Here is a 57,671-nt window from a genome sequence, read left to right as displayed (position 1 = left end):
TCCGCGCCCACGGCGGGACCCTGACGATCAGCGACTCGCCGGCGGGCGGGGCCCGGATCGAGATCCACTGGCCGGCCCAGGACCGTCGCCAGGACTGAGCCCGTCAGCCTGCTCCGGTGCCGGCACGGCGTACAGCCGCCCCTCCTGTGCCTTGACCGTCGCCACCAGCACGAAGCTCATCGTCACCAGCAGCGCCCAGGCGCCGAGCTTGGACACGTGCACGGCCTCCCAGACGTCGACCTGGCCGGGGTAGTTCCACGCGTCGAGGAAGGTGGCGCCGTTCTCGGCCAGCCACAGGAAGCCGCCGATCAGCAGGAACGCCAGCGCCAGCGGCATGCGGTGACGCGCGGCGCCGACCGTGTAGTGCACGTGGCAGCTGCGCAGCACCCACAGCCCGACCAGGGCCCACAGGACACGCAGGTCGACGATGTAGTGGTGGGTGAAGAAGTTGGCATAGATCCCGACCGCGACCACGGTGGTGGCGGCGGCCGGGTAGCCGGTCACCCGCAGGTCGAACCGGCGCCAGGCCTGGCAGATGTAGGAGCCCACCGCGGCGTACATGAAGCCCGAGAACAGCGGCACCCCGGCGACCATCGTGACCGCGTCGCCCGGGTAGACCCACGAGCCCTGGTGCACCTTGAAGAGCTCGAGGCCCAGGCCGAGCCCGTGGAAGGCGAAGATCACCAGCACCTCGCGCCACGACTCCAGCCCCAGCGCCCAGAAGCCGAACGTGAGCAGCAGGCACCACAGCAGCAGGGCGTCGTACCGCGCGACCGGCAGCGGCACGACGAACGCCAGCGCCAGCCCGACGAACACCCCGAACGCGAACACGCACGACTGCGCCTCCAGCCACCCGAACCGCAGCAGCTGTGCCGTCGCGCGGCGGATGCGGGCGACAGCGGGCGGCATGTGCCCACCCTAGGAGCCGAATCGCGCGCGCCGGGCCGGTCTTCCTAGACTTGCCCCGCAGACGCACCAGCACACCCCATCCCGCCGGAAAGGCAGTCATGTCGGGTCCGAACACCGATTACGACCCCGTCGAGGTCACGCCGCTGAAGGCCGAGCAGGTCGAGACGATGCGCGACGCCGCCCTGGCGGCGATCGCCGCCGCGGCCGACCTCGACGCGCTCAAGCAGGTCCGGCTCGACCACGCCGGCGATCGCTCACCGCTGGCCCTGGCCAACCGCGAGATCGGCGCGCTGCCCCCGCAGGCCCGCAAGGAGGCCGGCCAGCGCGTCGGCCAGGCCCGCGGCGCGGTGAACAAGGCGCTCGCCGAGCGCACCGCGGTGCTCGAGGTCGAGCACGAGGAGCGGATGCTGGTCGAGGAGACCGTCGACGTCACGCTGCCCACCGAGCGGCGCCGCCGCGGCTCGCGGCACCCGATCACGCTGCAGTCAGAGCACATCGCCGACCTGTTCGTCGCGATGGGCTGGGAGGTCGCCGAGGGACCGCTGGTCGAGGCCGAGTGGCTCAACTTCGACGCGCTCAACCTCGGCCCGGACCACCCGGCCCGCACCATGCAGGACACGTTCTGGACCGAGCCGCCCGAGCACCACGTCGTGCTGCGCACCCACACCTCGCCGGTCCAGGCCCGCACCATGCTCACCCGCACCCCGCCGATCTACGTCGTCTGCCCGGGCCGGGTCTTCCGCACCGACGAGTACGACGCCACGCACTCGCCGATGTTCCACCAGGTCGAGGGCCTGGTCGTCGACGAGGGCATCACCATGGCCCACCTCAAGGGCACCCTCGACCACTTCGCGACCCAGCTCTTCGGCGAGGGGATCACCACCCGCTTCCGGCCGTCGTACTTCCCGTTCACCGAGCCGTCCGCCGAGGTGGACCTGCGCTGCTTCGTCTGCCGCGGCGCGTCGCCCGCGGTGGCGTCCTGCCGCACCTGCAAGGGCGAGGGCTGGATCGAGTGGGGCGGCTGCGGCGTCGTGAACCCGCGGGTGCTCACCGCCTGCGGAATCGACACCGACCGCTACACCGGGTTCGCCTTCGGCATGGGCATCGACCGCACGCTGATGTTCCGCCACGGCGCGAGCGACCTGCGTGACTTCTTCGAGGGGGACGTCCGCTTCTCCTCCGCCTTCGGAACGGAGATCTAGCCCCATGCGCGTCCCGCTCTCCTGGCTGCGCGAGTACGTCGACCTGCCGGACGACCTGTCCACCGAGGACCTCGCCCACCGGCTCACCCTGCTCGGCCTCAAGCTCGAGGCGCTGGAGCGTCCCGGCCACGACATCAGCGGACCGCTGGTGATCGGCCGGGTGCTGACGATGGAGCCGGAGCCGCAGAAGAACGGCAAGACCATCAACTGGTGCACCGTCGACGTCGGCGACGCCAACGGCACCGGCGAGCCGCAGGGCATCGTCTGCGGAGCCCACAACTTCGCGCCCGGCGACCTGGTGGTCGTGGTGCTCCCCGGCGGCGTGCTCCCCGGTGGGTTCGAGATCTCGGCCCGCAAGACCTACGGGCACGTGTCCGCCGGCATGATCTGCTCGTCGCGCGAGCTCGGACTCGGCGACGACCACGACGGCATCATCGTGCTGCCGGCCGACGCCGGGAAGCCCGGCGACGACGTCTTCGAGCTGCTGCACCTGCGCGACGAGGTCATCGAGTTCGAGATCAACCCCGACCGTGCCTACGCGCTGTCGCTGCGCGGCGTGGCCCGCGAGGCGGCCCTGGCCGTCGGCGACGTCGACGCGTTCCACGACCCGGCGGCCCGGACGGTCCCGGCACCCAATGGCGACGGCTACCCGGTCCTGGTCGAGGACCCGGCCGGCTGCCCGGTGTTCGCCGCCCGCACGGTGACCGGCTTCGACCCCTCCGCGCCCACCCCGACCTGGCTGTCACGCCGGATCCTGCTGGCCGGGATGCGCCCGATCTCGCTGGCCGTCGACGTCACCAACTACGTGATGCTCGAGCTCGGCCAGCCGATCCACGGCTACGACGGCGACCGGCTGGCCGGCCCGATCCGGGTGCGCCGGGCGCAGCCGGGGGAGCGGGTGACCACGCTCGACGACGTCGACCGCGCCCTCGACCCCGAGGACCTCGTGATCGTCGACGACTCCGGCCCGATCGGCCTGGCCGGCGTCATGGGCGGTGCCACCACCGAGCTGTCCGGCACCACCACGCACGTGGTCATCGAGGCGGCCCACTGGGACCCGGTCTCGATGTTCCGCACCGGCAAGCGGCACAAGCTCTCCTCGGAGGCCGGCAAGCGCAACGAGCGCGGCGTCGACCCGACCCTGCCCGCGATCGCCGCGGACCGGGTCGCCGAGCTGCTCACGACGTACGGCGGCGGCACGGTGCACGACGGCGTCACCCTGGTCGGCGAGGCCCCGAGCCGGGAGCCGATCCGCACCTCGCTGGCCCTCCCGGGCGTCGTCGCCGGGTTCGAGATCAGCGACGGGACCGCCGAGGAGTCCCTGCTCGCGATCGGGGCCGGACTCGCGATCGACGGCAACGGCGTCGAGGTCACCCCGCCGCCGTGGCGACCCGACCTGACCGACCCCTTCGACCTGGTCGAGGAGGTGGTCCGGCAGGTCGGCTACGACGTCATCCCGTCGGTGCTGCCCCCGGCCCCGTCCGGCCGCGGCCTCACCCGCGCCCAGAAGCTGCGGCGCCGGGTGGGCCGCACGCTGGCCGGCGAGGGGTACGTCGAGGTGATCACGTTCCCGTTCGTCGGCGACCAGGACCTCGACGCGCTGGGCCTCCCGGCCGACGACGAGCGCCGTACCGTCCTCCGGCTGGCGAACCCGCTGTCGTCGGAGGAGCCGGCGATGACCACCACCCTGCTGCCCGGCCTGCTCAAGACGGTGGCCCGCAACGCCGGCCGCGGCGCCACCTCGACGGCGCTCTTCGAGGCGGCCAGCGTGACCCTGCCGCACGGCGGCGGCCCGGCCCCGATCTACGGCGTCGACCGGCGCCCGACCGAGGGCGAGATCGCCGACCTCGACAAGGCCCTGCCCGACCAGCCGCTGCACCTCGCGCTCACCGTCTCCGGCGAGCGGGAGCAGCCCGGATGGTGGGGCGAGGGTCGGGCGGCGAGCTGGGCGGACGCGGTCGACGCGGTCCGTGCGGTGGCCGAGGTGCTGTCGGTCGAGGTGACCGTCCGCGCCGCGAAGAGGGCGCCGTGGCACCCCGGCCGGTGCGCGGAGATCCTGGTCGGCGACGTGGTCCTCGGCCACGCCGGAGAGCTGCACCCGCGGGTGTGCACGGCGTACGGCGTGCCCGCGCGCACCGCCGCCGCCGAGATCGACCTCGACGCGCTGCTCGAGCACGCCGTGGCGCTGGTCCCGGCACCGACGTTCTCGGACTACCCGGTGGCCAAGGAGGACGTCGCGCTGGTCGTCGACGACTCCGTCCCGGCCGCGGACGTCGAGGCCGCGCTGCGCGACGGGGCCGGCGACCTGCTGGAGTCGGTGCGCCTGTTCGACGTCTTCACCGGCGACCAGATCGGTGCCGGCAAGAAGTCGCTCGCGTTCGCACTCCGCTTCCGGGCTCCCGACCGCACCCTCAAGGAGGGCGAGGCCGGAGCCGCCCGCGACGCCGCGGTGGCCGCCGCGGCCGAGCGCACGGGCGCCGTCCAGCGGGTGTGAGCGCACTCCAGGGTTGGCTCGCTGAGTACGTTGGAGCGCGTGACGGACGCACCCACCATCAGGACCGTCGGCGAGCTCCGCGCCACCGGGCACCGCGCCCAGAGCCTGCGCGAGGAGCTGCGCGCCAACCTGCTCGCGGCGCTGCGCGAGGGGCGTGACCCCTGGCCCGGGCTGCACGGGTTCGAGGACACCGTGATCCCTCAGCTCGAGCGGGCGCTGCTCGCCGGGCACGACGTCGTGCTGCTCGGGGAGCGGGGGCAGGGCAAGACCCGCCTGCTGCGCACCCTGGTCGGGCTGCTCGACGAGTGGACGCCGGTGATCGACGGATCCGAGCTCGGCGAGCACCCCTACCTCCCGGTCACCCACGCCTCGCAGCGCCGGGCCGCCGAGCTCGGCGACGACCTGCCGGTCGCCTGGCGGCACCGCGACGAGCGGTACGCCGAGAAGCTGGCCACTCCGGACACCTCCGTCGCCGACCTGATCGGCGACGTGGACCCGATGAAGGTCGCGGAGGGGCGGACCCTCGGTGACCCCGAGACCATCCACTTCGGTCTGATCCCGCGCTCGCACCGCGGCATCGTCGCGATCAACGAGCTGCCCGACCTCGCCGAGCGGATCCAGGTCGCGATGCTGAACGTGATGGAGGAGCGCGACATCCAGATCCGCGGCTACGTGCTGAGGCTGCCGCTGGACGTGCTCGTGGTCGCCAGCGCCAACCCCGAGGACTACACCAACCGCGGCCGGATCATCACCCCGCTGAAGGACCGGTTCGGGGCCGAGATCCGCACCCACTACCCGGTCGCCCTCGAGGACGAGGTGGCCGTGGTGCGGCAGGAGGCGTCCTTGGTCGCGGAGGTGCCCGACCACCTGGTCGAGATCCTGGCCCGGTTCACCCGCAACCTGCGCGAGTCCGGCTCGGTCGACCAGCGCTCCGGCGTCTCCGCCCGGTTCTCCATCGCCGGCGCCGAGACCATGGCCGCCTCGGCGCTGCACCGCGCGACCTCGCAGGGGGAGGACGAGGCGGTCGCCCGCGTGGTCGACCTCGAGGCCGCGGTCGACGTGCTCGGCGGCAAGGTCGAGTTCGAGACCGGCGAGGAGGGTCGGGAGCGCGAGATCCTCGACCACCTGCTCCGCAAGGCCACCGCCGACACCGTCCGCAGCCACTTCCGCGGCATCGACTTCGCGCTGCTGGTGGGGGCGATCGAGGACGGCGCGTCGGTCTCCACCGGTGAGCAGGTCGCTGCCCGCGACTTCCTGGCGGGGCTGCCGGTGCTGGGGGAGTCCGAGCTCTACGACCAGGTCTGCGACGCCCTGGCCGCGCACAACGACGGCGAGCGCGCCAGCGCGATCGAGCTGGCGCTCGAGGGGCTCTACCTCGCGCGCAAGGTCGACAAGGACTCGGCCGCCGGAGAGACGGTCTACGGATAGTGAGGGGCTCGCACCGGTCCCGCTACGGCCGCTACACCGGCGGCCCGGACCCGCTCGCGCCCCCGGTCGACCTGGCCGAGGCCCTGGACCACATCGGCCAGGAGGTGATGGCGGGGTACTCGCCGGAGCGGGCGATGCGCGAGTTCCTCCGCCGCGGGGGCCAGGACCAGCAGGGCCTGGACGACCTGGCCCGCCGGGTCGCCGAGCGTCGGCGGGACCTGCTCCAGCGGCACCACCTCGACGGCACCATGCAGGAGGTCCGCGAGCTGCTCGACAAGGCGCTGCTCGCCGAGCGCGGGCAGCTGGCCCGCGACGTGGAGATGGACGACGCCGACCGCTCGTTCCGCGAGATGCGCCTCGACAACCTGCCGCCCAGCACCGCGGCGGCCGTCAGCGAGCTCTCGACGTACGACTGGCAGAGCGGCGAGGCCCGCGAGGCCTACGAGCAGATCAAGGACCTGCTCGGACGCGAGATGCTCGACCAGCGCTTCGCCGGGATGAAGCAGGCGCTCGAGAACGCCACCGACGAGGACCGGGCCGCGGTCAACGAGATGCTCCAGGACCTCAACGACCTGCTGGAGGCGCACCGCCGCGGGGAGGACACCGACCAGCAGTTCCGCGAGTTCATGGACAAGCACGGGGACTTCTTCCCCGAGAACCCGCGGACCATGGACGAGCTCCTCGACTCCCTCGCCGCGCGCGCCGCCGCCGCGCAGCGGATGCGCAACTCGATGACGCAGGAGCAGCGCGACGAGCTCGACGCGCTCGCGGCCCAGGCGTTCGGCTCCCCGGAGCTGATGCAGTCCCTCGACCGCCTCGACGGCAACCTCCAGGCGCTCCGACCGGGGGAGGACTGGGGCGGCTCCGAGCGGTTCGACGGCGAGGAGGGGCTCGGGCTCGGCGACGGCACCGGAGTGCTGCAGGACCTGGCTGACCTCGACGACCTGGCCGACCAGCTGAGCCAGTCGTACGACGGCGCCCGCATGGACGACGTCGACCTGGACAAGCTGGCCCGGCAGCTCGGCGACAGGGCGGCCGTCGACGCCCGGACGCTCGCCGAATTGGAGCGGGCACTGCGCGAGTCCGGCTACCTCAAGCGCACCTCCGACGGGCAGCTCCGCCTGTCGCCGAAGGCGATGCGGCAGCTCGGTCGCGCGCTGCTCAAGGACGTGGCCAACCGGATGTCGGCCCGGCAGGGTCAGCGCGACCTGCGCACCGCCGGGGCGGCGGGGGAGCGCAGCGGCGCGACCCGGCCGTGGGAGTTCGGGGACACCGAGCCGTGGGACGTGACCCGCACGGTCACCAACGCCGTGCTCCGCAACGCCTCCGAGGGCCCTGCCGGCTCACCTCCGCTGGTGGAGGAGCGAGGAACGAGCGTCTCGAAACCCCCGCCAGTGGAGGAGCGTGAAGGTCCGCTGGTTGAGGAGCGCCCTTCGAGACAGGCTCGTCCCTCGCCTTCCTCAGGGAGCGTCTCGAAACCAAGGGCCCCCCGCGTCCGCCTCGACATCAGCGACGTCGAGGTCGTCGAGACCGAGGCCCGCACCCAGGCCGCGGTCGCGCTGCTCGTGGACACCTCGTTCTCGATGGCGATGGACGGCCGCTGGGTGCCCATGAAGCGCACCGCGCTGGCCCTGCACCAGCTGGTCACCAGCCGGTTCCGCGGCGACGCGCTCGAGGTGATCGCGTTCGGCCGGCACGCCCAGGTGATGCCGATCGAGCAGCTGACCGCGCTCGACGCCCGCTGGGACAAGGGCACGAACCTGCACCACGCGCTGCTGCTCGCCAACCGGCACTTCCGCAAGCACCCGCACGCCCAGCCGGTGCTGCTGATCGTCACCGACGGCGAGCCCACCTCGCACCTCGAGCCGGACGGGGAGGTCTGGTTCTCCTACCCGCCGCACCCGCTGACCATCGCCTACAGCGTGCGCGAGCTCGACGCGGCCGCGCGCTTCGGCGCCCAAACCACGTTCTTCCGGCTCGGCGAGGACCCCGGCCTGGCCCGGTTCGTCGACCAGATGGCCCGCCGGGTCGACGGCCGGGTGGTCGCGCCCGAGCTCGACGACCTCGGCGCCGCCGTGGTCGGCAGCTACCTCGGCTCCCGGGGATCCGGCGGTTCCTACCGCGACCACTTCGGCGACTGGTCGGGCCGCGGCTTCTGGGTGGACTGAGATGTGTGCAGGATCCCCCGGTCGACCGGGGAATCCTGCGCTTGACGGGCAGAACTTCGCCCGTCAAGCGCAGGAACTGCCCGTCCAGCTCCGGCGGGGTGGTCGGCGTCAGGTGATCGGCTGGGCCACGATCTGCCGGAACCGGCTCCAGACCGCGTCGTCGCCGGACACCGCGATGCCCTCGTCGCTTCCGCGGCGCCACAGCCAGGCGTCGAGGACTCCGCTGGCCCCGGCCACCACCACGTGGGGCTCGGTGCCGTCATTTGGCACCACCCCGATGTCGGGTTCGTCGTAGGTCTTCCCGTTGTCGGGGTCGGTGCCGGTGAACCAGCCGAGCCGCACGAACACCGGCGTTGCGAGACCGCCGACGTCGAACCTGACCAGCCCGTCGCGCGGGGTGAACGTGCCCCACGCGGGGCCGCCGCCGTACATCACCCCGAGCACCTCAGCGACGCCGTCCGCGGCCAGCGTGCCGTCGAGCGGCGTCACTTGCCCGGCGGTCAGCTCCGCGTCGAGCCGGTGGATGAGCGCCTCGTGCGCCTGCCGGCGGACGATGAAGCCGACCGTCTGCTCCGGTGCCCAGGTCCACGCCTGCTCGACCGGGTCGGCCTGCTCGAGCGCGTCGACCAGGGCGGCGGAGGACTCGTCGAAGAACCCCAGTAGCCCGTCGTACGTCGCGGGGCGCTCGGGCTCGGCCAGCGCCTCGGGGCCCTCGGGCCGCTGTCGCACGATCGTTGACCAGAAGCGCTGGACCCCGGCAAGGTGGAAGAGCAGGTCGGCCGCGTCCCAGCCGGGACAGCTGGGGACCCGAGCGGCCGGGTCGCAACCGGCCAGCACCTCGCGGAAGCGGCGGGACTCCGTGCGGATGTGGTCGAGGTACGCCGGGTGGGGGAGCAGGCTCATGGGCGCCAAACCTAGGGGCGGCGTCCGACAGGTGACATCCGAATATGCAGTCCATGCATTCCTCTGTATGGTTATGCACATGTCCTTCTCCGTCGCCGTCGCCGGGGCGAGCGGCTATGCCGGGGGCGAGGTCCTCCGGCTGCTGCTGTCCCACCCCGACGCCGAGATCGGTGCGCTCACCGGCGGGTCCAACGCCGGCACGCCCCTCGGCACCCTCCAGCCGCACCTCGTGCCGCTGGCCGACCGGGTCCTGGAGGAGACCACCCCCGACACGCTGGCCGGCCACGACGTCGTGTTCCTCGGCCTGCCGCACGGCCAGTCGGCCGAGATCGCGGCCGCGCTGCCCGACGACGTGGTGGTCATCGACTGCGGCGCCGACTACCGGCTCACCGACCCCGCGGCCTGGGAGAGGTTCTACGGCGGCCCGCACGCCGGCGCCTGGCCCTACGGCCTGCCCGAGCTGCCCGGCCAGCGCGACCACCTCCGCGGCGCCACCCGGATCGCGGTTCCCGGCTGCTACCCGACCGTCTCCACGCTCACCCTCGCCCCGGCGGTCGCCGCGGGGATCGTCGACCCCGACGTCGTCGTGGTCGCGGCGAGCGGCACCAGCGGCGCCGGCAAGGCGGCCAAGCCGCACCTGCTCGGCAGCGAGGTCATGGGCAACGCCAGCGCGTACGGCGTCGGCGGCGTCCACCGGCACACCCCCGAGATCACCCAGAACCTCTCCGGCCTGACCGACACGCCCGTCCGGGTCAGCTTCACCCCGGTCCTGGTGCCGATGCCCCGCGGCATCCTCGCCACCTGCTCGGCCCCGCTGTCCGGCGGGGGGCCGCACCTCCCTGCCGACGACGCGTACGCCGTCTACGAGAAGGCCTACGCCGCTGAGCCGTTCGTGCACCTGCTCCCGCAGGGCACCTGGCCGCAGACCAAGTCCGTGGTGGGCTCCAACGCCGTGCACGTGCAGGTCACCGTCGACGAGGCGGCCGGCCGGCTGGTCGCGGTCGGGGCCGTCGACAACCTCGCGAAGGGCACCGGTGGCGCCGCCGTCCAGTGCATGAACCTCGCGCTCGGCCTCGACGAGGGCACCGGGCTCTCGGCCGTGGGACTGGCCCCGTGAGCGGGAGCAGCGATGCCGTGAGCGGCACGACGTACGCGCTCGACCGCTTCCCCGAGACCCTGGCCGTGGTCCGGCTGGCGCCGGGCTCCGAGGTGCCCGACTGGGCCGAGTCCTCCTCGGTCTTCTCGGTCACCGCCACGGCCACCGAGACCTCGCTGGTCTGCGCGGCCCGCAGCGTCCCGACCAAGGCCCGTGCCCAGCGGCCGTTCACCGCGTTCGCGGTGCAGGGCACCCTCGACTTCGCACTGACCGGCGTGCTTGCCGAGCTGCTCGCCCCGCTGGCCCGGGAGACCATCAGCGTCTTCACGCTCTCCACCTTCGACACCGACTGGATCCTGGTCCCGGCCGATCGGGCGGACGACGCCGCGGAGGCGTGGCGACGACGAGGGCACACCGTCGCCGACGCCGTCCCCGTCACCGCCGGGTCGCAGTCCAGGAAGAAGAGGAAATGACCGTCACCACCCCTGCCGGCTTCACCGCCGCCGGCGTCCCCGCCGGCCTGAAGGCCTCCGGCGGCAAGGACGTCGCCCTCGTCGTCAACCAGGGCCCCGCCTTCGACTCCGCGACCGTGTTCACCAGCAACCGCTGCAAGGCGAACCCGGTGCTGTGGAGCCAGGAGGTGGTCAAGGACGGCGTGGTCCGCGCCGTGTTCCTGAACTCGGGTGGGGCCAACTGCTACACCGGCCCCGACGGCTTCCAGACCACGCACGCGGTCGCCGAGCGCGTCGCCTCCCACCTCGGGATCGGCGCGATCGACGTGGTCGTGTGCTCGACCGGGCTGATCGGCCTGACCAACCCCCGCGAGCAGGTGCTCGCCGGGGTCGACACGGCGTACGCCGCGCTGTCGGCCGACGGCGGTGGCGACGCGGCTGAGGCGATCATGACCACCGACTCGGTGAGCAAGCAGGTCGTGGTCGAGGGCGCCGGCTGGAGCGTCGGCGGCATCGCCAAGGGTGCCGGGATGCTGGCCCCGCAGCTGGCCACCATGCTGGTGGTGCTGACCACCGACGCCGTGGTTCCGGCGACCCAGCTCGACACCGCGCTGCGCGCCGCGACCCGGGTCAGCTTCGACCGGCTCGACTCCGACGGCTGCATGTCCACCAACGACACCGTCACGGTGATGGCCAGCGGCGCCAGCGGGATCACCCCGACGCCCGAGGACTTCACGGCGGCGCTCACCCAGGCCTGCACCGACCTGGCCATGCAGCTGCTCCAGGACGCCGAGGGCGCGGACCACGAGATCGCGATCACCGTGCTCAACGCCGCGTCGGAGGACGACGCGGTCGAGGTCGGCCGCTCGGTCGCCCGCAGCAACCTCTTCAAGGCCGCGGTGTTCGGCAACGACCCGAACTGGGGGCGGGTGCTGGCCAGCATCGGCACCACGCAGGCGGCGTTCGACCCGGCCGACCTCGACGTCGCGATGAACGGCGTCTGGGTGTGCCGGACCTCGACCCCGGCTGCCGATCCGGCGACCGTCGACCTCACCGGACGGGAGGTCGCGGTGACCATCGACCTCAAGGCCGGCTCCGAGCGGGCCACCGTCTGGACCAACGACCTGACCCACGCCTACGTCCACGAGAACAGCGCGTACTCCTCATGAGCGACCTGACCCCCGACCTGACCACCGACCTGACCACCGGGCAGCTCACCCCCGACCAGCCGGTCGAGCGCCGCAACCGCCCCGACCCCGCCAAGGCGGAGACCCTGGCCGAGGCACTGCCCTGGCTGATGACCTACCACGGCAAGGTGATCGTGGTGAAGTACGGCGGCAACGCCATGACCGACGACAGCCTCAAGCGGGCGTTCGCCGAGGACATCGCGTTCCTCCGCTACGCCGGCTTCAAGCCGGTCGTCGTCCACGGCGGCGGACCGCAGATCTCCTCGATGCTGGACCGGCTCGGGATCGCCTCCGAGTTCCGCGGCGGCCTCCGGGTGACCACGCCCGAGGCGATGGACGTGGTTCGCATGGTGCTGGTCGGCCAGGTCCAGCGCGAGCTGGTCGGGCTGATCAACCAGCACGGCCACATCGCGGTCGGGCTGTCCGGCGAGGACGCCGGGCTGTTCACCGCCGAGCAGGCCAGCACCGTGGTCGACGGCGAGGAGGTCGACCTCGGCCGGGTCGGCGAGGTCACCAAGGTCCGCCCCGAGGCCGTGCAGGACCTGCTCGACGCCGGCCGGATCCCGGTCATCTCCAGCGTCGCGCCCGACGCCGACGGGCTGATCCACAACGTGAACGCCGACACCGCCGCGGCCGCGCTGGCCGTCGCGCTGCGCGCCGAGAAGCTGCTCGTGCTCACCGACGTCGAGGGCCTCTACCGCGACTGGCCGGACAGCGACGACGTGATCCAGGAGATCTCGCCGGAGACCCTGGCCGCGGTGATGCCGACGCTGGCCTCGGGGATGGTGCCCAAGATGGGTGCCTGTCTGAAGGCGGTCACGGAGGGCGTCCCGCGGGCCACGGTGGTCGACGGGCGCGAGCCGCACTCGGTGCTGCTCGAGATCTTCACCGACGAGGGCGTCGGCACCCAGGTGCTGCCCGGCGTCGAGACCCGGCTGCGCAAGGCCTACGGCTCCGCCCGGAACAAGGAAGCCGGCTCATGACCCACCTCGACCAGCACCGCTCCCTCCAGGACCGGTACGCCGCGTCCTTGATGAACACGTTCGGCCCGCCCAAGCTGGTGCTCACCCACGGCGACGGTGCCCGGGTCTGGGACGAGAACGGCAAGGCCTACCTCGACCTGCTCGGCGGGATCGCGGTGAACGCGCTCGGCCACGGGCACCCGGCCCTGGTGCACGCGGTCACGGCGCAGCTGGGCACGCTCGGCCACGTCTCCAACTTCTTCGCCACCCAGCCGCAGGTGGAGCTCGCCGAGTGGCTGCTCGCGCTGCTCGGCGCCGGCCCCGGCAAGGTGTTCTTCGCCAACTCCGGCGCCGAGGCCAACGAGGCCGCGTTCAAGCTCACCCGGCGCACCGGCCGCACCCACCTGGTCGCGACCGAGGGCGCGTTCCACGGCCGCACCATGGGCGCGCTGGCGCTCACCCACAAGGAGGCCTACCGGACGCCGTTCGAGCCGCTGCCGGGCGAGGTGACCTTCGTGCCGTACGGGGACTCCGAGGCGCTCGCGGCCGCGGTCACCGACCGCACCGCCGCGGTGGTCCTCGAGCCGGTCCAGGGCGAGGCCGGGGTGGTCGTCCCACCGGCCGGCTACCTCGCCGCGGCCCGCCGGACCACCCGCGAGCACGGCGCGCTGCTGTGGCTCGACGAGATCCAGACCGGCATCGGCCGCACCGGTGCCTGGTTCGCGCACCGAAACCCGGCCGTCGACCCGACCGCCGCCCACGACCCCGTCGTCCCCGACGTGGTCACCGTCGCCAAGGGGCTCGGCGGCGGCATCCCGATCGGCGCCTGCGTCGCGCTCGGCGCGGCCGGCGACCTGCTCGGCCCCGGCAACCACGGCACCACGTTCGGCGGCAACCCGGTGGCCACCGCCGCAGGCCTCGCGGTGCTCCGCACCATCCACGCCGACGGCCTGCTCGACCATGCCAGCCGGGTCGGCGCCCGGCTCCGGGCCGGCCTCGCCGCCGACCCGCGGGTCTCCGAGGTCCGCGGCGCCGGCCTCCTGATCGGCCTCGACCTGGTCGAGCCGCGGTCCGCCGAGGTCACCGAGGCCGCGCTCGCCGCCGGCTTCATCATCAACAACCCCACGCCGGAGCGGATCCGGCTCGCGCCGCCGCTGGTGCTCACCGAGACCGACGCCGACGCGTTCCTCCGCGCCTGGCCCTCGCTCCTCGACGCGGCCGGCCTGGCGCAACAGCACCCACAGCAGGACACCACGATCGGGGGCCCCGCATGACCCGCCACTTCCTCCGCGACGACGACCTCACCCCGGCCGAGCAGGCCGAGGTGCTCGAGCACGCAGCGCGCCTCAAGAAGGACCCCTTCGGCCACCAGCCGCTCGGCGGACCGCGCACGGTCGCGCTGATCTTCGACAAGCAGACCCTGCGCACCCAGGCGTCGTTCAGCGCGGGCATCGCCGAGCTCGGGGGATACCCGATGACGGTCGACGGGCGCCTCGCCGGCATCGGCGAGCGGGAGTCCGTCGAGGACGTGGCCCGGGTGCTCGGCCGCCAGGCCGCGATCATCGTCTGGCGGACCGGCCCCCAGGCCAAGATCGACGCGATGGCCGCCCACGCCGGCGTGCCGGTCGTCAACGCCCTCACCGACGACTTCCACCCCTGCCAGCTGCTCGCCGACCTGCTCACGATCCGCGAGCACAAGGGCACCCTGGCCGGGCTCACGGTCGCCTTCGTCGGCGACGGCGCCTGCAACATGGGCAACTCCTGGCTGCTGGCCGGCGCCACCGCCGGCCTGCACGTCGTGGTCGGCTCGCCCGAGGGCTACCAGCCAAGCGTCGACATCGTCGCCCGGGCCACCGACATCGCCGCCGGGACCGGCGGGTCGGTCCGGGTCGTCGCCGACCCCGCCGCGGCGGTGGCCGGTGCCGACGTCGTGGTCACCGACACCTGGGTGTCGATGGGGACCGAGGATCAGGCCGAGACCCGGCTCGCGGCCCTGGCGCCGTACTCCCTGACCGCGGGGCTGCTCGCGCAGGCCAAGCCGGACGCGATCGTCATGCACTGCCTCCCGGCGTACCGCGGCAAGGAGATCGACGCCGCCGTCCTCGACGGACCCCAGAGCGTGGTCTGGGACGAGGCCGAGAACCGCCGGCACGCCCAGAAGGCGATCCTCGACTGGCTGTGGGAGCGGGCATGAGCCAGCCCGCCCGCCAGCCCGACCGCCACCCCGACCACCACCCCGACCACCACCAGGCCGGTGCCATCACCGCCATGACCAAGGCGGCCCGCCAGCAGGTGATCGTCGACCTCCTCGAGCAGCGCGCGGTGCGCTCCCAGGTGGAGCTGGCCGAGCTGCTCGCGGACCGCGGCGTCCACGCCACCCAGGCCACCCTGTCCCGCGACCTCGTCGAGCTCGACGCGGTCAAGGTGCGCGACACCTCCGGCGCGCTCGTGTATGCCGTGCCGGCCGAGGGCGGCGACCGACGACCCGTGGCACCCGGTGCCACCGCCGCGGCCGGCCACCGGCTCGCCCGCCTCTGCGGGGAGCTGCTGGTCAGCGCCGACGCCAGTGCGAACCTCGTCGTCCTCCGGACGCCGCCGGGTGCCGCCCAGTTCCTCGCCAGCGCCTTCGACAAGGCCGAGCTGCCCGACGTGCTCGGCACGATCGCCGGGGACGACACCGTCCTCGTCATCGGCCGCCAGCCGCACGGCGGCGACGAGCTCGCCCACCGCTTCGTCGCGCTGGCCAACGCCCACACCGACCCGAAGGACCCGACACCGTGAGCAAGGTTCTCACCTCCCTGCCCGCCGGCGAGCGCGTAGGCATCGCCTTCTCCGGCGGCCTCGACACCTCCGTCGCCGTCGCCTGGATGCGCGACAAGGGCGCCGTGCCCTGCACCTACACCGCCGACATCGGCCAGTACGACGAGCCGGACATCTCCGGCGTCCCCGCGCGGGCACTCCAGTACGGCGCCGAGATCGCGCGTGCCGTCGACTGCCGGGGGATGCTCGTCGAGGAGGGCCTGGCCGCGATGGCCTGCGGCGCGTTCCACATCCGCTCCGGCGGCCGCGCCTACTTCAACACCACGCCGCTCGGGCGGGCGGTCACCGGCACCATGCTGGTCCGCGCCATGCACGAGGACGGGGTCGACATCTGGGGCGACGGCTCGACGTTCAAGGGCAACGACATCGAGCGGTTCTACCGCTACGGCCTCCTCGCCAACCCGTCCTTGCGGATCTACAAGCCCTGGCTCGACGCGCACTTCGTCGAGGAGCTGGGTGGCCGGCACGAGATGAGCGCCTGGCTCACCGAGCGCGACCTGCCCTACCGGGACAGCCAGGAGAAGGCGTACTCCACCGACGCCAACATCTGGGGCGCCACCCACGAGGCCAAGACCCTCGAGCACCTCGACGTGTCCCTGGAGACCGTCGAGCCGATCATGGGCGTGAAGTTCTGGGACCCGGCCGTCGAGATCGCCCCCGAGGACGTCACCATCCGCTTCGTGCAGGGACGCCCGGTGGCGGTCAACGGGACGACGTACGACGACCCGGTGGCGCTGGTCCACGAGGCCAACACGATCGGCGGCCGGCACGGCCTGGGCATGTCCGACCAGATCGAGAACCGCATCATCGAGGCCAAGTCGCGCGGCATCTACGAGGCGCCGGGCATGGCGCTGCTGTGGATCGCCTACGAGCGGCTGCTCAACGCCGTGCACAACGAGGACACGATCGCGAACTACCACCTCGAGGGCCGTCGCCTCGGGCGGCTGCTCTACGAGGGCCGGTGGCTCGACCCGCAGGCGCTGATGCTGCGCGAGGCGATCCAGCGCTGGATCGCCTCGCTGGTGACCGGCGAGGTGACCCTGCGGCTGCGGCGGGGCGAGGACTACACGATCCTGCGCACGGACGGCCCGGCGTTCTCCTACCACCCGGACCGGCTGTCGATGGAGCGCACCGACAACGCCGTGTTCGGCCCGACCGACCGGATCGGTCAGCTCACGATGCGCAACCTCGACATCGCGGACTCGCGCTCCAAGCTCGAGCAGTACGCCCTGCAGCCGGAGGACCAGGGCCACGTGCTCGTCGAGCACGGCAACCTGCTCGGCGCGCTGGAGGCCGGCGGCTACGACCGGATCGCCCGGCGCAACGGCGACGACCAGCTCGACGACGAGGCTCTCGACGCCGCGGCGATGGAGGTGGGCACCGACTGATGGGCGAGGACAACGATCGGCACGGCACCAACGAGGGCAAGCTCTGGGGCGGCCGCTTCGCCGGCGGGCCGAGCCCGCAGCTCGAGGCGCTGTCGCGGTCGACCCACTTCGACTGGCGGCTGACGCCCTACGACCTGGCCGGGTCACGCGCCCACGCCAACGTGCTGCACGCCGCCGGGCTGCTCACCGACGCCGACCACGCCGAGCTGCTGCGCGGCCTGGCGGTGCTGGGGGAGCGGTACGCCGACGGGTCGCTGCAGCCGGGTCCCGACGACGAGGACGTCCACGGCGCGCTGGAGCGGCTGCTGCTCACGGAGGTCGGCGCCGACGTCGGGGGCCGGCTCCGGGCCGGGCGGTCCCGCAACGATCAGGTGGCGACGCTGTTCAAGGCCTACTTGCGCGACCACGCCCGCACCCTCGCCGACCTGGTCCTCGACCTGGTGGAGGCGCTGGAGGCGCAGGCCGAGCAGCACCTCGGCGCGATCATGCCGGGCCGCACGCACCTCCAGCACGCGCAGCCGGTGCTGCTCAGCCACCACCTGCTGGCCCACGCGTGGCCGCTGCTCCGTGACGTGGAGCGGCTGCAGGACTGGGACGCCCGCGTCGCCGGGGACTCGCCGTACGGCTCGGGCGCGCTGGCCGGCTCCAGCCTCGGCCTCGACCCGGAGGCGGTCGCCGCCGAGCTCGGCTTCACCGGCTCCAGCGCGAACTCGATCGACGGCACCGCGGCCCGCGACTTCGTCGCCGAGCTCGCGTTCGTGACCGCGATGATCGGCGTCGACGTCAGCCGGTTGGCCGAGGAGGTCATCCTCTGGGCCACCAAGGAGTTCGGCTTCGTCACGCTGCACGACTCCTGGTCGACCGGGTCGAGCATCATGCCGCAGAAGAAGAACCCCGACATCGCCGAGCTGGCCCGCGGCAAGGCCGGGCGGCTGGTCGGCAACCTCGCCGGCCTCCTGGCCACGCTGAAGGCGCTGCCGCTGGCCTACAACCGCGACCTCCAGGAGGACAAGGAGCCGGTCTTCGACTCGGTCGACACGCTCGAGGTGCTGCTGCCCGCGTTCACCGGGATGGTCGCCACGCTCGTCTTCGACACCGACCGGATGGCCGAGCTCGCCCCGCAGGGCTTCTCGCTGGCGACCGACGTCGCGGAGTGGCTGGTCCGTCAGGGCGTGCCGTTCCGGGTTGCCCACGAGGTCGCCGGGGCGTGCGTACGCCGGTGCGAGGAGCGCGGCGTCGAGCTGCACGAGCTCTCCGACGAGGACCTCGCGGCGATCAGCCCGCACCTGACCCCGGCGGTCCGCGACGTGCTCACCGCCGAGGGCTCGGTCGCCTCCCGCGACGGCCGCGGCGGCACTGCCCCCGACCGGGTGCGCGAGCAGCTCGCCGAGCTGTCCGCCACGATCCACGACCACCGTGGCCGTCTCGCCTGACCTCGCCGCGCTCGACGGCCCGTCCGTCGAGGTGGCGCCGCTGCTGCTCGGCGCCACCCTCTCCCGCGGCGAGGTCGCGGTCCGGCTCACCGAGGTCGAGGCGTACGCCGGGGAGCGCGACCCCGGCTCGCACGCCTGGCGGGGGCGCACCCCGCGCAACGAGGTGATGTTCGGCCCGGCCGGGCACCTCTACACCTACTTCGTCTACGGCATGCACGTGTGCGCCAACGTGGTCACCGACCCGGACGGCCGGGCCGGGGCGGTACTGCTCCGGGCGGGGGAGGTGCTCGGCGACGACCCCGCCGTGGACCGGGGCCACCCTGCCCGCGGCCCGGCCCGCCTCTGCCGCACCCTCGCCATCACCCTCGACGACGACGGATGCGACCTGGCAGCCGGCCCGGTCACGCTCACGCTCGCCGACCCGGTCCCCGCCGGCCTGATCTCCACCGGCCCGAGGGTGGGGCTCCGCCGGGCCGCCGACGTCCCGTGGCGGTTCTGGCTGACCGGCGAGCCCAGCGTCTCGACGTACCGCCCGGCGGCGCCGAGACGACGCCGTACCCCGGACGCCTGAACCGACGCGGCCGCGCCGGGACGCGTCTCATTTGTCCGGGCTCCTGCCTAACTGATGCTTGTCGGCCACGGGACCGGGCCGATAGGCAGGGACCGACCCCGACCCGGAGAGGTTCCCGGATGCCCCACGCCCGCCGGCTGCCGTTGCTCGCAGCCGTCCCGCTCGTCGCCACCCTGCTGACCCCCGGCCTGACGACCGCGCCCGTCGACGCCGCGCCGCCACCCCGGGAGCCTCGCGCGCACGTCTGGCTGACCACCCCCGACGGCGGCAAGCGGATGTCCGACGAGGGCACCGTCCCGTTCGAGAAGGGCCCGTCCGACAAGCTCACGATCACCGTCGACCCGAGCCTGCGCTACCAGCGGATGGACGGCTTCGGCGCCTCGATCACCGACTCCTCGGCGTCCCTGCTGGCCGACCTCGACCCCGCCACGCGCGACGCCACCATGCGCGACCTGTTCGCCGACAACCGGATCTCGTTCCTGCGCCAGCCGATCGGCGCCTCCGACTTCGTCGACGGCCCGCACTACACGTACGACGACGTCCCGGCGGGGGACACCGACTTCGACCTGTCGGAGTTCTCGATCGAGCACGACCGGGCCGAGATCCTCCCGCTGCTGCGGCAGGCGCTGCGGCTCAACCCGGACCTGACGGTGATGGGCACCCCGTGGAGCCCGCCGGCCTGGATGAAGACCGACGACTCGCTGGTCGGCGGCCGGCTGAAGGACGACCCCCGCGTCTACCGGGCGTACGCCGACTACCTGGTGCGGTTCGTGCAGGCGTACCGCGCCGAGGGCGTGCCGATCGACGCGCTGACCGTCCAGAACGAGCCGCAGAACCGGAACCCCGACGGCTACCCGGGGATGGACCTGCCGGTGCGGCAGGCCGTGAAGGTCGTGGACGCCCTCGGGCCGGCGCTGCGCAGGGCCGGGCTGCAGACGAAGATCCTCGGCTACGACCACAACTGGTCCCTGCACCCGAACGACACGGCGAGCACGCCGCCCGGCGAGGACCCGGAGCCGGAGTACCCCTCCGACCTGCTCGAGTCCTCCGCCGGCCGCTGGCTGGCCGGCACGGCGTACCACTGCTACGCCGGCGACCAGAAGCGGATGACCGAGCTGCACCAGCGGTTCCCGGACAAGGACATCTGGTTCACCGAGTGCTCCGGTTCGCACGGCCCCACCGACCCGCCGGCGCAGGTGTTCAGCGACACCCTCAAGTGGCACGCCCGCAACCTCACCATCGGCGTCACCCGCAACTGGGCGAAGTCGATGATCGCCTGGAACCTGGCGCTGCGGCCCGACGGCGGCCCGCACAACGGCGGCTGCGGCACCTGCACCGGCGTGGTCACCGTGCAGGACGACGGCACCGTCACCCGCAACGCGGAGTACGACACGATCGGCCACCTCAGCCGGTTCGTTCGGCCCGGCGCCCGGCGGGTGGCCAGCTCGTCGTACGGCACGACCGCCTGGAACGGGATGCCGATGAGCGCGGCGTTCACCAACCCCGACGGCTCGACCGCCCTGGTCGTCCACAACGAGCACGACGACCCGCGCACGATCGGCGTCGCGGTCGGCGACCGGTCCTTCGACTACACCCTGCCCGGCGGCGCGCTCGCGACGTTCACGTGGCCGGCGTCGAAGGACCTGGCCGGCGACCGGCTCGTCGACCCGTGGACCACGTCCGTGACCGCGAGCGAGGGCGACGCCTCGGTGGCGGCCGACGACGACGGCGCCACCGCCTGGCGGGTCGGCCATCAGACCGCCGGCCAGTGGCTCCAGGTCGACCTCGGCAGCCGGCGCAGCGTCCGGGACCTGGTGCTCGACGCAGGCCCCGGCACCTACGGCTGGGAGTCCCCGGGCACACCGTCGACGGAGGCCCCCGCGTCGTACCGGCTGCAGGTGAGCGCCGACGGCCGTCGCTGGACCGACGCCGGCACTGGGCAGATCGACGGGCAGATCGACGGGCAGATCGACGGGCAGACCGACGGGCAGGGCACCGGTCAGCTCACCACGGTGACCACGCCGCGGCAGGCGGTCCGCTACCTGCGGGTGACGCTGACCGCCGACGCGCCGCAGGGCTGGCAGGTCGCCGAGGTCCGCGTGCACCGCTGAGGCTTGCCGGTCCGGGACCGGTGCGGTTGTGTGGACAACCGGACCCGTCCCGGGAGGAGACCCATGCCCAGCAAGGACCACTTCCACAGCGTCGTCGCGACGCTCCAGCCGGTCATCCACGGCATCGGCGAGGATCGGCTGGACGCGCCGACGCCCTGCACCGAGTGGACCGTGCGCGACCTCGCCGACCACTTCCTCGGCACGTCGGAGGCGATGCGCCGGGCCGGTGCCGACGAGGCGCGTGACCCCGACGACCCGTGGGGCACCGCAGGCGGGCACCTGACGCCCACCTGGCGGGTCGACCTGTCCGCGCAGCTGACCGGGCTCGCCGACGCGTGGGCGCGCGAGGAGGCCTGGCAGGGCGAGGTCGACGGCACCCCGAAGCAGGGCATGGGTGACATGGCGTACGTCGAGGTGATGCTGCACGGCTGGGACCTCGCGCGCGGCTCCGGGCAGGACGTGGCGTTCGATCCCGACGCGGTCGCGCAGGCCCGGGCAGTGATGGAGCAGATCGGGAGGATGGGTCGCGACGGCGGGGCGTTCGGCGCGCTGGTCGACGTCGGGGACGACGCGTCCGACTGGGACGTGGTGCTGGCCGAGGCAGGCCGCGACCCGCAGTGGCGGACCGGCTAGGCCGGCTCCCGTCCGCTCAGCCCTCGGGGTGGTAGCCGCACGCGTCGGCCGCCGAGACCGCCGTACCGGCGTCGTCGGCGGCCACCGAGGCGCCGTCCGGGGGGTCGGTGGTCGCCTGGACGGACGGCTCGTCGGACGGGAGATCGCTGGCGCCGTCGGAGGGTGCGTCGGTCGGGGTTCCTCCGACCCCCTCGACCGTCGACGCCTTCGGCGTGAGGGCGGCGTCGACGACCGACTGCATCCACGCGAAGTCCGGGTCGCCCGAGAAGAACCGGTCCGAGCTGACGAAGGCGACCGACTTCACCTGGTGGCCCTTGACCGCGCCGCCGAGGTCGACGAACGCCGGCAGCAGCTTGCGGGGGATGTCGGTCTGGAGGATCTTCTTCCCGGTCCGCGCGAGGTCCTGGTACTCCTGCAGCATCGTCAGCGGGTCGAGCTCGTCGATGAGCGCGTTGATCACACAGCGCTGGCGCAGCATCCGCTGGTAGTCGTCGGATCCCCAGCGCCCGCGCGCGAACCAGAGCGCGTGGAAGCCGTCGAGGTGCTGGTCCGGGCCGGGCTGGATGTAGCCCACCGGTGGGATGCCCCGGTCGGTGTTGCCCTGGATGGCGACCGGCTCGTTCACGTTGACGGTGACCCCGCCGACGGCGTCGACGATGTCCTTGAACCCGTCGAGGTTCACCAGCAGGTAGTAGTCCACGTGCGTGCCGAGAGACCCGGCGACCGCCTGCTTGAGCGCATCGGCGCCCTCGTTCGCGGACTTCCCGAGGATCTGCGGATAGAGGGCGGGCACCTGCCGGTAGACGGCGTTGAGCATCCAGCCGCCCGGGTCGCCCTCGCCGCGGAAGCCGTCGGGGTAGAGGTCGTGCAGCGGGCTGTCCTCGGGGAACTGCGCGTTCATCATGTTGCGCGGCAGGCTGAACATCACCGCCTTGCCGGTGCGGGTGTTCGTGCTGAGCAGGATCATCGTGTCGGTCCGCACCCCCTCGCGGCCCTGCCCGCCGTCGCCGCCGAGCAGCAGCACGTTGACGCGCTCGCGCCCGCCCCACGGGTCCGTCTCCGTGACGTCCTTGGGTGCCGTGGCGCTCTCGTTGTGCTCGAACACCGTCTGCACGAGGTCGGCCTGGGTCATCGCGTAGCGCATGCCCTGCACGACCGGCAGCGTCGCGGCCAGGCAGGCGACGGTCACCAGCACTGCGCCCACCCCGTTGCCGAGCCGGCCGAGGCGGCCCGGACGCACCATCAGCCAGGTGGTGAGCACGGAGAGGAACCAGACCACGAGGACGACGCCGACCACGGCCACCACCACGCGCAGCCGGTCGGGGTCGAACGCGAGGTGGACCGCGCGGTCGACCTCCTGGACCCAGGCGATCAGCACGCCGAGCGCGCCGATGGCCGGGAACATCAGCAGGTAGCCGAGCCGGCGCCCGCTCCAGACGTAGCCGGCGCCCGGCAGCAGTGCCCCGAGCGCGGTCACGCCGAGTGCTCGGGGCACGGTCGAGGCGCGCCGGAACCGCCGGGGGGCGCGTCGCCGCCCACCGCCCTCCTGCTCCGGCGACCCGGACGCTGCCACGTCCGCCCTCCGTCGAGCCACGACGCCTCCCACAGCCGCCGACCCGAGACCCTCACCTGCCGCCCGTGCGGCAGGCGGGTCGAAGCGTAGTGCCCGTCCACCCCCGGCAACCCGGTGGCTCGCCGAAGGCCGCATGAGGCAGGCTTGACCACGACAACCCCACCAGGGGGACCACCCAGGAAGGCCCAGCGTGTCCCACGAACACAACGTCCTCGACGAGCTCGAGTGGCGTGGACTCATCGCCCACTCGACCGACCGCGACGCGCTCCGCGCGGCGCTCGGCTCGGGGAGCGTGAAGTTCTATGTGGGCTTCGACCCGACCGCGCCCAGCCTGCACATGGGCAACCTGGTGCAGATCCTGACCGCGCGCCGGCTGCAGCTGGCCGGCCACACGCCGTACGCCCTCGTGGGCGGGGCCACCGGCATGATCGGCGACCCCAAGGAGTCGGGGGAGCGGCAGCTCAACTCGCTGGACACGGTGAAGGACTGGGTCGAGCGGGTACGCCGCCAGATCGAGCCGTTCCTCGCATTCGAGGGCGCGAACGCCGCGACCATGGTCAACAACTACGACTGGACGGCCTCGCTGTCGACGATCGACTTCCTGCGCGACGTGGGCAAGCACTTCCCGGTCAACCGGATGCTCGCGCGCGACGTCGTACGCTCGCGGCTCGAGGACGGCATCAGCTACACGGAGTTCAGCTACGTCCTGCTGCAGTCGATGGACTTCCTCAACCTCTACCGCGACTACGGCGTGACGCTGCAGTTCGGCGGCTCCGACCAGTGGGGCAACCTCACCGGCGGCGTGGAGCTGATCCGGCGCGCCGACGGCGGCAGGGCGCACGCGTTCGCGACGCCCCTGGTCACGCGGGCGGACGGCACGAAGTACGGCAAGACCGAGGGCGGCGCGCTCTGGCTCGACCCGGAGATGATGTCGCCGTACTCCTTCTACCAGTTCTGGCTCAACGCCGAGGACGAGAAGGTCGGCGAGCTGCTGCGCATCTTCACGTTCCTGTCCCGGGAGCGGATCGAGGAGCTCGACGCGGAGACCGCCGAGAAGCCGTGGCTGCGGGCAGCCCAGCGCGCCCTGGCCGAGGAGGTCACCACGCTGGTGCACGGGGCCGAGGAGACCGGGCGGATCAAGGCCGCCTCCGCAGCCCTGTTCGGCAGCGGCGACCTGCACGACCTCAGCACGCCGACCCTCGCCGCCGCGCTGCGCGAAGCCGGCGCGACCCGGCTCGACCGCACCAACGGCCTGCCGGACATCGTGGCCCTGCTGGTGGCGTCCGGACTCGCGAAGAGCAACGGCGAGGCCCGGCGCACCGTGAACGAGGGCGGCGCCTACCTCAACAACACCCGGGTCGAGGACCCCGAGTTCGTGCCGGGGGAGTCGGACCTGATCGGCGGCTCCTGGCTGGTGCTGCGCCGGGGCAAGAAGACCATCGCCGGCGTCGAGCTCGGCTGACACCCAGCGGTGTGCCGCACGGCCCCGACCGCCCCTCGACGGGGATGCGGTCGGGGCCGTCCTGCGTCTCGCGGGAGCGCGTACGACGGAGCCACCCGCGCCTCCGACACCCGACCGGGCGCCGCCACACCCGCCACAAAGGGGCTCTGACCTGCGGAAACGCTGCTTGTGGCCGGGGTCACCTCATCTGGATTTGCGCGACCCCAGGGCCTCGCATAATGTTCTTCCTGTCGCCGGGTGCGGCGGGAAGGAACGGCCAGGAGGCCGGGCCTCCGGCCCCGGAAGACCACCCCAGGGCAACCACCTCTTCGAGGCTGGACGTGTGCGCGCCACGATGCGGCCACCAACGGACTCGAGTGAAGCGGGCTGCGCGGGACCCGGCAGCGCGAAGGGCCAAATTGACAGGCCCGAAGCCAGCCCGGTAAGTTTCACCGAGTCGCCGGGAGCGGCGGGACGGAACGGCCAGAAGGCCGGGCCTCCGGCTCCGGAGACTCACCCCGACACCCACCTCCTCGAGGCTGGACGTGAGCGCGCCAGAGGCCGCCACCAAGGACTCGATCGGAGCGGGCTGCGCGGGGGCCGGGAAGGCGAAGGGCCAAATTGACAGCCCCGAGACAGACCGGTAAGTTTGACCAGGTTGCCCCACGGAACGGCCGAGAGGCCTGACTGCGGTGCGCGCTTGATCCTTGAGAACTCAACAGTGTGCCAAAAGTCGACGAATTAGTTTGATACCCGTCCGACCGAGGTGAGCCTCCTTCGGGAGCTCGACGAGGTCGAACGGTTCCTTTGGTAAGAAACGATGATTCTGACAACTCATTGTCAGTGATTCGGTCTCTTGCCAGGACATCTCATTGAGTTTGACGTCCGCCTCGGTGGGCGTCGCAAAACTTCAACGGAGAGTTTGATCCTGGCTCAGGACGAACGCTGGCGGCGTGCTTAACACATGCAAGTCGAGCGGTAAGGCTCCTTCGGGAGTACACGAGCGGCGAACGGGTGAGTAACACGTGAGCAATCTGCCCTTCACTCTGGGATAACCCCCGGAAACGGGAGCTAATACCGGATACGACCACTTCAGGCATCTGATGGTGGTGGAAAGTTCCGGCGGTGAAGGATGAGCTCGCGGCCTATCAGCTTGTTGGTGAGGTAACGGCTCACCAAGGCTTCGACGGGTAGCCGGCCTGAGAGGGTGACCGGCCACACTGGGACTGAGACACGGCCCAGACTCCTACGGGAGGCAGCAGTGGGGAATATTGGACAATGGGCGAAAGCCTGATCCAGCAACGCCGCGTGAGGGATGACGGCCTTCGGGTTGTAAACCTCTTTCAGCAGGGACGAAGCGAAAGTGACGGTACCTGCAGAAGAAGGACCGGCCAACTACGTGCCAGCAGCCGCGGTAATACGTAGGGTCCGAGCGTTGTCCGGAATTATTGGGCGTAAAGGGCTCGTAGGCGGTCTGTCGCGTCGGGAGTGAAAACACGGGGCTTAACCCCGTGCCTGCTTCCGATACGGGCAGACTAGAGGTATGCAGGGGAGAACGGAATTCCTGGTGTAGCGGTGAAATGCGCAGATATCAGGAGGAACACCGGTGGCGAAGGCGGTTCTCTGGGCATTACCTGACGCTGAGGAGCGAAAGTGTGGGGAGCGAACAGGATTAGATACCCTGGTAGTCCACACCGTAAACGTTGGGCGCTAGGTGTGGGACTCATTCCACGAGTTCCGTGCCGCAGCTAACGCATTAAGCGCCCCGCCTGGGGAGTACGGCCGCAAGGCTAAAACTCAAAGGAATTGACGGGGGCCCGCACAAGCGGCGGAGCATGCGGATTAATTCGATGCAACGCGAAGAACCTTACCTGGGTTTGACATATGGAGAAATCTCCCAGAGATGGGAGGTCCGTAAGGGCTCCATACAGGTGGTGCATGGCTGTCGTCAGCTCGTGTCGTGAGATGTTGGGTTAAGTCCCGCAACGAGCGCAACCCTCGTCTTATGTTGCCAGCACGTCATGGTGGGGACTCATAAGAGACTGCCGGGGTCAACTCGGAGGAAGGTGGGGATGACGTCAAGTCATCATGCCCCTTATGTCCAGGGCTTCACGCATGCTACAATGGCCGGTACAAAGGGCTGCGATATCGCAAGATGGAGCGAATCCCAAAAAGCCGGTCTCAGTTCGGATTGGGGTCTGCAACTCGACCCCATGAAGTCGGAGTCGCTAGTAATCGCAGATCAGCAACGCTGCGGTGAATACGTTCCCGGGCCTTGTACACACCGCCCGTCACGTCACGAAAGTCGGCAACACCCGAAGCCGGTGGCCCAACCCTTGTGGAGGGAGCCGTCGAAGGTGGGGCTGGCGATTGGGACGAAGTCGTAACAAGGTAGCCGTACCGGAAGGTGCGGCTGGATCACCTCCTTTCTAAGGAGCACATTGGCAGCTCAGCTGTCCAAGCAGTCCGTTGCGTGACCGCACGTGTCACGGCGGACAATGCTCACTAGTGGAACGTCGACTAGTTGGTCTGCTCGCATCCGAGCGCTCGTCAGTACTGCTGTCTCCTTCGGGAGTCGGCGTGGAACCTCGAGCAGGAAGGCGCGGACATTCCTGGCACACTGTTGGGTCCTGAGGGATCGAGCCTGGCTCATCTCTCTGTCGGACCGTCCTCACCCGTTGAACCGCCAGGTCTCCCTGGCAGGCACGGACCCGAGACGGTGCCGCCCGTATCTTGAGAACTACACAGTGGACGCGAGCATCTTTGTAGCAAGACAAGCTACTAAGGGCACATGGTGGATGCCTTGGCACCAAGAGCCGATGAAGGACGTAGGAGCCTGCGATAAGCCCCGGGAAGTTGGCAACCGAGCTGTGATCCGGGGATTTCCGAATGGGGAAACCCAGCTGGAGTCATGTCCAGTTACCTCTGCCTGAACACATAGGGCAGTTGGAGGGAACGTGGGGAAGTGAAACATCTCAGTACCCACAGGAAGAGAAAACAACAGTGATTCCGAGAGTAGTGGCGAGCGAAATCGGAAGAGGCCAAACCACGTGTGTGTGATAGCCGGCAGGCGTTGCACACGTGGGGTTGTGGGGCCGTCGAGCCAGGTCTGCCGACCTGGCACAGAGTAAGAAACCATCGTTGAAGTCGAAGCGGACTGGAAAGTCCCGGCGTAGAGGGTGATACCCCCGTACACGTAAGACGATGGCTCTGCGACGTCACCCCAAGTAACACGGAACCCCTGAAATTCCGTGTGAATCTGGCGGGACCACCCGTTAAGCCTAAATACTCCTTGGTGACCGATAGCGGACAAGTACCGTGAGGGAAAGGTGAAAAGTACCCCTGGCGGGGAGTGAAATAGTACCTGAAACCATGTGCCTACAATCCGTCGGAGCGAGAGCTTGCTCTTGTGACGGCGTGCCTTTTGAAGAATGAGCCTGCGAGTTTGCGTTGTGTTGCGAGGTTAACCCGTGTGGGGAAGCCGTAGCGAAAGCGAGTCCGAACAGGGCGACTGAGTAGCACGATCAAGACCCGAAGCGAAGTGATCTATCCATGGGCAGGTTGAAGCGCGGGTAAGACCGCGTGGAGGACCGAACCCACTTAGGTTGAAAACTGAGGGGATGACCTGTGGATAGGGGTGAAAGGCCAATCAAACTTCGTGATAGCTGGTTCTCCCCGAAATGCATTTAGGTGCAGCGTTGCGTGTTTCTTGCCGGAGGTAGAGCACTGGATAGCCAATGGGCCCCACAAGGTTACTGACGTTAGCCAAACTCCGAATGCCGGTAAGTGAGAGCGCAGCAGTGAGACTGCGGGGGATAAGCTCCGTAGTCGAAAGGGAAACAGCCCAGACCATCAGCTAAGGCCCCTAAGCGATAACTAAGTGGAAAAGGATGTGGAGTCGCACAGACAACCAGGAGGTTGGCTTGGAAGCAGCCACCCTTAAAAGAGTGCGTAATAGCTCACTGGTCAAGTGATTCCGCGCCGACAATGTAGCGGGGCTCAAGTTATCCGCCGAAGCTATGGCATTCATGCATCATCCCGGTCTTCGGATCCAGGAGCATGGATGGGTAGGGGAGCGTCGTGTGGGCAGTGAAGCGGCGGAGTGATCCAGCCGTGGAGGCCACACGAGTGAGAATGCAGGCATGAGTAGCGAATGACTGGCGAGAAACCAGTCCGCCGAATGATCAAGGGTTCCAGGGTCAAGCTAATCTGCCCTGGGTAAGTCGGGACCTAAGGCGAGGCCGACAGGCGTAGTCGATGGACAACGGGTTGATATTCCCGTACCGGCAAAATAGCGCCCATGACGAACCTAGTGATGCTAAGTGCCCAAAGCCACCTGGATCCTTCGGGACGATGGTGGTGGAGCGCACGACCCGAACTAATAGTAGTCAAGCGATGGGGTGACGCAGGAGGGCAGTCCAACCGTGGCGATGGTAGACCACGGCCAAGGGCGTAGGGCGAGTGATAGGCAAATCCGTCACTCATGTGCCTGAGACCTGATGGGGAGTCCGTATGGACGAAGTGGATGATCCCATGCTGTCGAGAAAAACCTCTAGCGAGCTATGCGCCGCCCGTACCCCAAACCGACTCAGGTGATCAGGTAGAGAATACCAAGGCGATCGAGTGAACCATGGTTAAGGAACTCGGCAAAATGCCCCCGTAACTTCGGGAGAAGGGGGGCCGGATCCGTCAATTCCCTTGCGGAAGGAAGCGGTGATGGCCGCAGAGACCAGGCCCAAGCGACTGTTTACTAAAAACACAGGTCCGTGCGAAGTTGTAAGACGATGTATACGGACTGACTCCTGCCCGGTGCTGGAAGGTTAAGGGGACGGGTTAGTTCTTCGGAGCGAAGCCCAGAACTTAAGCCCCAGTAAACGGCGGTGGTAACTATAACCATCCTAAGGTAGCGAAATTCCTTGTCGGGTAAGTTCCGACCTGCACGAATGGAGTAACGACTTGGGCGCTGTCTCAACCGTGGACTCGGCGAAATTGCACTACGAGTAAAGATGCTCGTTACGCGCGGCAGGACGGAAAGACCCCGGGACCTTTACTACAGCTTGGTATTGGTGTTTGGTTCGGCTTGTGTAGGATAGGTGGGAGACTGCGAAGCGTGGACGCCAGTTCACGTGGAGTCAACGTTGAAATACCACTCTGGTCGTACTAGATATCTAACCTAGGTCCGTTATCCGGATCAGGGACAGTGCCTGGTGGGTAGTTTAACTGGGGCGGTTGCCTCCTAAAATGTAACGGAGGCGCTCAAAGGTTCCCTCAGCCTGGTTGGCAATCAGGTTTCGAGTGTAAGTGCACAAGGGAGCTTGACTGTGAGAGTGACAACTCGAGCAGGGACGAAAGTCGGAACTAGTGATCCGGCGCTGGCATGTGGAAGCGGCGTCGCTCAACGGATAAAAGGTACCCCGGGGATAACAGGCTGATCTTCCCCAAGAGTCCATATCGACGGGATGGTTTGGCACCTCGATGTCGGCTCGTCGCATCCTGGGGCTGGAGTAGGTCCCAAGGGTTGGGCTGTTCGCCCATTAAAGCGGCACGCGAGCTGGGTTTAGAACGTCGTGAGACAGTTCGGTCCCTATCCGCCGCGCGCGCAGGAAACTTGAGAAAGGCTGTCCCTAGTACGAGAGGACCGGGATGGACGAACCTCTGGTGTGCCAGTTGTTCCGCCAGGAGCACGGCTGGTTAGCTACGTTCGGAAGTGATAACCGCTGAATGCATCTAAGCGGGAAGCACGTTTCAAGATGAGGTTTCCCACCGGGTTAACCGGGTAAGGCCCCCAGTAGACGACTGGGTTGATAGGCCGGAGGTGTACAGCAGTAATGCCCAGCCGACCGGTACTAATAGGCCGAGGGCTTGTCCCTCAAAGATGTTGCGCGTCCACTGTGTGGTTCCCGAGTTACGGTCGGGAACCGATTCGAAAGTCACGAAGACTTTGAGTTGGTTGATCTAACTCCATAGAGTTTCGGCGGCCATAGCGAAAGGGAAACACCCGGCTCCATTCCGAACCCGGAAGTTAAGCCTTTCAGCGCCGATGGTACTGCAACCGGGAGGTTGTGGGAGAGTAGGACGTCGCCGGACATTACTTTCGTAGAGGCCACCTCATTGAGGTGGCCTCTACGCTTTTGTCCGATAGTTTCGTCGTCGAAGAGGGATCCGTCATGGCAGACCAGAACCGCCCCGGTCGCGAGGGCCGTTCGCAGGGTGGCCGCCCCGAGGGTGGGCAGGGCCGCCCGACCCGCGGTGGGCGTCCAGACCAGCGCGCCGGCAAGGACACCCGACGTGAGCCGGGCAAGGGTCGTGACGCCGGCCGTGACGCCGACCGGGACGCCGGCAAGGGCGCCGCGGGACGCGGCGCCGCCGGCAAGCCGGCCCGCAGTGGCGGCGGCCGCCCGGGCCGCAAGGACGACTGGCGCCGTCCCCAGGACGACCGGCGGGCCCGTACCGAGGAGCAGGCCCGCTACGACGGCCCGCCGATCCCCGAGGAGATCACCGGCAAGGAGCTCGACCGTTCGGTGACCGCCCAGCTGAAGGGCCTGCCCGAGAAGCTGGCGGCCCGCGTGGCGCGGCACCTGGCCGCTGCGGGCATGCTCATCGACGAGGACCCGAAGACGGCCTACCAGCACACCCTGGCTGCCCGGGCCCGGGCCGCGCGGCTGGCCGTGGTCCGCGAGGCCTGCGGGGAGGCCGCCTACGCGGCCGGCGAGTACGCCGAGGCGCTGTCGGAGCTCCGGGCCGCGAAGCGGATGAACGGCGCGACGGCGTACCTGCCGATCATGGCCGACTGCGAGCGCGCCCTCGGCCGCCCCGAGCGGGCGCTCACCCTGGCCAAGAGCCCGGCGGTCGCGAACTTCGCCCCCGAGGCGAAGGCGGAGATGACGATCGTGGAGGCCGGCGCGCGGCGCGACCTCGGTGAGTTCGACGCCGCGCTGCGCACCCTCGAGCACGCGCCGCTCAACAGCAAGAGCCGTGCGTCGTGGGTGGTGCGCCTGCGGTACGCCTACGCGGACACGCTGCTCGCCGCCGGCCGCCCCGAGGACGCCCTCGAGTGGTTCCACCGCACCGAGGCGATCGACGGCGAGGAGATCACCGACGCCGGGGCTCGCGCCGCGGACCTGGAGAAGTCGCTGGGCTGACGCCGCCTGCCCGGGCCCGGTTTCCGTCCACAGGCGGGTCTCCCGGGCGCGTTGTCCACAGCGGGGACCGCCGGTGGGGCCGGTCCGTCACCGGTGGCCGGGAACCTCGGTGGCGGAGGTGATGACCGTGACCAACGAGGTCTGTCTGCAGGGCCGGCTCTCCCGGGATCCGGAGGAGAAGGTGCTGCCCAGCGGCGATGCCGTCTGGGTGCTGCGCATCGTGGTACCCCGTGAGGAGGGCGACCGCAAGGGCGTCGACTGGATCGACTGCGCTGTCTGGGGCGGCCGGCTGCGCCGCTCCGTGGCGGCCTGGGGCTCCGGCGACGTGGTGGAGGTCCAGGGCGCGCTGCGGCGCCGCTTCTACCGGGTCGCCGGCTCGGCCACGTCCCGGGTGGAGGTCGAGGCCCGCTCGGGCCGTCTCATCCGTCGCGCAGATCCCGCATGAGCACGCCGACGTGCGGCTTCGGCTGGAAGGAGGTGGCCTTCTGGGGGAGCAGCTGACCCGAGCGTGCCGAGGCGGCCACCTGCTCGAACGTCGGCGCCGGCAGCAGCACGCAGACCCCCTGCCCCGCCCGGGCCAGTGCCTCGGCGGCGGTGTGGTGGAACTGCAGCTGGTCCTCGCGCACCTGCCAGGCGGGGAGCAGCGACTCGTGCAGTGCGGTCACCAGCAGCGGTGAAGGCGGTGTCGGGCGCAGCGTGGCCCAGTGGTGCCCGTCGTGCAGCACGATGGCGGTCTCGAGCTCGGCCAGCGCGTCGTGGCTGGACTCGTGCCGCCGGAAGTCGTCGCCGCGCGCGGCCGCCGCCTTCTCGATCGTGGTGAACGTGAGCCGGGGGATCGAGCGGTGGATGGCGCACAGCTGGAGCGGCGTGTCCGCCTGGTCGATCAGCATCACCAACGTCCGGTCCCAGCCGGTGCCGGGGTGCTCGGCCCGCAGGCGGGTGGCCGCGGCGTACCGGTGGTGCCCGTCGGCGATCACCGCGCGGACGTCGGCGAGGGACTCGACCAGGCCGTCGCGGGTGGCCGGGTCCGTGATCCGCCAGATCCGTTGCAGCTGCCCGGCCCGGTCGGTGTAGGTGAGGGCAGGGGCGGTGCGGGCGGTCGCCCGGAGCGTGGTCCGCACCGACTCGGGTCCCTGGTGCATGAGCAGGATCGGCGCCGGGTTGAGCGACATCTCGGTCATGCGGTTCGCCAGCTCGACGACCTGGTCGGCGTGCACCGCCTCGTGCGCGAAGACCCGGTCCGCCGAGGCGGCGAGGTCCAGCGTGGCCACGATGCCGCGGATGGAGACCCCGGCGGAGGTGTACTCGTGCAGGTAGAGCGCCGGCTGCGGGTCCACCCGCAGGTGACGCTTGCGCCGCCAGTCGCGCAGCCGGCCGGGGACCGATCGGTAGGGTCGGGCGAAGACGCGGTGCGAGATCGGGTCGCCGACATAGCTGTCGGCCAGGCGGAGCGCCCGGAACGGCTCGAGCGCGAACCTGCTCCCGGTCGCCGACGTCGTCTCCATTCGGTGAATCGTAGGGGTAGGGCCCCGGAGCGGAGGACGCGGTGCTGAAGGAGTCGGCCGAGCCGCTGCTGGCGGGCTACGACCTGGCCATGCTCGACCTCGACGGTGTGGTCTACATCGGAGCCGCGGCCGTCGACGGGGCGCCGGAGCACCTGCGCCGGGCCCGGACCGCCGGCCTGCACCTCGCGTTCGTCACCAACAACGCCTCGCGGCCCCCGCAGCGGGTGGCCGACCACCTGGTGCGGCTCGGTGTCGAGGTCGGGCCCTCCGACGTGGTGACCTCGGCCCAGGCGGCCGCGCACCTGCTCGCCGACCGGTTGCCAACCGGGGCGCGGGTCTTCACCCTCGGTGGGGACGGGCTCCGGGAGGCCCTGGTCGAGGAGGGGTTGGAGCCGGTCGGGTCGCGCGACGACGAGCCGGCCGCTGTGGTGACGGGGTACGGCCCGGACGTGGTGTGGCGCGACATCATGGTGGGCGCGGTGCTGATCCGCGACGGCCTGCCCTGGGTGGCCAGCAACACCGACATGACCATCCCGACGGACTACGGCATCGGCCCCGGCCACGGGGTGCAGGTGCGGATGCTGCGCGAGTTCTCCGGGGTGGAGCCCGAGGTCGCCGGCAAGCCGCAGCGGCCGCTGCTCGACGAGACGGTACGCCGCGTGGGCGGCGACCACCCGCTGATGGTGGGGGACCGGCTCGACACCGACATCGAGGGTGCGCACAACGCGGGGGTGGACTCGCTGTGCGTCCTGACCGGCGTGTCCGGGCTGGCCGACCTGGCGGCTGCCGACCGGCAGCACCGACCGACGTACCTGTCGCGGACGCTCGAGGGCCTCTTCACGGCGCACCCGGTCCCGGAGGACGACGGCGCTCAGACGGTGCTCGGCGGGTGGCGGGCCACGGTCGTGGACGGCCGGCTCTGCGTGGACGGGGACGGTCGCTCGGCCGACGACTGGTGGCGGGCGGTGGTCACCGCGGCCTGGCGGTACGCCGACGAGACCGGCGAGGTCGCCGACACCGGGGACCTGCGGCCACCGGAGTGACGGCGCACGCCGGGGCGCGGGTAGCGTTGCGCCCATGACCGAGGACTGGCCCGAGCACGCCGACGAGGCGCCGCTGGACGAGGCGACCGACGTGGAAGGGCCCCTCGGGGAGGGCGCCGAGCCGCCCGTCGACGAGTACGCCGACGAGCGCACCGCCGACCCGGGCGACCTGACCCTCGACGAGCCGTCGCTGGACCCGGGGGGCCACGTGCGCACCGGCAACGTCACCGTCGACGCGGTGCTGGCCAGCATGGAAGGCCTGGACGAGGCACCCGTCGCCGAGCACGTCGCGGTCTTCGAGCACGCCCACGAGCAGCTCCGGGCCGCCCTGGACGGGGCCGGTGACGGAGGCGGCGACGCGTCGCCGGCCGACGGCAGCTGAGCGACCCCGGACCCACGCAGCGCTCAGTCCCGTGCCGCCTCGCCGTCTCCGCCTCGACCAGGAGCTGGTCCGCCGTGGGCTGGCCCGGTCCCGCGAGCACGCCAGCGAGCTGGTCGCCGCCGGCCGGGTGAAGGTGTCCGGGGTCGTCGCGCAGAAGTCCGCCACCGGCGTCACCACGGACGTCGCGATCGTGGTCGCCGAGGACCCGGACACCCCCGACTACGTCTCGCGCGGCGGGCACAAGCTGGCCGGTGCGCTTGCGATGTTCGGCCCGCTCGGACTGATCGTCGCCGGCCGGCGGGTGCTCGACGCCGGCGCCTCGACCGGCGGCTTCACCGACGTGCTGCTGCGCAACGGGGCGGCGGAGGTGGTGGCGGTCGACGTGGGGTACGGCCAGCTGGCCTGGCGGCTCCAGCAGGACGAGCGGGTCCGGGTGCACGACCGCACGAACATCCGCGACCTCGACGCCGAGCTCATCGGCGGTCCCGTCGACCTCGTGGTCGGCGACCTCTCGTTCATCAGCCTGGAGCTGGTGCTGGACGCCCTGCTCCGGGTCACCCGACCCGACGGAGACCTCGCGCTCATGGTCAAGCCACAGTTCGAGGTGGGCAAGGACCGGGTCGGCAAGGGCGGCGTGGTCCGCGACCTCGGGTTGCGCGCCGAGGCGGTCACCACGGTCGCGGACGCGGCGGCCCGGCGGGGCTGGGGTGCCGTCGCGGTGACCACCAGCCCCTTGCCGGGGCCGTCCGGCAACGTCGAGTTCTTCCTGTGGCTGCGCCGCGGCGAGCCCACCGTCACCGCCGACGACATCACCGCCGAGGTGGAGCGCTCCGCGCGGCTGGGGGTGGCGGGTGAGAAGGTGGACCCGTGACCGAGCAGACCACACCCCACCAGGACCGGCCCGCGCCGGTCCGGCGTGTGCTGCTGCTCGCGCACACCGGCCGCGAGGACGCCCGTGAGGTGGCCCGCGCGTTCTGCAAGGCGCTCACCGCGCACGGCATCGTGGTCCGGCTGCTGGCCGGCGAGGCCGCGGACCTCGGCGTCGACCCCGCGGCGTACGAGCCCGGTCTCGAGACCGTCGACGAGCGCGGGACCTCCACCGGGCCGGACCCGGCCGACGGCTGCGAGCTCGCGGTCGTGATCGGCGGCGACGGCACCATCCTGCGGGCCGCCGAGATGACGCACGGGGCCGGCACCCCCCTCCTCGGCGTCAACCTGGGCCACGTGGGCTTCCTGGCCGAGGCCGAGTCGGACGCCGTCGAGTCCACCATCGAGGCGATCGTCGACCGGCGCTACACCGCCGAGGAGCGGCTCACGGTCGACGTGCAGGTCTACCGGGGCAAGGAGCTGGTCGCCAGCACCTTCGCGCTCAACGAGGCCAGCGTCGAGAAGGCGGCCCGCGAGCGGATGCTCGAGGTCGTCGTCGAGATCGACGGACGGCCGCTCTCCCGCTGGGGCTGCGACGGGGTGGTCTTCGCGACCCCGACCGGCTCCACGGCGTACAACTTCAGCGCCGGCGGCCCGGTCGTCTGGCCCGGTGTCGAGGCGCTGCTCATGGTGCCGCTGAGCGCGCACGCGCTGTTCGCCCGGCCGATGGTGGTCGCGCCGACCAGCGTGCTCGCGGTCGAGGTGATCGCCGACACCGAGGGTGCCGGGGTGCTCTGGGCGGACGGCAGGCGCACCGTCGACCTACCGCCCGGCGCCCGCATCGAGGTACGCCGCGGCCGGACGCCGGTGCGCCTGGTCCGGCTCCACGAGGCGCCGTTCACGGACCGGCTGGTCGCGAAGTTCGGGCTGTCGGTCGAGGGCTGGCGAGGCGCCGCCGAGCGCCGGCGTCGCAACGGGAATGGCAGCAGGGGAGCCGCGAATGCTTGAGGAGATCCGGATCCGGTCGCTCGGCGTCATCGACTCCTCGACCCTGGAGCTCGGCCCCGGCCTGACCGTGATCACCGGTGAGACCGGTGCGGGCAAGACCATGGTGGTGACCGCGCTCGGCCTGCTGCTCGGCGGCCGTGCCGACACCGGCGCGGTCCGGTCCGGCGCCAAGGCGGCGAGGGTCGAGGGGGTGGTGCGCGCCGACGCGCTGCCCGACTTCCGCGACGCGGTCGAGGACCTCGGCGGCGAGTCCGAGGACGACCGGGTACTGCTGGCCCGCACGATCTCCGGCGAGGGCCGCTCGCGCGCCTTTGTCGGCGGGGCCTCCGTGCCCGCCTCCCAGCTTTCCGAGGTGGCCGAGCCGCTGGTGGCGGTGCACGGCCAGTCCGACCAGCACCGGCTGCTGCGGCCGGCCGCGCAGCGCGACGCCCTCGACAGGTTCGGCGGCGACGAGACCGCCGCGCTGCTCGCGACGTACGCCGGGCTGCACGGCCGGCTCCAGGCCACTGAGGCCGAGCTGGTCGAGGTGGTCACCACCGCCCGCGAGCGGGCCCGCGAGGCGGACCTGCTGCGGTTCGGGCTCGACGAGATCGAGGCGGTCTCGCCCGAGCCCGGGGAGGACGCACGGCTGGCGTCCGAGGAGTCGCGGCTCGGGTTCGCCGACACCCTGCGCACCGCGGCCGAGCACGCCCGGGAGGCGCTCTCGGCCGAGCACGGTGGCCCCGACGCACTGGGCGCCACCGGAGCCGCGCGGACCCACCTCGAGGGCGTCCGCGAGCACGACACCGAGGCCGCCGAGCTCGCCGACCGGCTGGCCGAGGTCAGCTACCTGCTCTCCGACGTGGCCGCCGACGTCGCCTCCTACGCCTCGCGGCTGGAGACCGACCCGGCCCGGCTGGCCACGGTCTCCGAGCGGCGGGCACAGCTGATCGCCCTCACCCGGAAGTACGGCGACACCATCGACGAGGTGCTCGCCTGGTCCGAGCAGTCCGCGCAACGCCTGCTGGCCCTCGACCACACCGACGAGCGCGTGGCCGAGCTGCGCGAGGAGCGGTCCCGGTTGCGCTCCGAGCTCGGTGAGACCGCCGCGGCGCTCACCGCTGCCCGCACTCGCGCCGCCGAGGCGCTGGGCGAAGCCGTCACCGCCGAACTCGGGCTGCTCGCGATGCCGCACGCCCGGGTGACCCTGGCGGTCACCCAGCACGAGGCCGAGCCGCCCGCCGAAGACGACCTGCTGCCCGAGTCCGGGACGCCGCTGCGGGTGGGGGAGCGATGGCTGCGCTTCACCGCGTCCGGCGTCGACGACGTCGAGTTCCTGCTCGCCGCCAACACCGGCGCGGACCCGCGGGCGCTGCACAAGGGTGCCTCCGGCGGTGAGCTGTCCCGCGTGATGCTGGCGCTCGAGGTGTCGCTCGCCGACACCACCTCGGTGCCGACGTTCGTCTTCGACGAGGTCGACGCCGGCGTCGGCGGCAAGGCGGCGGTCGAGGTCGGCCGCCGGCTGGCCACCCTCGCCCGGTCCGCGCAGGTCGTGGTGGTCACCCACCTGCCCCAGGTCGCGGCGTACGCCGACCGGCACGTCGTGGTCGCCAAGTCCAGCGACGGCACCGTGACCACGTCGGGGCTGACCGTCCTCGAGGAGGGCGACCGGGTCCGCGAGCTGTCGCGGATGCTGGCCGGCATGGAGGACTCCGACACCGCCCTTGCCCACGCCCGCGAGCTGCTCGACGCGGCCCGGGCCGCCCGCTGACGAGCGCCGCGCACGCCTGAGCGAGCCGCTTCCCGGCCCGTCGGCCACCTCCGGCCCGACTCGTGCGCGCCCCGCGTGTGGTCCGAGATCGGGCCCCGTCCGCATGTCACGATGCAGCGGTCATGAAACTCGCGCGCAGATCTCCCGACGGAACCCTGCCCGGCCTGACCGGCACGGCGAGGGTCGACCGGCGTACCCGCAGCCTCGTCTCCCGACTCGACCGCGGCGACATCGCGGTCATCGACCACCTCGACCTCGACCGCGCCACCGCCCAGAAGCTGGTGGACGCCGAGGTCGCCGCGGTGGTGAACCGCAGCCGGTTCGTCTCCGGCCGCTACCCGAACCTCGGCCCGTCGGTGCTCGCCGAGGCCGGGGTCCTGCTCGTCGACGAGGTCGACCCCGAGGAGTGGTCGCGGATCCGCGACGGGCAGCTGATCCGGATCGACGACGGTGTGGTCTACGCCGGCGAGGAGCAGCTCGCCAGCGGCCGCGTCCTCGACGCCGACGCGCTCGACGAGCAGCTCGACTCGGCCCGGTCGGGCATGGCAGTCCAGCTCGAGACCTTCACCCACAACAGCACCGAGTTCCTGCGTCGCGAGGCCGACCTGCTGCTGCACGGGACCGGCGCGCCCCGCCTGAACACCCGGGTCGAACGGCGGCCGGTGGTGGTCGTGGTGCCCGGGCCGGACCTCGCCGCCGAGCTGAGGGGAATCCGGACCTACCTGCGCGAGCAGCGCCCGGTGCTGGTCGCGGTCGACGCCGCCGCGGACATCCTGCTCGAGGCCGGGCGTCAGCCCGACGTGATCGTGCTCAGCTCGCCGCACCACGCCGAGGACCGGGTGTCCGCCAAGGCGCTGCGGAACGCCACCGATGTCGTCGTGGTGGTCGACCGCGGCGAGGGCAGCACCCCGATGGACGCGATGGAGCGGCTCGGCGTGCGTCCGCTGCGCTTCGAGACCGGCGCCACGCCCGAGGACGCGGCGCTCATGCTGGCCTGGCTGGCCGGCGCCTCGCTGGTGATCGGCGCCGGCGTGCACGCCAGCCTGGACGACTTCCTGGACCGGCAGCGCGCCGGCCTCGCCTCGACGTACCTCACCCGGCTCCGGGTCGGCCCGCAGCTGGTCGACGCCCGGGCAGTCCCGTCCCTCTACTCCGGCCGGGTGCGCGCCCGGCACGTGTGGCTCACCCTGCTGCTGGGCCTGCTCGCGGTGGGCGTCGCGATCGCGGCGACCCCGGTGGGCCAGGAGTGGTGGGCCGACCTGCAGCCGCACCTGTCCGACCTCATCGACCAGATCCGAGGACTGTTCCCGTGACCCGGCTCCGCCACCACTCCGTGTCGATCCTGGCCGTCCTGCTCGCGCTGGCGCTCGGCGTCGCCCTCGGCGGGGGACCTCTCTCCGACCTCGGCAAGGCCGTCGCCGACGACGGCGGCTCCGGCCGCGACGCCGACACGCTCGCCGCGGAGCTGGCGGCCGAGCGGACCGCCGGCGACTACCAGGACGAGGTCACCTCCGGCCTGGTCCCCGCGGCGGTGAAGGGCCAGCTGACCCTGCGCCCGGTCAGCATCGTGGTGCTGCCCGGCGCCGACCAGCAGACGGTGGCCGCGCTGACCGCTGGGGTTGCGCAGGCGGGCGGCACCGTCAGCGGCCGGTACGGCGCCCGGCCGGACCTGCTGGCCCCCGACAAGAAGTCGCTGGTCGACACGCTCTCGAGCCAGGTCACCGAGGCCGTGGGCACCGCCGCGGTCGCCCCGGACGCCACGACCTACGTGCGCATGGGTCAGCTGATCGGCCGTGCCGTCGCCAGCGTCAGCGACCACGGCGCGGCCACCGACCAGGCCGCCACCGACATCCTCGGCAGCCTCCGCGGCGCCAAGCTGATGAGCTCCCCGGCGGAGACCACCCAGCGCGGCAGCCTCGTGCTGGTGGTGCTCGGCGACGAGCCGACCGACAAGGCCGGCGAGACCAACATCTACGGCGGCCTGCTCACCGGCCTCGCCTCGACCGCCGACGGGGTGGTGGTGGCCGGGACCACGGCCTCGGCGACCGGCGGCGTGCTGCAGACCCTGCGCGCCGACGACGAGACCGCTGCCGTGGTGTCGACCGTGGACTCGGTGCAGACCGAGGCCGGGCGGCTGGCCACGGTGCTGGCCCTGGCCCAGGAGAAGCAGGGCGGGCCCCGGCACTACGGCGTCGACGGCACCGACGGTCCGCTGCCGCAGGGCTGAGACGCTGCCGGGACGGATCGAGCCGGACGACACCCCGCGCGTCGCGGCCGTTGATTGCCGCGTCGCGGCCGATCGTGGGTAGACTGGAACCCCGTAGCAGACCACGCAATTCGCGTGGAACAGTCTGACCACGGGAGTTTCCTTGGCCTCTAGCGCGCCGACCAAGCACGTCTTCGTCACCGGAGGCGTCGCCTCCTCCCTCGGCAAGGGCCTCACGGCGTCCAGCCTGGGCAGTCTGCTGAAGTCCCGCGGCCTGCGGGTCACGATGCAGAAGCTGGACCCCTACCTCAACGTCGACCCGGGCACCATGAACCCGTTCCAGCACGGCGAGGTGTTCGTCACCAACGACGGCGCGGAGACCGACCTCGACATCGGCCACTACGAGCGGTTCCTCGACACCGACCTCGGCCAGATCGCGAACGTGACCACCGGGCAGGTCTACTCGAGCGTGATCGCCAAGGAGCGCCGCGGCGACTACCTCGGCGACACCGTCCAGGTGATCCCGCACATCACCAACGAGATCAAGGACCGGATCCGCGCCATGGGCGGCGAAGGGGTGGACGTGGTGATCACCGAGATCGGTGGCACCGTGGGCGACATCGAGTCGCTGCCGTTCCTCGAGGCCGCCCGCCAGGTCCGCCACGACATCGGCCGCGACAACTGCTTCTTCCTGCACGTCTCGTTGGTGCCCTACATCGGGCCCTCCGGCGAGCTCAAGACCAAGCCGACCCAGCACTCGGTGGCCGCGCTCCGCTCGATCGGCATCCAGCCCGACGCGGTGGTGTGCCGGGCCGACCGCGAGCTGCCGACGTCGATCAAGAAGAAGATCTCGCTGATGTGCGACGTCGACCAGGAGGCCGTGGTCACCGCGGCCGACGCGCCGTCCATCTACGACATCCCGAAGGTGCTGCACCGAGAGGGCCTCGACGCCTACGTCGTACGCCGCCTCGACCTGCCGTTCCGCGACGTGGACTGGACGGTCTGGGACGACCTGCTCCGCCGGGTGCACCACCCGCAGGAGGAGGTCACGGTCGCGCTGGTCGGCAAGTACATCGACCTGCCCGACGCCTACCTCTCCGTCGCCGAGGCGCTCCGGGCCGGCGGCTTCGCGCACGAGGCGAAGGTGCACCTGCGCTGGATCCCCTCCGACGAGTGCGACACCCCGGCCGGCGCCGCCCGCCACCTCCAGGACGTCGACGCGGTCTGCGTCCCCGGCGGCTTCGGCATCCGCGGCATCGAGGGCAAGCTCGGCGCGCTGACCTACGCCCGCACCCACGGCATCCCGACGCTCGGCCTGTGCCTGGGCCTGCAGTGCATGGTCATCGAGTTCGCCCGCAACGTGGCCGGCCTGGAGAAGGCCGCGTCCACCGAGTTCGACCCGGACGCCCCCGAGCCGGTGATCGCCACCATGGAGGAGCAGAAGGCGTTCGTCGAGGGGGCCGGCGACCTGGGCGGCACCATGCGGCTGGGCCTCTACCCCGCCGACCTTGCCGAGGGCAGCATCGCCCGCGAGGTGTACGACGCGCCCCGGATCGAGGAGCGCCACCGGCACCGCTACGAGGTCAACAACGCCTACCGCGACCAGCTCGCCGCGGCCGGGCTCGTGTTCTCCGGCCTCAACAACGACCTCGACCTGGTCGAGTTCGTCGAGCTGCCGCGCGACGTGCACCCCTACTACATCGCCACCCAGGCGCACCCCGAGCTCCGGTCCCGCCCGACCCGTGCGCACCCGCTGTTCAAGGGGCTGGTCGGCGCGGCGATCGAGCGGCAGAAGGAGCTGCGCTTCCCGATCGACGAGGGGCTGCGCCGCAAGGACGAGGACTGACCGCGGTCGCGGGTAGGGTCGGGGCCGTGCCCACCCAGGATCCGGCCCCCGACCTCCGCGACGAGCCGGAGGGCTGGCCGGTGGTCGCCTCGACCGACCTGCACCGCGACCACTGGGTGGTCGCGCTGCGCGGCGACGAGGTGACCCTGCCGACCGGCGGCGAGGCGTTCCGCCGGATCGTCCTGGAGCACCCGGGCTCGGTGATCGTGCTCGGTGTCGACGAGCAGGAGCGGGTGTACACCCAGGCGCAGTACCGCCACCCGGTCCGGCACCGCGTGGTCGAGCTGCCGGCCGGACTGTGCGACGTGCCCGGCGAGGACCCGGTCGAGGTGGCCCGGCGCGAGCTGCTCGAGGAGGCGGCGCTGGTCGCCGAGGAGTGGACGCACCTGCTCAGCACCTGGTCGTCGCCCGGTCTCTCCGACGAGCGGATCCACATCTACCTCGCCCGCGGGCTGCGTGACGGCGACCGCGGTGACTTCGAGCTGGTCCACGAGGAGGCGCTGCTCGAAGCACGCTGGGTGCCCTTCGACGAGCTGCTGGCCGCGGTGCTCGACGGCCGCGTGGCCGACGGCCCGGTGGTGCAGGCGGTGCTCGCCTACGAGGTACGCCGCGACGAGCTGACCGCGGGACGTCCGGGGACAACGGGCCGCACCGGGATCGCCGGGGGAGCGGGGTGACCGCGGTGGCGCCGGAGAGCCCGGCCGGCCCGGCCGGGGGCAGTGCGCCCAGCGGCATCGGGCGTGCGATCCGGACCTACCTCGACCACCTGAGCGTCGAGCGCGGGCTCGCGGCGAACACGCTCTCGTCGTACCGCCGCGACTTGCGGCGGTACGCCGGGTTCCTCGACGAGGCCGGCATCTCCCACCTGTCCGGGGTGACCGAGGCGACCGTGGCGTCGTTCCTGGTGCGGCTCCGCGAGGGCGACGCCGCCCACTCGCCGCTCGGCGCCACCTCCGCCGCGCGGACCGTGGTCGCGGTGCGAGGCTTCCACAAGTTCGCGGTGCGCGACGGGCTGGCCAGCACCGACCCGGCCGCGTCGGTGAAGCCGCCGACGCCCGCCAAGCGGCTGCCCAAGGCGCTGCCACTCTCCGACGTCGAGGCGATCCTCGAGGCGGCCGGGGCCGCGGGCACCACGCTCGCACTGCGCGACCGGGCCCTGCTGGAGGTGCTCTACGGCACCGGTGCCCGGATCTCCGAGGCGGTCGGCCTCGATGTCGACGACCTCGACCTCACCGACGGCACCGTCCGGCTGCGCGGCAAGGGCGACAAGGAGCGGATCGTCCCGGTCGGCTCCTACGCGCGGGCCGCGGTCGACGCCTACCTCGTCCGCGGCCGGCCCGGGCTGGTCGCGGCCGGCACCGGGACGCCGGCGCTGTTCCTCAACGCCCGCGGCGGCCGGCTCTCCCGGCAGAGCGCGTGGACGGTGCTGGTCAAGGCCGCCGACCGGGCGGGGGTGACCAGGGACGTCTCGCCACACACCCTGCGGCACTCGTTCGCGACCCACCTGCTCGACGGCGGCGCCGACGTCCGTGTGGTCCAGGAGCTGCTCGGCCACGCGTCGGTCACCACCACGCAGGTCTACACGCTGGTCACCGTCGACAACCTGCGCGAGGTGTTCGCCACCGCGCACCCCCGGGCCCGCGGATGACGGTGTCCCGGCTGGTGCCGCCCCGCGGGGCGGACGCCGACACGCTGTACGACGCCTTCAACGGCTGGGTGGCGGGCCAGGGCATCACGCCGTACCCCCACCAGGACGAGGCGGTGATCGAGCTGCTCGGCGGCAGCAACGTCATCCTCGCCACCCCCACCGGGTCCGGGAAGTCGCTGGTCGCGACCGCCGCGCACTTCGCGGCCGCGGCCGACGACCGAGTCAGCTTCTACACTGCGCCGATCAAGGCGCTGGTGAGCGAGAAGTTCTTCGCGCTGTGCGAGGTCTTCGGTGCCGCCGACGTCGGCATGCTCACCGGCGACGCCTCGGTGAACCCCGACGCCCCGATCATCTGCTGCACCGCCGAGGTGCTGGCCAACATCGCGCTGCGCGAGGGCCGGGCCGCCGACGTCGGCCTGGTGGTCATGGACGAGTTCCACTTCTACGCCGAGCCCGACCGCGGCTGGGCCTGGCAGGTGCCGCTGCTGGAGCTGCCGCAGGCACAGTTCCTGCTGATGTCCGCGACCCTGGGCGACGTCAGCCGGTTCGTCGACGACCTCACCACGCGCACCGGCCGCGAGACCGCGCTGGTCGACGACGCCGAGCGCCCGGTGCCGCTGTCGTTCAGCTGGGCGCTCACCGCCCTCGCCGAGACCGTCGAGGAGCTGGTCACCACCCACCAGGTCCCGGCGTACGTCGTGCACTTCACGCAGGCGGCCGCGGTCGAGCACGCGACGTCCCTGCTCACCCTCAGCGCGACCACCCGTGCGGAGAAGGACGCGATCGCCGCCCGGATCGGCGACGTCCGCTTCGGCTCGGGGTTCGGCAAGACCCTCTCGAAGCTGCTGCGCAACGGGATCGGCGTGCACCACGCCGGGATGCTGCCGCGCTACCGCCGGCTGGTCGAGCAGCTCGCCCAGGCCGGGCTGCTCAAGGTCATCTGCGGCACCGACACCCTCGGGGTCGGCATCAACGTCCCGATCCGCACCGTGCTGTTCACCGGGCTCGCGAAGTTCGACGGCAGCCGGCAGCGGATCCTGCGCACCCGGGAGTTCCTCCAGATCGCCGGGCGAGCCGGGCGGGCCGGCTTCGACACCCAGGGGTACGTCGTGGTGCAGGCGCCCGAGCACGTCATCGAGAACGAGCGGGCCAGGGCGAGGGCCGACGCCAGGAACAAGGCGAACCCCAAGAAGAAGAGCAAGGCGCAGCTGAAGAAGCCGCCCGAGGGCGCGGTGGTGTGGACCGAGCAGACCTTCGACAAGCTGGTCGCCGGCGTCCCCGAGCCGCTGGTGTCCCGGATGAAGGTCGACAACGCGATGCTGCTCAACGTCGTGGCCCGCGAGGAGGACGCCTTCGCGGCGATACGGCGGATGCTGCGAACCAGCCACGAGGACCCACGCCACCGGCACCGCCTCGAGCGGCGCGCGCTTCGGCTGGCCCGGTCGCTGCTCGCCACCGGCGTGCTCAGGCGCCTGGAGGAGCCGGACGAGCACGGCCGGCGGTTCGTGCTCACCGAGGACCTGCCGGCCGACTTCGCCCTCAACCAGCCGCTCGCGCACTTCGCGCTGGCCGCGCTCGACGTGCTCGACCCCGAGGCCGAGGAGCACACCCTCGACATCGTCTCGGTGGTCGAGGCGGTGCTCGAGGCGCCGCGGCAGGTGCTGTTCGCGCAGCAGCACCAGGCCCGCGGCGAGGCGGTCGCCGAGATGAAGGCCGACGGCCTCGAGTACGACGAGAGGATGGCGCTGCTGGAGGAGGTCACCTGGCCGCAGCCGCTCGCGGAGCTGCTGGAGGCGACGTACGAGATCTACCGGCAGAGCCACCCGTGGCTGCCCGAGGACGGGTTGTCGCCGAAGTCGGTGGTCCGCGAGATGTACGAGCAGGCCATGACCTTCACCGACTTCGTATCGCGCTACCAGCTGGCCCGTTCCGAGGGGCTGGTGCTGCGTTACCTCACCGACGCCTACCGCACGCTGCGGCAGACGGTGCCCGAGTCGCACCGCACGCCGGAGCTGGAGGAGCTGGTCGAGTGGCTGGGGGAGACCGTCCGCCAGACCGACTCCTCGCTGCTCGACGAGTGGGAGGCGCTGGCCGACCCCGGGCACGTCCGCTCCGACGTCGCGCACCACGAGCCGCCGCCCCCGCCGCGGCCGATCTCGCGGCAGGAGCGCGCGTTCCGGGTGATGGTGCGCAACGCGCTGTTCCGCCGGGTCGAGCTGGTCGCCCGCGACGACCTCGACGCGCTGGTCCGGCTCGAGCGGCAGAACGCCGACCGGGTCGAGCCTGCCCGCGAGGTGGTGATGACCCGCTCGGTGTGGGACGCGGCGCTGGAGGAGTACTTCACCGAGCACGAGGTGCTGCACACCGGCGCGGACGCCCGTGGCCCCGCGCTGCTCGCGGTCGAGCCGGCCACCGGCCCGCCGGTCGGTGCCCCCGAGGACACCACCGCGCGCCTGTGGCGGGTCACCCAGACCCTGGACGACCCCGAGGGCCACCACGACTGGGTGATCGAGGCGACCGTCGACCTCGACGCCTCGGACGGGGCCGGTGAACCGGTGGTCATGGCGTCGGCGATGCGGCGGCTGTGAGGCGTCCCGGCGAAGAAATCCGGGGTCCGTCGGCGGGTCCTCCCCATGCACAGGTTTGTACACAGGTAGACCGGATCTTGTGCATGGAGGGCGGCTTCCGTGCACACGTCATCAACAGATTTCCCGGACCGGCGTGGAGAACCGGCGTTCGGCTTGTCGCTGCGGGAGGCGAGTCGTAGGGTCGCGCGCAGGCTCGGGCGGACAAGTCGCCGAGTCGACATTCGGCCCCACTGGACGGCCCCTGGACGACCCGGGCGGCGAGGAGCAGCACATGAGCGGTACCCACTCCCGATTCCCGGGTCAGTTCGGCGGCCGGAACGGCGGCCACTACGGTGCCAGTGCCCCCGAGATGCCTCCTCTGGGGCCACCCCCCGTGCCCACCACGACTTCCCCCGGAGACGAGCACCGCGTGAGTGAACCGACCCCCCTCCAGCCCCGGATCGACACCACCATGGGCGCCCAGAACGGCTCGGCGACGAACGGCTCGTCGACCGCGGTCGCGACGGCCGAGCGCGAGATCGGGCCCACCGGGCGCCCGCTGCCCGACTTCCCGGAGCCGCGCCCGCTGGCCACGCACGGCAACGCCCGCGTGATCTCGATGTGCAACCAGAAGGGTGGCGTCGGCAAGACCACGACCACCATCAACCTCGGCGCCTCCCTCGCGGAGTACGGCCGCAAGGTGCTGCTGGTCGACTTCGACCCGCAGGGCTCGCTGTCGGTGGGCCTGGGCCTCAACCCGCACGAGATGGACCTGACCGTCTACAACCTGCTGATGGAGCGCGACATCTCCTTCGAGGAGGTCGTGGTGCCCTCGGGCGTCCCCGGCATGGACCTGCTGCCGTCCAACATCGACCTCTCCGCGGCCGAGGTGCAGCTGGTGCACGAGGTGGCCCGCGAGCAGACCCTGCAGCGCGTGCTCGGCCCGGCCCTCGAGAAGTACGACGTCATCCTCATCGACTGCCAGCCGTCGCTCGGCCTGCTGACCGTCAACGCGCTGACCGCCTCCGACGGCGTGATCGTGCCGCTCGAGTGCGAGTACTTCGCGCTCCGGGGCGTCGCGCTGCTCAAGACCACGATCGACAAGGTCCAGGAGCGGCTCAACCCCAAGCTCGAGATCGACGGCGTGCTCGGCACCATGTTCGACGGCCGCACCCTGCACAGCCGCGAGGTCATGGAGCGGCTGGTGCACGCCTGGGGCGACAAGGTGTTCCACACGGTCATCCGGCGCACCATCAAGTTCTCCGACTCGACCGTCGCGGGCGAGCCGATCACGACGTACGCCTCGACGTCGACGGGCGCTGACGCCTACCGCCAGCTGGCCAAGGAGGTGCTGGCCCGTCGCCTTCCCTCGGAGTCCTCGCCTCCTCCGCTGCGCTCGTCCGCTGACGACCTCCGCCGGGACCCCGAATGAGCAGACGGGTGAGCCTCCCGACCGCCGACGAGCTGTTCCGCCCGACCGCGCGGCGGCACGACGGCGGGAGCGGCCCCCGACCGGTCGAGCGACCGGTCGAGGTGGCCGTGGCGGAGCCGGAGACCGGGGACGCCGGCGCCACCGCGAAGCGGCCCAGCGGCCGGGTCCGGCACGACGAGAAGATGACGGTCTACATCACCTCCGACGAGCTGATGGACCTCGAGCACGCGCGGCTGCTGCTGCGCCGCCGGCACGGGCTGGCCGTCGACCGCGGCCGGGTGGTGCGCGAGGCGATCTCCATCGCGCTCGCCGACTTCGAGCTCAACGGTGACGACAGCGTCATCGTCCAACGGCTGAGGGACCATTGATCACCCCAGCGCAATGCTCGCTCCGCTGCGCTTGCGCCAGGGACCCCGAATGAGCGCCGTGGCCGCCCCACCGGCACCGCAGCCATCCGGGGCCGGCCAGGACGCGAGCGAGGGGGCAGGTGAGACGCCGGCGTTCGAGGTGCGCCTGGCGAACTTCGAGGGCCCCTTCGACCTGCTGCTCAACCTGATCGCCAAGCACAAGCTCGACATCACCGAGGTCGCGCTCTCCCAGGTCACCGACGAGTTCATCGCGCACGTCAAGGCCGGGGGCCCGCACTGGGACCTCGAGCAGACCACGTCGTTCCTGCTGGTGGCCGCGACCCTGCTCGACCTCAAGGCGGCCCGGCTGCTGCCGCAGGGCGACGTCGAGGACGAGGAGGACCTCGCGCTGCTCGAGGCGCGGGACCTGCTGTTCGCGCGGCTGCTCCAGTACAAGGCGTTCAAGCAGGTCGCCGGGGTGCTGGAGCGCCGGCTGGAGGGGGAGTCCAAGCGGCACGCCCGGGCGGTCGGGCTCGAGGAGCGCTACGCCTCGCTGCTGCCCGAGGTGCTGATCGGCATCGGCCTCGAGCAGTTCGCGAGGCTGGCCGCCAAGGCGATGGAGCCGAAGCCGATCCTCGAGCTGTCCCTGCACCACATCCACGCCGCCAAGGTCTCCGTACGGGAGCAGGCGGCACTGGTGGTGGACCGGCTGCGCCGCAGTGGGACGATGACGTTCCGGGCCCTGTGCGGCGACTCGCCCGACCGGCTGACCACCGTGGCGCGGTTCCTGTCGCTGCTCGAGCTGTTCCGCGAGGGCGCGGTGGGCTTCGACCAGGTGACGCCGCTGGGCGAGCTGACGGTGCGCTGGACCGGTGCCCAGGAGGGCGAGGTCGAGATCACCGACGAGTTCGACGGCACGCCGCCCGACGGTGACCCGGCACACGATGTGCCGACTCACCAGGTTGACGAGGGCGGTGACCCGGCACAGGACGTGCCGGCTCACCACGAGCAGGAGGAGACGACGTGAGCGAGACGGTGGAGGTCAACGAGACCCAGGACGCCCAGGACACGCTGGCGGTCGCGGTGGCCGAGCTGCGGCCCTCGCTCGAGGCGCTCCTCATGGTCGCCGACCAGCCCCTCGACCAGGTCACGCTGGCCTCGGCCGTCGGCTACCCCGTCGAGGAGGTGGCCGCGGCCCTGACCGGCCTGGCCTCGGAGTACGACGAGCAGGGGCGCGGCTTCGAGCTGCGGTCGGTCGCCGGGGGCTGGCGCTTCTACACCCGCGAGGAGTTCGCGCCGGTGGTAGAGGCGTTCGTGCTCGACGGGCAGCAGTCCCGGCTCACCCAGGCGGCGCTCGAGACCCTGGCCGTGGTCGCCTACAAGCAGCCGGTGTCGCGGGCCCGGGTCTCCGCGATCCGCGGCGTCAACGTCGACGGCGTGATGCGCACCCTGCTCACCCGCGGGCTGGTCGAGGAGGCCGGCCAGGACGGCGAGACCGGCGCCAACCTCTACCGGACCACGGGGTACTTCCTCGAGCGGATCGGCATCACCTCCCTCGACGACCTCCCCGAGCTCGCGCCGTACCTCCCCGACATGGACGACATGGAGGACGAGCTCGGCGCGCTGGCCCAGCCGGCTCCGGCCCCTGCCCCGTCGGCCGAGGACGCGCCTCCCGTGGGGCACGAGGAGCCGTCGCACGGCCCGGGCGTCGAGCCCGACGGGGGGACCGAGCCCACGTGACCGGACGGATCGAGGACGCGCTCGACGACGACGGCCTGATCCGGCTCCAGAAGCTGCTCGCGCAGTCCGGCGTCGCCTCGCGCCGCAAGTGCGAGGAGCTGATGCTGGACGGCCGGGTCGAGGTCGACGGCGAGGTGGTCACCCGGCTCGGCACCAAGGTCGACCCGCGCACCGCCGTGATCCGGGTCGACGGCGAGCGGCTGCCGCCGGTGAGCGCGCACGTCTACCTGGTGCTCAACAAGCCGCGCGGCGTGGTCTCGACGATGTCCGACCCCGAGGGTCGCCGTACCCTCACCGACCTGGTCGCCGACCGCCCCGAGCGGCTCTTCCACGTCGGGCGGCTCGACACCGACACCTCCGGGCTGATCCTGCTGACCAACGACGGCGAGTTCGCGCACCGCATGGCGCACCCGTCGTACGAGGTGGACAAGACGTACGTCGCCGAGGTCGAGGGCGCGGTCTCGAAGGAGACTCTGGCCCGGCTGCGCAAGGGCGTGACCCTGGAGGACGGCCCGGTCGCGGTCTCGCGGGTGGGCGTGGTCAGCCACGGGCAGGGTGGCGCCAAGGGACGCACCATCGTCGAGCTGGTCATCCATGAGGGCCGCAACCGCATCGTGCGCCGGCTGCTCGACCACGTCGGGCACCCGGTCAAGCGGCTCACCCGGACCGCGTTCGGCCCGGTCCGGCTCGGCAACCTGAAGACCGGTGCGCTGCGGGAGCTGACCTCCGCCGAGCTCGGCGGGCTGCTGGACGCGGCCGGGCTCTGACCGCGTGCGGCGCCGGCCGGTCTGGTCCGGGGGTGTCCGTCTCCGGGTGACGGGTACGGGCCTCGGATGACCGGTGCTGCCCCCGACAGATCCTCACGGTGCGGTCCCCTGTGAGCTCGTCCTCCGTGTGGGACGACTACGGCTACCACCACGACGACCTGGTGGAGCCGGAGAGCCTGGTGCCGGTGCACGTGCCGCAGCCGCGTGCGCCCCAGGACTCCCGAGGTGGGTGCTCGGGCCGGGAGCGTCGCGAGCACGTCCCCGTGATCCGCCGCTCCCGGCACTTCGCCGACACCGACGACTCCTGCGTCGAGGTGCCGACGTGGTGGGGGTCGTGCTTCCACGAGGAGGCGTGCGCCCGCTGCGGGGTGGTGCTGCGGTGCTGGATCGGGCGGGAGGAGTGCCCGGACATCTCGCCGGCCTGAACGTGGGTCGTCAGTCCCCGGGCCGTCCCGCGCGTGTCGCACGTTGTGGCTGCCCGAGGTGCCCCGGGACGACCAGAACGTGCGACATGCGCGACCGCGCCGTCGGTGCGGCCGCTCGGAGCGAAGACCTGGCCTCTGGGTGCGCAAGACCTGGCCGGTGGGCGTCAGGCGCCACCGCGGGGGAAGTCGCGGATGCCGGCCTCCCGGCGTTCCTCGCGGTCCTGACGGCGCCGCTCGTAGAGGTCGACCCGTCGCTGCCGGGCCCGGTCCCGGGCACGACGCAGCCGCGTCCACACCAGCCCGGCCCGACGGCTGAACGACCCCATGCCAGCGCGGCAGCGTCGAGGACCCCGAGGGGAACCACTGGTCGTTCGACTACCAGCCCGCCTGGGACCCTGCCGGACACCCGCCGCCGCGCCTGCCCCGGTTGGCTAGCCTTGGCGGCACCGCCCGGCGCGCGCGACCGGGCGCAGGCAGACCGGGCGCAGCGAAAGGGGCAGCCGTGGCGGTGCGGGCGGTGCGAGGTGCCACCCAGCTCGAGAGCGACGTCCGGGAGCACATGCTCGACCGGGTCGCGGAGATGGTGCTCGACGTGATGGAGTCCAACGGCCTGACCGTCGACGACTTCATCTCGGTGGTCTTCACCGCGACCGGTGACCTGCACTCGGAGTTCCCCGCGTACGCCGCCCGCCGGCTCGGGTTCGGCGAGGTCCCGCTGATCTGCGCCCGCGAGCTCGAGATCGAGGGGTCGATGCCGCGGGTGGTGCGGATGATGGCGCACGTCGAGACCGACCTGCCCCGCGCCGACATCACGCACGTCTACCTGCACGGCGCTGCCAACCTGCGCCGCGACCTCACCCGGGTGCGCGAGGTCCCCGACGAGCCGGCGGTCACCGGTGACTGACGGCGCCCTCCGCGGACCGGTCCACGTCGTCGGCTCGGGCCTGCTCGGCACCTCCGTCGGCCTTGCCTGCCGCCGCGCCGGGATCGACGTACTCCTCTCCGACCGCTCCTCCGAGCACGTCCGCACGGCGTCCGGGCTGGGCGCCGGCCGGCCGTACGACGCCCAGGACGCGCCCACGGTCCAGCTGGTCGTGGTCGCGGTGCCGCCGGACCACCTCGGTGCCGAGGTCCTGGCGGCACTGTCCTCCGGCAACGCCGTGGTCACCGACGTCGGCAGCATCAAGGGGCAGCCGCTGGCCGAGGTGCGGGCCGCCGGCGCCGACCTGCGCCGCTACGTCGGCAGCCACCCCATGGCCGGCTCCGAGCGCTCCGGCCCGCTGGCCGCCTCCGCCCTGCTCTTCGAGGGCCGTCCCTGGGCGGTCTCCCCGCACGAGGACGCCGACCCGGCGGCGGTCGCACTGGTCACCGCCCTGGTCGAGGTCTGCGGCGGCGTCCCGGTGACGCTGGCCCCCGACCAGCACGACCTCGCGGTCGCCCGCACCTCCCACCTGCCGCATCTCATGGCCTCACTGGTCGCCGGGCGGCTGGCCAACGCACCGGGGGAGCACCTCGCGCTCTCCGGCCAGGGCGTCCGCGACGTCACCCGGGTCGCGGCCGGCGACCCGGCGCTGTGGGAGCAGATCATCACCGCCAACGCCGGTGCCGTCCTCGCCCTGCTCGACGAGGTGCAGGAGCGGCTGACCTCGCTGCGGCACGCGGTGGCCGGGGGCGAACGCGCCGACCTGGCCGCGCTGCTCGGCGAGGGCGTCACGGGTACCCGGGCCATCCCCGGCAAGCACGGCGGCCCGGTCCGCCCCACCGCGTCGGTGTACGTCGCGGTGCCCGACCACCCCGGGGAGCTGGCCCGGCTGTTCGCCGACGCGGGCGAGATCGGCGTCAACATCGAGGACATCCACATCGACCACGACCCGGGCCGCCCGGTCGGCCAGGTCGAGCTGCTGGTGGACGTGGACCGCGCGGCGACCCTCGCCGACGCTCTCGAAGAGCGTGGCTGGGCCCTCCACCAGTAGAGTGCTGCCCGCACAATCGTGCCCGCGCTGCCCGCACCCAGGAGGCTCCACACCGTGACCAGCAACGTCGTCGTCGCCATCGACGGACCCTCCGGGTCGGGCAAGTCGAGCACGTCGCGCGGGGTCGCCTCCCGGCTGGGGCTGCGCTACCTCGACACCGGCGCGATGTTCCGGGCGATGACCTGGTTCATGCTCCGCGACGGCGTCGACGTGCTCGACGCGCAGGCGGTCGCGGCCCGGGTCAACGCACCGCTGATCGAGTCCGGCACCAACCCCGACCACCCGACCATCTCGGTCGACGGCCGGGACGTGGCCACCGCGATCCGCGAGCGCGGGGTCACCAACGCGGTCAGCCCGGTCAGCGCGGTCCCCGAGGTCCGGGCCCGGCTGCTGGAGCTGCAGCGGTCGGTGATCGGCGAGGGCGGCATCGTGGTCGAGGGCCGCGACATCGGATCGGTCGTCTGGCCACAGGCCGCGGTCAAGGTCTACCTCACCGCCGATGCCGACGCCCGGGCCACCCGGCGCGCCGCCGAGGAGGGCGGCTCCGACGTCACCGCCACCCAGGCGTCCCTGCTGGCCCGCGACGAGATCGACTCCGGCCGGGCCACCGCCCCGCTCACCATGGCCGAGGGGGCGCACCACATCGACACCACGCCGTACACCCTCGACGAGGTGATCTCGCAGGTCGTGGCACTGGTGGCGGAGGCGACCGCCGCGGAGCGGGCGTGAGTGCCCAGCCCCTCGAGCTGCCCCGCATCGACGGCGTACGCCCGCCCGCCCACTGGTTCTTCCGGACCTTCCGTCCCTCGGGGCGGATGGTGCTGCGCCGCCGCTGGGACGTGGCCAACCACGGTGTCGAGCACCTGCCCGAGGCCGGGCCGGTCATCGTCGCGTCCAACCACGTCGGGCTGATGGACGGCCCGCTGCTCGCGATCTTCTGCCCGCGCCCGGTGCACGCCCTCACCAAGCGGGAGATGTTCGAGGGCCGCACCGGCCACGGCCTGCGCGCGGTCGGGCAGATCCCGCTGGACCGCACCGAGGTGGACCCCGGCGCGGTGAAGACCTGCCTGCGGGTGCTGGCCGACGGTGGGGTCGTCGGCATCTACCCCGAGGGCACCCGCGGTGCGGGGGAGTTCCACCACGTGCACGCCGGCGTCGCGTACCTCGCGCTGGTCACCGGCGCACCCGTCGTACCGGTGGTCAACTTCGGCACCCGCCCGCCCGGCGGAGGGATGAACGCGCTGCCGCCGAAGAGCGGCCGGATCGACTTCGTGTACGGCGCCCCGGTCCGGGTCGAGCCGCAGCCCTGGCCGCGGACCCGGGAACAAGTACGGGCCACCGCGGTGTTGCTGCATCGGGAGCTCGTCGCGCACCTCGACCGGGCCCGCGCGCTCACCGGGCGGGACCTGCCCGGCCCCATCACCGATCTGTCACCGGACGACGTCGTCGCCACGCGCCCGGTGTCCACCAAGGAGAACCTCCATGACTGACCCTGCCGAGGGCGCCCCGACCGACGCCAGCCCGGCCGACGGCACCGCCGTACCCGAGGCGCTGGGCCCGGTGCCCGTGCTCGCCGTGGTCGGCCGGCCCAACGTGGGCAAGTCCACCCTGGTGAACCGGATCATCGGCCGCCGCGAGGCCGTCGTCGAGGACGTCCCCGGCGTGACCCGCGACCGGGTGTCCTACGACGCGAACTGGAACGGCCGCGCGTTCACCGTCGTCGACACCGGCGGCTGGGACCCCGACGCCCGCGGCATGGCCGAGCGGATCGCCGCGCAGGCCGAGATTGCGGTCGGACTGGCCGACGCGGTGCTGTTCGTGGTCGACGCCACGGTCGGCATCACCGACGCCGACGAGGCCGTGGTGAAGGTGCTGCGGGCCTCGAAGAAGCCGGTCGTGCTGGCCGCCAACAAGGTCGACGACGAGCGGATCGAGGCCGAGGCCTACGCACTGTGGAACCTCGGCCTCGGCGAGCCGTGGCCGGTCTCGGCCGTGCACGGCCGCGGCTCCGGCGACCTGCTCGACGCCGTACTCGCCGCGCTGCCCGAGCCCCCGCCGGAGCGGGAGGCCGAGGTCGGCGGCCCGCGCCGGATCGCGATCGTCGGCAAGCCCAACGTCGGCAAGTCCTCGCTGCTGAACAAGCTGGCCAAGGAGGAGCGGGTCGTCGTCGACAACGTCGCCGGTACCACCGTGGACCCGGTCGACGAGCTGATCACGTTGGGCGGGCGCGAGTGGCGGTTCATCGACACCGCCGGCATCCGCAAGCGGGTGAAGGAGGCCTCGGGCCACGAGTACTACGCGTCCCTGCGCACCACCACCGCGATCGAGCGGGCCGAGGTCGCCGTCCTGGTCGTCGACGGGTCGCAGACCATCTCCGAGCAGGACGTGCGGATCATCCAGACTGTCCGCGAGTCCGGCCGCGCCCTGGTGATCGCGTTCAACAAGTGGGACCTGGTCGACGAGGAGCGCCGCTACTACCTCGACCGCGAGATCGAGCGGGAGCTGGTCCAGGTGCAGTGGGCGCCGCGGATCAACATCACCGCGCGCACCGGGTGGCACGTCGACCGGCTGGTCCCGGCCCTGGACAAGGCGATCGAGGGCTGGGAGACCCGCATCTCGACCGGTGCGCTGAACGCGTTCCTCGGCCGCCTCGTCGCCGAGCACCCGCACCCGGTCCGGGGCGGCAAGCAGCCGAAGATCCTGTTCGGCACCCAGGCGGGCACCGCACCGCCTACCTTCGTCCTGTTCACCAGCGGCAAGCTGGACGCTGGCTACGAGCGCTACATCGAGCGTCGGCTCCGTGAGGAGTTCGGCTTCGCGGGGACCCCGATCGTGCTCCAGCAGCGTCCGCGGGAGAAGCGGAAGAGGTAGCCCATGCGCGGCACCCGGATCGCACGGTCGACCGTCTCGGGCGCGGTGCTCGCCCTCGCGCTGGCCCTTCCGACGCTGGCGGTGGCGGCCCCGGACGGGGGTGCCTCGACCCGGTCCGTCGCGCCTCGACCGATCGCCGGCACCTCCTGCCGCACCTTCCCGGCCGACAACTGGTGGCGGGCGGACGTCTCGCGGCTGCCGGTGCACGCCCGGAGCCGGGCCTGGCTGGCGTCGATGTCCACCGGACGTCGGCTGCACCCCGACTTAGGCCCGTCGTACGGCGCGGGGCCGGACTACGGCATCCCGGTCACCGTGGTCGGGGGAGCGCACCGGAAGGTCGCGGTCCGCTTCGACTACGCCAGCGAGAGCGACCGGGTGCGCTACCCGTTCGGTGACGACACCCGGATCGAGGGCGGCCGCAGTTCGGCCGGCGACAAGCACGCGGTCGTGGTCGACAAGAGCACCTGCCGGCTCTACGAGACGTGGAACACCCGGGTCAGCGACGGCCGCTGGCGGGCCGGCTCCGGCGCCACCTGGCTGCTGAGCAGCAACCGGCTACGCCCGAACGGCTGGACCTCCGCCGACGCCGCCGGGCTCCCGATCCTGCCCGGCCTGCTGCGCTGGAACGAGGTGAAGGCCGGCCGGGTCGACCACGCCATCCGGTTCACCACCGACCGCACCGCCCGGGCCCACCTCTGGCCGGCCCGGCACGACGCCGGCTCGGGCTCGGTCCGCCGCTACCCGCCGATGGGGGCGCGGTTCCGGCTCAAGGCGTCGTACGACGCGTCGCACCTGGGCGCGCGCGCACGGGTCGTCGTCCGCGCGATGAAGACCTACGGCCTGGTCCTCGCCGACAACGGCTCCCCGTGGTACTTCCAGGGCGAGCGCAACACTCACTGGCCGGACCGCCTGATCGCGGACCTGAAGAAGATCCCGGCCTCGAAGTTCGTCGCCGTGGACACCAGCGGCCTGCGGATCAGCAACGACAGCGCACGCGTACGCCAGCCCTGACGCGACTCTGGACCGCGAGCCCAGCGCGGCGCGTGAGCCGATGCAGGACCCGGCCGCGCGCTGCGGTATGGTTCACAGCGCTCGCCGGGCCGCTCGGTCCACGCGGGCTTCGGGCTGTGGCGCAGCTTGGTAGCGCACTTGACTGGGGGTCAAGGGGTCGCAGGTTCAAATCCTGTCAGCCCGACAAGAAAATAGGCATTGACCTGCGGAAACGCGGATCGGGGGCCTTGCTCAATTTGAACTATCGGCCGCATATCCCGACATAATCCCGAAGTACTCGCGGGTTGAAGTCTCGCCGGAGGGTCGCTGACCAGCGAAAATGGCCGCACCGTGGCCGACGGGGGAGCGCTTGTTCCCCGAGTATTCCCAA

Annotated in this window: 48 protein-coding genes, 1 tRNA gene and 3 rRNA genes (1 of these 52 running past the window's edge); 47 read left to right on the top strand and 5 right to left on the bottom strand. The window is 71.7% G+C overall.

Going from position 1 to position 57,671, the window contains the following annotated elements; translation table 11 throughout:
* Window positions 1–98 carry the 3' end of a sensor histidine kinase gene (locus EKO23_RS10470; RefSeq protein WP_246051012.1) on the top strand. Its footprint begins 940 nt before the window's first position, so only the last 98 of its 1,038 coding nucleotides appear in the window; its start codon lies beyond the left edge, outside the window; the stop codon is at window positions 96–98.
* Here EKO23_RS10470 and EKO23_RS10465 read toward each other — a convergent pair.
* Window positions 28–909 carry a DUF817 domain-containing protein gene (locus EKO23_RS10465; RefSeq protein WP_134716946.1) on the bottom strand — a complete coding sequence of 294 codons (882 nt, stop codon included), beginning with the start codon at window positions 907–909 and terminating at the stop codon, window positions 28–30. The genes EKO23_RS10470 and EKO23_RS10465 overlap by 71 nt on opposite strands.
* A gap of 98 nt (window positions 910–1,007) precedes the next feature.
* Between EKO23_RS10465 and pheS the strand changes: the two genes are divergently transcribed.
* From pheS to EKO23_RS10445, 4 genes are read left to right on the top strand one after another with little or no spacing between them, the layout of a single operon-like run.
* Window positions 1,008–2,111 carry a phenylalanine--tRNA ligase subunit alpha gene (gene pheS / locus EKO23_RS10460; RefSeq protein ID WP_134716944.1) on the top strand — a complete coding sequence of 368 codons (1,104 nt, stop codon included), beginning with the start codon at window positions 1,008–1,010 and terminating at the stop codon, window positions 2,109–2,111.
* Window positions 2,112–2,115: 4 nt separating this feature from the next.
* Complete coding sequence (gene pheT / locus EKO23_RS10455; protein WP_134716942.1) at window positions 2,116–4,605, top strand: phenylalanine--tRNA ligase subunit beta; 2,490 nt, start codon at window positions 2,116–2,118, stop codon at window positions 4,603–4,605.
* A gap of 39 nt (window positions 4,606–4,644) precedes the next feature.
* Window positions 4,645–6,033 (top strand): MoxR family ATPase, encoded by a 1,389-nt coding sequence (locus EKO23_RS10450; RefSeq protein WP_134716940.1) that lies wholly within the window; start codon window positions 4,645–4,647, stop codon window positions 6,031–6,033.
* A complete protein-coding gene (locus EKO23_RS10445) occupies window positions 6,033–8,201 on the top strand; it encodes a vWA domain-containing protein (RefSeq protein ID WP_217702567.1) in 2,169 nt (722 codons plus the stop codon). Before EKO23_RS10450 ends, EKO23_RS10445 begins: the two co-directional genes overlap by 1 nt.
* Before the next feature lie 108 nt (window positions 8,202–8,309).
* Here EKO23_RS10445 and EKO23_RS10440 read toward each other — a convergent pair whose 3' ends face one another.
* Window positions 8,310–9,104 carry a maleylpyruvate isomerase family mycothiol-dependent enzyme gene (locus EKO23_RS10440; RefSeq protein WP_134716936.1) on the bottom strand — a complete coding sequence of 265 codons (795 nt, stop codon included), beginning with the start codon at window positions 9,102–9,104 and terminating at the stop codon, window positions 8,310–8,312.
* A gap of 73 nt (window positions 9,105–9,177) precedes the next feature.
* Between EKO23_RS10440 and argC the strand changes: the two genes are divergently transcribed.
* The 12 genes from argC (at window position 9,178) to EKO23_RS10380 (ending at window position 21,757) form a co-directional block, all read left to right on the top strand.
* Window positions 9,178–10,221: an N-acetyl-gamma-glutamyl-phosphate reductase gene (argC, locus tag EKO23_RS10435; RefSeq protein WP_246051019.1), complete on the top strand. Its 1,044-nt coding sequence runs from the start codon at window positions 9,178–9,180 to the stop codon at window positions 10,219–10,221.
* A gap of 17 nt (window positions 10,222–10,238) precedes the next feature.
* Window positions 10,239–10,673 carry an ACT domain-containing protein gene (locus tag EKO23_RS10430; RefSeq protein WP_167880417.1) on the top strand — a complete coding sequence of 145 codons (435 nt, stop codon included), beginning with the start codon at window positions 10,239–10,241 and terminating at the stop codon, window positions 10,671–10,673.
* Complete coding sequence (gene argJ, locus EKO23_RS10425; protein WP_134716930.1) at window positions 10,670–11,821, top strand: bifunctional glutamate N-acetyltransferase/amino-acid acetyltransferase ArgJ; 1,152 nt, start codon at window positions 10,670–10,672, stop codon at window positions 11,819–11,821. The genes EKO23_RS10430 and argJ overlap by 4 nt, the downstream gene beginning before the upstream one ends.
* A 128-nt stretch (window positions 11,822–11,949) precedes the next feature.
* Complete coding sequence (gene argB / locus EKO23_RS10420; protein WP_246051018.1) at window positions 11,950–12,822, top strand: acetylglutamate kinase; 873 nt, start codon at window positions 11,950–11,952, stop codon at window positions 12,820–12,822.
* Window positions 12,819–14,075: an acetylornithine transaminase gene (locus EKO23_RS10415; RefSeq protein ID WP_134716926.1), complete on the top strand. Its 1,257-nt coding sequence runs from the start codon at window positions 12,819–12,821 to the stop codon at window positions 14,073–14,075. Before argB ends, EKO23_RS10415 begins: the two co-directional genes overlap by 4 nt.
* Window positions 14,072–14,995, top strand: coding sequence for an ornithine carbamoyltransferase (gene argF, locus EKO23_RS10410; RefSeq protein ID WP_134716924.1), 924 nt, complete (start codon window positions 14,072–14,074; stop codon window positions 14,993–14,995). Before EKO23_RS10415 ends, argF begins: the two co-directional genes overlap by 4 nt.
* Before the next feature lie 74 nt (window positions 14,996–15,069).
* On the top strand, window positions 15,070–15,582 hold the full coding sequence (locus EKO23_RS10405) for an arginine repressor (protein WP_246051017.1): 513 nt from the start codon (window positions 15,070–15,072) through the stop codon (window positions 15,580–15,582).
* Window positions 15,579–17,009, top strand: a complete 1,431-nt coding sequence (argG, locus tag EKO23_RS10400; protein WP_134716920.1) for an argininosuccinate synthase — start codon at window positions 15,579–15,581, stop codon at window positions 17,007–17,009. Before EKO23_RS10405 ends, argG begins: the two co-directional genes overlap by 4 nt.
* The gene (gene argH / locus EKO23_RS10395) at window positions 17,009–18,442 is read left to right on the top strand and encodes an argininosuccinate lyase (protein WP_134716918.1); all 1,434 of its coding nucleotides are present in this window, start codon (window positions 17,009–17,011) and stop codon (window positions 18,440–18,442) included. The genes argG and argH overlap by 1 nt, the downstream gene beginning before the upstream one ends.
* Window positions 18,426–19,013: a DNA-3-methyladenine glycosylase gene (locus tag EKO23_RS10390; protein WP_134716916.1), complete on the top strand. Its 588-nt coding sequence runs from the start codon at window positions 18,426–18,428 to the stop codon at window positions 19,011–19,013. Before argH ends, EKO23_RS10390 begins: the two co-directional genes overlap by 17 nt.
* 119 nt (window positions 19,014–19,132) lie before the next feature.
* On the top strand, window positions 19,133–21,124 hold the full coding sequence (locus EKO23_RS10385) for a discoidin domain-containing protein (protein WP_134716914.1): 1,992 nt from the start codon (window positions 19,133–19,135) through the stop codon (window positions 21,122–21,124).
* A gap of 63 nt (window positions 21,125–21,187) precedes the next feature.
* Complete coding sequence (locus EKO23_RS10380; RefSeq protein ID WP_134716912.1) at window positions 21,188–21,757, top strand: TIGR03086 family metal-binding protein; 570 nt, start codon at window positions 21,188–21,190, stop codon at window positions 21,755–21,757.
* A 16-nt stretch (window positions 21,758–21,773) separates the two neighbouring features.
* Here EKO23_RS10380 and EKO23_RS10375 read toward each other — a convergent pair whose 3' ends face one another.
* A complete protein-coding gene (locus EKO23_RS10375) occupies window positions 21,774–23,330 on the bottom strand; it encodes an LCP family protein (RefSeq protein WP_167880416.1) in 1,557 nt (518 codons plus the stop codon).
* Between the two features lie 190 nt (window positions 23,331–23,520).
* Here EKO23_RS10375 and tyrS point away from each other — a divergent pair, with 190 nt between their 5' ends.
* The 6 genes from tyrS to EKO23_RS10345 all read left to right on the top strand — a co-directional run bounded on the left by tyrS (window position 23,521) and on the right by EKO23_RS10345 (window position 32,358).
* A complete protein-coding gene (gene tyrS, locus EKO23_RS10370; protein WP_134716907.1) occupies window positions 23,521–24,792 on the top strand; it encodes a tyrosine--tRNA ligase in 1,272 nt (423 codons plus the stop codon).
* Window positions 24,793–25,681: 889 nt separating this feature from the next.
* Window positions 25,682–27,200, top strand: a 16S ribosomal RNA gene (locus tag EKO23_RS10365).
* 342 nt (window positions 27,201–27,542) lie between these two features.
* Window positions 27,543–30,641: ribosomal RNA gene (locus EKO23_RS10360) — 23S ribosomal RNA — on the top strand.
* 100 nt (window positions 30,642–30,741) lie between these two features.
* Window positions 30,742–30,858: ribosomal RNA gene (gene rrf / locus EKO23_RS10355) — 5S ribosomal RNA — on the top strand.
* The 16S, 23S and 5S rRNA genes sit together here, the layout of an rRNA operon.
* 80 nt (window positions 30,859–30,938) lie before the next feature.
* Window positions 30,939–31,913 carry a tetratricopeptide repeat protein gene (locus EKO23_RS10350; protein ID WP_134716905.1) on the top strand — a complete coding sequence of 325 codons (975 nt, stop codon included), beginning with the start codon at window positions 30,939–30,941 and terminating at the stop codon, window positions 31,911–31,913.
* 121 nt (window positions 31,914–32,034) lie between these two features.
* Window positions 32,035–32,358 carry a single-stranded DNA-binding protein gene (locus EKO23_RS10345; protein WP_134716903.1) on the top strand — a complete coding sequence of 108 codons (324 nt, stop codon included), beginning with the start codon at window positions 32,035–32,037 and terminating at the stop codon, window positions 32,356–32,358.
* On the opposite strand, the gene EKO23_RS10340 is transcribed toward EKO23_RS10345, so the two are convergent.
* Window positions 32,333–33,418: a DUF1015 family protein gene (locus EKO23_RS10340; RefSeq protein WP_134716901.1), complete on the bottom strand. Its 1,086-nt coding sequence runs from the start codon at window positions 33,416–33,418 to the stop codon at window positions 32,333–32,335. The two genes, EKO23_RS10345 and EKO23_RS10340, sit on opposite strands and share 26 nt — an antisense overlap.
* 41 nt (window positions 33,419–33,459) lie before the next feature.
* Between EKO23_RS10340 and EKO23_RS10335 the strand changes: the two genes are divergently transcribed.
* From EKO23_RS10335 to EKO23_RS10255, 17 genes are all read left to right on the top strand, one after another.
* Window positions 33,460–34,461, top strand: a complete 1,002-nt coding sequence (locus EKO23_RS10335; RefSeq protein WP_246051011.1) for an HAD-IIA family hydrolase — start codon at window positions 33,460–33,462, stop codon at window positions 34,459–34,461.
* A gap of 34 nt (window positions 34,462–34,495) precedes the next feature.
* Window positions 34,496–34,843 (top strand): hypothetical protein, encoded by a 348-nt coding sequence (locus tag EKO23_RS10330; RefSeq protein WP_134716899.1) that lies wholly within the window; start codon window positions 34,496–34,498, stop codon window positions 34,841–34,843.
* 31 nt (window positions 34,844–34,874) lie between these two features.
* Window positions 34,875–35,714, top strand: coding sequence for a TlyA family RNA methyltransferase (locus tag EKO23_RS10325; protein ID WP_134716897.1), 840 nt, complete (start codon window positions 34,875–34,877; stop codon window positions 35,712–35,714).
* Window positions 35,711–36,718, top strand: a complete 1,008-nt coding sequence (locus tag EKO23_RS10320) for an NAD kinase (protein WP_217702566.1) — start codon at window positions 35,711–35,713, stop codon at window positions 36,716–36,718. Before EKO23_RS10325 ends, EKO23_RS10320 begins: the two co-directional genes overlap by 4 nt.
* Window positions 36,711–38,468, top strand: coding sequence for a DNA repair protein RecN (gene recN / locus EKO23_RS10315; protein ID WP_134716895.1), 1,758 nt, complete (start codon window positions 36,711–36,713; stop codon window positions 38,466–38,468). Before EKO23_RS10320 ends, recN begins: the two co-directional genes overlap by 8 nt.
* Window positions 38,469–38,590: 122 nt before the next feature.
* On the top strand, window positions 38,591–39,781 hold the full coding sequence (gene steA, locus EKO23_RS10310; RefSeq protein WP_134716893.1) for a putative cytokinetic ring protein SteA: 1,191 nt from the start codon (window positions 38,591–38,593) through the stop codon (window positions 39,779–39,781).
* Window positions 39,778–40,695 (top strand): copper transporter, encoded by a 918-nt coding sequence (locus EKO23_RS10305; RefSeq protein ID WP_167880415.1) that lies wholly within the window; start codon window positions 39,778–39,780, stop codon window positions 40,693–40,695. The genes steA and EKO23_RS10305 overlap by 4 nt, the downstream gene beginning before the upstream one ends.
* 142 nt (window positions 40,696–40,837) lie before the next feature.
* Window positions 40,838–42,520 (top strand): CTP synthase, encoded by a 1,683-nt coding sequence (locus EKO23_RS10300; protein WP_134716889.1) that lies wholly within the window; start codon window positions 40,838–40,840, stop codon window positions 42,518–42,520.
* Between the two features lie 26 nt (window positions 42,521–42,546).
* Window positions 42,547–43,197: an NUDIX domain-containing protein gene (locus EKO23_RS10295; protein WP_134716887.1), complete on the top strand. Its 651-nt coding sequence runs from the start codon at window positions 42,547–42,549 to the stop codon at window positions 43,195–43,197.
* A gap of 68 nt (window positions 43,198–43,265) precedes the next feature.
* Window positions 43,266–44,168, top strand: a complete 903-nt coding sequence (gene xerD / locus EKO23_RS10290; protein ID WP_175582686.1) for a site-specific tyrosine recombinase XerD — start codon at window positions 43,266–43,268, stop codon at window positions 44,166–44,168.
* On the top strand, window positions 44,165–46,756 hold the full coding sequence (locus EKO23_RS10285; protein WP_134716885.1) for a DEAD/DEAH box helicase: 2,592 nt from the start codon (window positions 44,165–44,167) through the stop codon (window positions 46,754–46,756). The genes xerD and EKO23_RS10285 overlap by 4 nt, the downstream gene beginning before the upstream one ends.
* Before the next feature lie 451 nt (window positions 46,757–47,207).
* Window positions 47,208–48,167, top strand: a complete 960-nt coding sequence (locus tag EKO23_RS10280; RefSeq protein ID WP_134717093.1) for a ParA family protein — start codon at window positions 47,208–47,210, stop codon at window positions 48,165–48,167.
* Window positions 48,164–48,535 (top strand): hypothetical protein, encoded by a 372-nt coding sequence (locus EKO23_RS10275; RefSeq protein ID WP_134716883.1) that lies wholly within the window; start codon window positions 48,164–48,166, stop codon window positions 48,533–48,535. The genes EKO23_RS10280 and EKO23_RS10275 overlap by 4 nt, the downstream gene beginning before the upstream one ends.
* Before the next feature lie 49 nt (window positions 48,536–48,584).
* A complete protein-coding gene (locus EKO23_RS10270) occupies window positions 48,585–49,541 on the top strand; it encodes a segregation and condensation protein A (protein WP_175582684.1) in 957 nt (318 codons plus the stop codon).
* Window positions 49,538–50,254 carry an SMC-Scp complex subunit ScpB gene (gene scpB, locus EKO23_RS10265; protein ID WP_134716879.1) on the top strand — a complete coding sequence of 239 codons (717 nt, stop codon included), beginning with the start codon at window positions 49,538–49,540 and terminating at the stop codon, window positions 50,252–50,254. The genes EKO23_RS10270 and scpB overlap by 4 nt, the downstream gene beginning before the upstream one ends.
* The gene (locus tag EKO23_RS10260) at window positions 50,251–51,021 is read left to right on the top strand and encodes a pseudouridine synthase (protein WP_281280900.1); all 771 of its coding nucleotides are present in this window, start codon (window positions 50,251–50,253) and stop codon (window positions 51,019–51,021) included. The genes scpB and EKO23_RS10260 overlap by 4 nt, the downstream gene beginning before the upstream one ends.
* 110 nt (window positions 51,022–51,131) lie before the next feature.
* Entirely contained in the window at window positions 51,132–51,446 is a 315-nt protein-coding gene (locus EKO23_RS10255) for a hypothetical protein (RefSeq protein ID WP_134716877.1), read from the top strand.
* A gap of 164 nt (window positions 51,447–51,610) precedes the next feature.
* On the opposite strand, the gene EKO23_RS25215 is transcribed toward EKO23_RS10255, so the two are convergent.
* The gene (locus EKO23_RS25215; protein ID WP_167880414.1) at window positions 51,611–51,772 is read right to left on the bottom strand and encodes a hypothetical protein; all 162 of its coding nucleotides are present in this window, start codon (window positions 51,770–51,772) and stop codon (window positions 51,611–51,613) included.
* 176 nt (window positions 51,773–51,948) lie between these two features.
* Between EKO23_RS25215 and aroH the strand changes: the two genes are divergently transcribed.
* From aroH to EKO23_RS10220, 7 genes are all read left to right on the top strand, one after another.
* The gene (aroH, locus tag EKO23_RS10250) at window positions 51,949–52,350 is read left to right on the top strand and encodes a chorismate mutase (RefSeq protein ID WP_134716875.1); all 402 of its coding nucleotides are present in this window, start codon (window positions 51,949–51,951) and stop codon (window positions 52,348–52,350) included.
* Window positions 52,343–53,419, top strand: coding sequence for a prephenate dehydrogenase (locus EKO23_RS10245; protein WP_134716873.1), 1,077 nt, complete (start codon window positions 52,343–52,345; stop codon window positions 53,417–53,419). Before aroH ends, EKO23_RS10245 begins: the two co-directional genes overlap by 8 nt.
* Before the next feature lie 54 nt (window positions 53,420–53,473).
* Window positions 53,474–54,148, top strand: coding sequence for a (d)CMP kinase (gene cmk / locus EKO23_RS10240; RefSeq protein WP_134716871.1), 675 nt, complete (start codon window positions 53,474–53,476; stop codon window positions 54,146–54,148).
* The gene (locus EKO23_RS10235) at window positions 54,145–54,909 is read left to right on the top strand and encodes a lysophospholipid acyltransferase family protein (protein ID WP_246051010.1); all 765 of its coding nucleotides are present in this window, start codon (window positions 54,145–54,147) and stop codon (window positions 54,907–54,909) included. Before cmk ends, EKO23_RS10235 begins: the two co-directional genes overlap by 4 nt.
* A complete protein-coding gene (gene der / locus EKO23_RS10230) occupies window positions 54,902–56,290 on the top strand; it encodes a ribosome biogenesis GTPase Der (protein ID WP_246051009.1) in 1,389 nt (462 codons plus the stop codon). Before EKO23_RS10235 ends, der begins: the two co-directional genes overlap by 8 nt.
* Before the next feature lie 3 nt (window positions 56,291–56,293).
* A complete protein-coding gene (locus EKO23_RS10225) occupies window positions 56,294–57,301 on the top strand; it encodes a hypothetical protein (protein ID WP_134716869.1) in 1,008 nt (335 codons plus the stop codon).
* A 110-nt stretch (window positions 57,302–57,411) separates the two neighbouring features.
* Window positions 57,412–57,485: transfer RNA gene (locus tag EKO23_RS10220), tRNA-Pro, on the top strand.
* Window positions 57,486–57,671 lie beyond the last annotated feature (186 nt).

This window comes from Nocardioides guangzhouensis (assembly GCF_004519545.1).
In the GTDB taxonomy this organism is placed as follows: domain Bacteria; phylum Actinomycetota; class Actinomycetes; order Propionibacteriales; family Nocardioidaceae; genus Nocardioides; species Nocardioides guangzhouensis.
The sequence above is the reverse complement of the archived record's forward strand: the minus strand, read 5'-3'. Positions and strand labels throughout refer to the sequence as shown.

What these genes read in the sequence shown, in the direction of transcription:
- EKO23_RS10465 (WP_134716946.1), bottom strand. Translation starts at nt 909, where the DNA reads ATGCCGCCCGCTGTCGCCCGCATCCGCCGCGCGACGGCACAGCTGCTG.
- pheS (WP_134716944.1), top strand. Translation starts at nt 1,008, where the DNA reads ATGTCGGGTCCGAACACCGATTACGACCCCGTCGAGGTCACGCCGCTG.
- pheT (WP_134716942.1), top strand. Translation starts at nt 2,116, where the DNA reads ATGCGCGTCCCGCTCTCCTGGCTGCGCGAGTACGTCGACCTGCCGGAC.
- EKO23_RS10440 (WP_134716936.1), bottom strand. Translation starts at nt 9,104, where the DNA reads ATGAGCCTGCTCCCCCACCCGGCGTACCTCGACCACATCCGCACGGAG.
- argC (WP_246051019.1), top strand. Translation starts at nt 9,178, where the DNA reads ATGCACATGTCCTTCTCCGTCGCCGTCGCCGGGGCGAGCGGCTATGCC.
- argJ (WP_134716930.1), top strand. Translation starts at nt 10,670, where the DNA reads ATGACCGTCACCACCCCTGCCGGCTTCACCGCCGCCGGCGTCCCCGCC.
- argB (WP_246051018.1), top strand. Translation starts at nt 11,950, where the DNA reads ATGACCTACCACGGCAAGGTGATCGTGGTGAAGTACGGCGGCAACGCC.
- EKO23_RS10415 (WP_134716926.1), top strand. Translation starts at nt 12,819, where the DNA reads ATGACCCACCTCGACCAGCACCGCTCCCTCCAGGACCGGTACGCCGCG.
- argF (WP_134716924.1), top strand. Translation starts at nt 14,072, where the DNA reads ATGACCCGCCACTTCCTCCGCGACGACGACCTCACCCCGGCCGAGCAG.
- EKO23_RS10405 (WP_246051017.1), top strand. Translation starts at nt 15,070, where the DNA reads ATGACCAAGGCGGCCCGCCAGCAGGTGATCGTCGACCTCCTCGAGCAG.
- argH (WP_134716918.1), top strand. Translation starts at nt 17,009, where the DNA reads ATGGGCGAGGACAACGATCGGCACGGCACCAACGAGGGCAAGCTCTGG.
- EKO23_RS10385 (WP_134716914.1), top strand. Translation starts at nt 19,133, where the DNA reads ATGCCCCACGCCCGCCGGCTGCCGTTGCTCGCAGCCGTCCCGCTCGTC.
- EKO23_RS10380 (WP_134716912.1), top strand. Translation starts at nt 21,188, where the DNA reads ATGCCCAGCAAGGACCACTTCCACAGCGTCGTCGCGACGCTCCAGCCG.
- EKO23_RS10350 (WP_134716905.1), top strand. Translation starts at nt 30,939, where the DNA reads ATGGCAGACCAGAACCGCCCCGGTCGCGAGGGCCGTTCGCAGGGTGGC.
- EKO23_RS10345 (WP_134716903.1), top strand. Translation starts at nt 32,035, where the DNA reads ATGACCGTGACCAACGAGGTCTGTCTGCAGGGCCGGCTCTCCCGGGAT.
- EKO23_RS10340 (WP_134716901.1), bottom strand. Translation starts at nt 33,418, where the DNA reads ATGGAGACGACGTCGGCGACCGGGAGCAGGTTCGCGCTCGAGCCGTTC.
- EKO23_RS10330 (WP_134716899.1), top strand. Translation starts at nt 34,496, where the DNA reads ATGACCGAGGACTGGCCCGAGCACGCCGACGAGGCGCCGCTGGACGAG.
- recN (WP_134716895.1), top strand. Translation starts at nt 36,711, where the DNA reads ATGCTTGAGGAGATCCGGATCCGGTCGCTCGGCGTCATCGACTCCTCG.
- steA (WP_134716893.1), top strand. Translation starts at nt 38,591, where the DNA reads ATGAAACTCGCGCGCAGATCTCCCGACGGAACCCTGCCCGGCCTGACC.
- EKO23_RS10285 (WP_134716885.1), top strand. Translation starts at nt 44,165, where the DNA reads ATGACGGTGTCCCGGCTGGTGCCGCCCCGCGGGGCGGACGCCGACACG.
- EKO23_RS10280 (WP_134717093.1), top strand. Translation starts at nt 47,208, where the DNA reads ATGGGCGCCCAGAACGGCTCGGCGACGAACGGCTCGTCGACCGCGGTC.
- EKO23_RS10275 (WP_134716883.1), top strand. Translation starts at nt 48,164, where the DNA reads ATGAGCAGACGGGTGAGCCTCCCGACCGCCGACGAGCTGTTCCGCCCG.
- EKO23_RS10270 (WP_175582684.1), top strand. Translation starts at nt 48,585, where the DNA reads ATGAGCGCCGTGGCCGCCCCACCGGCACCGCAGCCATCCGGGGCCGGC.
- EKO23_RS25215 (WP_167880414.1), bottom strand. Translation starts at nt 51,772, where the DNA reads ATGGGGTCGTTCAGCCGTCGGGCCGGGCTGGTGTGGACGCGGCTGCGT.
- der (WP_246051009.1), top strand. Translation starts at nt 54,902, where the DNA reads ATGACTGACCCTGCCGAGGGCGCCCCGACCGACGCCAGCCCGGCCGAC.
- EKO23_RS10225 (WP_134716869.1), top strand. Translation starts at nt 56,294, where the DNA reads ATGCGCGGCACCCGGATCGCACGGTCGACCGTCTCGGGCGCGGTGCTC.